Source organism: Flavobacterium sp. RHBU_24 (assembly GCF_046613695.1).
In the GTDB taxonomy this organism is placed as follows: domain Bacteria; phylum Bacteroidota; class Bacteroidia; order Flavobacteriales; family Flavobacteriaceae; genus Flavobacterium.
This window is the reverse complement of sequence record NZ_JBKJHD010000012.1, coordinates 1-57,671: the sequence shown is the minus strand read 5'-3', so window position 1 is coordinate 57,671 and position 57,671 is coordinate 1. Positions and strand designations below refer to the sequence as shown.

The following is a 57,671-nucleotide window of genomic DNA, read 5'->3' as shown; positions in this document are numbered from 1 at the left end:
AAGGAGCGCAAAATTACCGATGAGGCCGATGTGCTTAACCGCATTTGGGCATTAGGAGGTGTCACCGGTTGGTATTACGGAGATATTTTATGGAAGGCACGCGGTTTTCTTGACCGGATTTTCGGTGGTACAGGTTTAAGGCGCGGGCGTACCAGCCAAGCCGATTTACAGGCGGGCGATGCGCTCGATTTCTGGAGGGTGCTGGAAGCCGACAAAGAGAAAAAACGGCTGCTGCTCTACGCCGAAATGAAACTTCCGGGGGAGGCATGGCTGGAGTTTAAAATTAAAAAAGACGTTTTATACCAGAGCGCCGTATTCCGTCCTAAGGGGTTGTGGGGCCGTATGTACTGGTATTCGGTACTGCCGTTTCATTACTTTATATTTAACGGGCTTATAAATAACCTGGTTAAGGGTAAGGAAAAGTAAGTTGAATATCGAAAAGGCGTAACTTCTGTTTAGTAACGTATAAACTTCGTAACTTTGTGGTCCGGCTACGTTACCACTTTATAAACTTTACGGCTTCAACCCAAAAAATTGATTTCAAAGAATACCATAGACACCGTTTTTGAAACCGCCCGCGTAGAGGAGGTAATAGGCGATTTTATAACTTTAAAACGCTCGGGGACGAATATGAAAGGCCTTAGCCCGTTCAGTAACGAGAAGTCGCCTTCGTTTATGGTATCGCCCGTAAAGCAGATATGGAAGGATTTTAGTTCCGGAAAAGGGGGGAATGCAGTTGCTTTTGTAATGGAGCATGAGAAAATGAGCTACCCGGAGGCCATTCGTTACCTTGCACGCAAGTATAACATTGAGATAGAAGAAACCGAGCAAAGCGACGAACAAAAAGAGCAGGCCAATGAAAAAGAAAGCATGTACCTGGTGGCGGAATATGCCCAAAAATACTTCCAGAATACATTGCTTAACACAGATGAAGGGCAGTCAGTAGGGTACAGCTACTTTAAAGAGCGCGGCTTTACGGGCGATACCATAAAAAAATGGGGCCTTGGCTACTCTCCGGAAAAATGGGATGCCTTTAGCGAAGATGCCCTGGGCAAAGCCTATAAGCTGGAATACCTTGAAAAGGTAGGCTTTACGATAGTGCGTGAAGACGGAAGGCTCGCCGACAGGTTTCGCGGGCGGGTTATGTTCCCCATACACAGTATGAGCGGCAGGGTGCTTGGGTTTGGCGGCCGCATACTGGGCAACGATAAAAAAGTAGCCAAGTACCTCAATTCACCCGAAAGCGATATTTACCATAAGAGCAAGGTACTTTATGGTATCTTCCATGCCAAGCAGTCGATAGCCAAATTAGATAACTGTTACCTTGTAGAAGGCTATACCGACGTGATACAATTGCACCAGGCCGGGATAGAGAACGTTGTGGCATCAAGCGGGACGGCACTCACGCCCGACCAGATTCGCCTTATTAGCCGGCTTACCAGGAACATTACTGTACTTTTTGATGGCGATGCGGCGGGATTACGTGCTTCGGTGCGGGGTATCGACCTGATACTGGAGGAAGGCATGAACGTAAAGGTATGTACCTTTCCTGATGGCGATGACCCGGACAGCTTTGCCAAACGCACGCCCCATGACGAACTCAAAAACTACCTTGAAAATAATGCGAAAGACTTTATACAGTTTAAGGCATCGCTGTTGATGGATGAGGCCAAGGCCGACCCCGTTAAAAAAGCCGGGCTGATACGCGATATGGTAGGCAGTATTGCCAAGATACCCGACCGTATACAGCGTGAAGTGTATGTGCAGGAGGTGTCACGCATTATGGACATTAGCGAGCAGGTGCTGGTGAGTACGCTTGCCCAACTGGTAACCAAAGACATTGCCGAAGCCAATAAAAAAAATAGGGAAGAACGACAGGCAGAGACCATGAAGCCTGTAACTGACGAGGGTACGGCGATGCCGGACCGGGTAAACATACTCGACAGGCTGGAGCGTAAGATTATAGAAATACTGCTGCTTTATGGCGGTACCGAGCAGGATTTTGAAGATGTGTACATAAAGTATGATGAGTTTGGAAAGGAATATGAATATACAGAAAAAAAGACGTACAAGGTATACGAACGCATTTACCTGAACCTCCAGGAAGATGAAATACGGTTTACTAATCCGTTGTTTCGCGACCTTTATAAGTCGATTATCGATTATTATGTAGCACACCCTATAATGGTGGTAGATGAGTTTTTAAACACCCTGGCGCCCGAACTACAGCCCGAAGCCGCCGATATTTTTATGCAGGACGAGCGCTACCACTTGCACGAGTGGGAAGAGAAAAAGCAGATTCCCGTTAAAAATAAAGACCAGAGCGTTAGTGCCTACGCTACTGAGCATATAATCGACCTGCGGTGGCTACTGCTGGGCCGCCTTATACAGGACCTTAAAATGCAGGTAAGCCCCGAGGCCGATAATATGGATATACTGATAAACGTAAACGACTACAATACATTGGTTAATTACCTTTCCCGTAAAATAAGCAGGCTGCGCAGTACATTTTATTAGTGAAATTTCAGGTTTTAATTCCGCTGGGGTAGGGGAATACTACCTTAACAAGGATGTTATTGTAAAATTGGCGTAAAGAGAGGCTAGTTTAAAATGCTTACCTTTGCGGCTTAATACTGCTGAGCCATGAAAATAAATACTGCCGAGTTTGTTGTTAGCAATTCTGAAGTAGCCAAGTGCCCTAACGAACCGTTGCCGGAATATGCCTTTATAGGCCGTAGTAATGTGGGCAAGTCTTCGCTTATAAACATGCTTACTAACCGCAACAGCCTGGCTAAAACATCGGGACGTCCGGGTAAAACACAGCTTATAAACCATTTTAAGATAAATGAAAACTGGTACCTTGTAGATTTACCGGGATATGGCTACGCACGCGTATCTAAATCAACCAAAGAGGTTTTCCAGAAATTTATAACCGACTATTTTGAACGCCGCGAGCAGTTGGTGTGTGCCTTTGTACTGGTAGACATCCGCCATGAGGCACAAAAGATAGACCTTGAGTTCATTAACTACCTGGGCGAGGCGGAAGTGCCGTTTTGTATCATATTTACCAAAGCCGATAAAATTAGCAAAGGCAAGGCACAGCAGCACATAGCCGCCTACCAGAAAAAGGTAATAGAAAACGGCTGGGAAGAAATGCCCCAGCATTTTGTAACCTCATCTACCGAGGCTACAGGTCGTGACGAGGTACTTGCCTTTATAGAAGAGGTAAACGACGGTATTTTTAAGAACCAGGGTTTCATTTAATAAAACCTCACATATAACATATAAAAAATGCTCAACTTAAAACTGAGCTTTTTAGGCTATAAACTTTTCCTCATAACATAGTTGGTAAATTCCTGCCCGTTGTAGGTTACCTTTTGCGGAGCCACTACCAGATATCCTTTACTTATAAAAAATGAATACGCCGTTATGGAAACGTGTACTTCAATAGATTTTATATCTTTTTGGACAGCATGCTCTTCAATTGCAGCAACAATTTTTGAAGCCACACCCTGGCCCTGAAAATCCTTATGCACAAACAGGTGGTCAAAATACCCGTTTTCATGAATATCGCCAAAGCCGCACAATACCCCATCCTTTTCGGTAACGACCGTAAAATGATTTAGCAAGTTTTGGCACCAGCGGGCATTGTCTATTGTTCCGGGGGCCCAGGCATCTAATTGCGCTTTAGTGTAATCTTTTGCATTTACCGTATGTATGGTATCCCTGAAAAGGCGTACTACCGCATCAATATCTTCGGCCCTGAAATTCCGGATTGTAAAATCATCAGTCACAAAAATTTACTTCTTTATCTCCAGCTTTTCTGCAAAGTAATCGCAGAAATCCTTCATGGTATCGGTCATTTTTTCATCGCCGGTGGCGCGGTTAAAGGTGTCTGCCATGCTTACCAGCGTCTGGTGAAAAAACACCTTCATTTCGTCTACGGGCATATCTTTTGTCCACAGGTCTATACGCATGCTTTCCTGTTTCGCGCTGTCCCACACGCTAAGCATAAGCGCTTTGCTGGGTTCGTTTACCACACCACCGTCGCGGGCGGTCCAGCTAAGGGTTTCGGGTACGCGGTTAGCATCAAGCTCAACCAGTATGTTTATTTCAGACTTTATTGTATCGTTAGCCATTACTTTGCGGGTTTGTATTTAGAATTATCAAAAATAACCTTGGCATCGGTAGCCAGCAGTTGCTGCAAAGTTACATCTTTATTGTTTTCCATATAGGCCCTTACTATTTGCCAGCCCAGCCACTGGCCCAGCCTGCCAGGGCTCTCATTGTCAAAACCTAAGTAAAATTTACTAAACGGCGCGGGGTTTATAAAGCGGTTGGGCAGTTTAGGGTCGCTGTCAAAAAACAGCTTATCCTCAACAAAAAAGCGCCACATTTCGGCCTCATTTTTTTTAGCCCATTGCAGCTGTTCTGCAGTATAGCCTATCTTATCGTTATCGGGCGTGTCCGGCAGGAACATATCCTTCATATAAAGTTCCTTGCCGTAAATTATCATAAACGAAAGCAGTGTATTGTCTTTCCTGGGTGGTATGGCCTGCTGCGCAAACGCCGAAACAATATCAGGCATGAGTAGCTGCGGCTCAAATTCGGCCCTTAAGTATACCGGAAAATCTACATAATAGCGGTGTTCTTTGCCCAGATACAGGTCCAGCGAAAGCAACAGCAGCGAATCGGTATAAATAACCCGGTTCTGGTAGTCCATCTCGCTTATAAGTGTTACCACCTTAGGCTGTGGTGCCTGTGGGTAAAAATATTTTATATGCCGGTACAGTGCTGCAATATCATCCTTAAGCTTATCACTGCCCGGCGGAAACTGTTTATTTACCTCGCCGTGCAGTTCCTGTAATAGTGGGTTTTTAATCTTATTTTCATAAATGCTGTCCTCGGCACGCGGGTCAAACATATAGGGGTACTCTGCTTTAAGCGCGGGTATGTCTGTAGGCTTTGCGTCATAAAACACGTCGTCAAAGCGGGTTACCTCAACCTTGTCCACTTTTACTTCAGCCACTTTATCTTCCACTTCGGCGTTTTTACCTTCTTCCTTACATGAAAAGAATAAGGGGGCAGCCAGCAGTAGCAGTATATATTTTCTCATTTTAGTTTTTTATTGCAATGATGTTTAAACAGTATTCTTTAATTTTATGGCAAATATAGCACAACCATTAATTTATTTTGACATGGATATACATTCCAAATTTCAGGCACAGGCCATAAACGACTATATTGTGGGCTGGCTGCGCGATTATGCAGGTAACGCAAAAGCAAAAGGATTTGTTGTAGGCATATCAGGCGGTATAGACTCTGCCCTTACCTCAACCCTTTGCGCGCAAACGGGCCTGCCGGTGCTTTGCCTTGAAATGCCCATACACCAGCACGAGAGCCACGTGAGCCGTGCCAAAGAGCATATTAACTGGCTCAAGGCACAATACAGCAATGCAGCATCGGCTGAGGTAGACCTTACCAGCACGTTTGTACATTTTACCGGGCAGGTGCCGCAGGCGGCCACGCAGGCACTTACTGACCATACCCTGGCCAATACCCGCTCACGCCTGCGTATGATAGCCTTATACTATTATGGCGGTATTAACGGCTATCTTGTAGCAGGTACCGGAAATAAGGTGGAGGATTTTGGTGTAGGTTTTTATACCAAATATGGCGACGGTGGGGTAGATATAAGCCCGATAGCCGATCTTACAAAAACAGAAGTGCGCATACTGGCCCGGCACCTGGGCATAACCAATTCTATATTGGTGGCCAAGCCTTCCGATGGGCTTTTTGGCGATGACCGAAGCGATGAAGACCAGATAGGCGCAAGTTATGAAGAACTTGAATGGGCTATGCAGCAGGCAGAATTTGGTAAAACGACCAATGATTTTGAGGGACGTGAAAAAGAGGTGTTTGATATCTACAAAAGGTTTAATACAAATAACCAGCATAAAATGCAACCCATACCCATTTGTACAATTCCCTTAAATTTGACATAAAATTCTTTCATTCACAATACTTTAAGAAACTAATGGTTAACTTTACTACTATATAAACCACAAAAATATAGTGTTATGATCAAATTATGCCTGGCGGATAACCATCCTGTGGTGCATTATGGGATGAAGTCGTTTTTTGGCGACAATCCACAGATAAGTTTTGTGGGTGTGGTAAACAATTTAGAGAGCCTCCTTGATGTATTGAGTAAAAAAGCCGCTGATGTGGCTGTAGTAGACCTTGAGTTGGAGGGACTTACCAGTATAAGCAGTGTAAAAAGCCTGATTAAGGATTTTCCTGAAACCAAAGTTGTTATTTTTACCAACCTGGCAGAGCAAATTTATGCACCTAACGCGCTTAAAGCGGGAGTATCGGCCTATGTGCACAAAAGCGCCAAAATGGAAGAACTGGAAAGTGCAATTAAAAAAGTGAACGATGGCGAAATTGTATTTAGCGATGCCGTTAAAAAGAACCTTGCCCTACTAAACAAAGGTAAAAAGAGCGAACGCCTGTACCGCAAGCTTTCATCACGCGAAATTGAGGTACTGCGCTACCTGAGCGAGGGCAAAAAAAACAAAGAAATCGCCCTGCTGCTCGACCTTAACGAAAAAACCATTAGTACCTACAAGCTGCGCCTGCTTACAAAGCTGCACGTAACTAATCTGGTAGACCTCGTAAATAAGGCAAAGACCCTCGATATTGTTTAAGTTAAAAACCACAAAGCTAAGGAAACAACAAAATTACGCAATTAAGCCGAATTTTTAAGACTGGACAAAAACGCACAAGACACAGAACGCCCTTTAGGGGCGTTTTTGTTTTGCCAGTAAGTACTCATATAAGCGTGATTGGTTATATATATTGGCTCGTCAGAATTATTTCCTCCACTTTTTACCACGTGAAGCTAAATCTAAATCAAAGGCTGAAATTACTGCTTCGCCAGTCCCGTCTTTAAAAGCCACTCGTGCATCAGTCGGTTAAACTCATCCGGGTGTTCCATCATTGCGGCATGCCCACACTTGTCTATCCAGTACAATGTGCTGTTTGGTAATAGCTTGTGGAACTCTTCCGCCACATGCGGCGGTGTTACACCATCCTGTTTGCCCCATATAATCCCGGTGGGTACGTGCATTTTAGGCAGGTCCTTTGCCATATTATGCCTTATGGCACTCTTCGCTATGGTAAGTGTTTTTATCAGTTTTATGCGGTCGTTTGCCATGGCATACACATCATCAACTATTTCCTCTGTAGCTATGGCTGGGTCGTAAAACACATCGCCGGCTTTCTTTCTTATATACTCGCGATCGCCTCGGCGCGGGTAACTATCGCCCATGGCGCTTTCATAAAGGCCGCTACTACCTGTTATTATAAGCCCTAGCATTTTTTCGGGGTACATTTTGGTGTGGTAAAGGGCTATGTGCCCGCCCAGTGAGTTGCCCAGTAGTATTACACGGTCAAAGCCTTTATAGGTAATAAAGTCCTTAACCCAGCGGGCAAAGGCTTTTACATTGGTTTTAAGCAGGCTTTGCGTATATATGGGCAGGTGCGGAATTACCACCTTAAAACCATGCTTAGGGAAGTATTCGGCTACGCCGTCAAAGTTACTCAGGCCTCCCATAAGCCCATGCAGTATAATTATCGGGGTACCCTCACCGGCTTCATAATAGTGGTATTTGCCCTCGTCGTGATTGTTTTCCATATCAGGATGTAAATCGGTTTAAAACGGTACAAATATAGGGGTATTATCATTTACAACAGTTTTTGCTGTGTATTATTTGGCTTAAAATTGAGGTTTCAGTCCTTGCTAATTTTAGCGCCCTGCTGTAGTCTGAATGTTAAATTACCTATAAAATTGTACAGTGGTTGTTACTACTTCGCTGCTGTCTAATTTGCAAAGCGTCTTAAAAATTATTACAGAATTTATCATTAAATCGCCAGTTCATCGGCTATAGCTGCATTTTGTCTAAACCTATAACAAATATTTAAGAATACTTAAAAACTTCCCGGTGGTAACACTGTGGTAAAACTTATTAACAATGTGGTAGTAAGTGGGAAATTATGGTAAAATTATTTTATATTTGCTTTTAAATGAACTCAATCCTAACTGCTTGAATACCATTATAGGAACATATGAATGTAAGGCTGATAACAAAGGAAGGCTAATGCTGCCTGCTCCTTTGAAGAAGCAATTGCATGAAGGTTTGGGTGAAGGTTTTGTATTGAAACGCTCGGTTTTTCAGCAATGTTTAGAGTTGTACCCGATGGCGGAATGGAATAAGGTAATGCAGAAAATGAACAAGCTTAACCGCTTTGTTAAAAAAAATAATGACTTTATCAGGGCATTTACCGCAGGAGTCAGGGTGCTGGAAATGGACGCTGCCGGAAGGCTGCTGATACCGAAAGACCTTACCGTGTTTGCGGGTATTACAAGCGAAGTGGTATTGTCATCTGCAATTAATATTGTTGAGATTTGGGACAAAGACCGCTACGAGGCTTCGATAAGTGTTTCGGATGAAGATTTTGCGAACCTGGCGGAAGATGTAATGGGTAATATAACCGATGACGAAGATGGAATATCATAACCCCGTGTTGCTTAAGGAGACGGTAGACGGACTTAATATAAAGCCTGATGGGGTTTATGTGGATGTAACTTTTGGCGGAGGCGGCCATTCCCGCGAAATCATGAAACGGCTGGGGCCTGATGGCAGGCTATTCGGTTTTGACCAGGATGAGGATGCCCAGGCAAATGTAATAGACGACGCGCGTTTTGTGCTGATACCTGAAAATTTCAGGTTTATAAAAAGGTACCTCAGGTTCTATAATGTAAAAGAAGTGGATGGAATACTGGCTGACCTGGGGGTGTCGTCGCACCAGTTTGATGTGGCAGAGCGCGGGTTCAGTACACGATTTGATTCCGGGCTAGACATGAGGATGAGTAAAAAAAATGAGCTTGACGCTTTTAAGGTAGTAAACGAATATGAGGAGGCGGCCTTAAAAAAAATGTTCTTTGAATACGGCGATTTGCGCAATGCGGCAGCGCTGGCTTCCGCAATTGTAACGGCAAGGGCTACTGCGCCGATTAACAACACGGGTGACCTTAAAAACATGCTTTCACGGTTTTTGCCGGCACACAGGAGTAATAAGATACTGGCCCAGATTTACCAGGCCATACGCATAGAGGTTAACAGGGAGATGGATGTGCTGCGCGATTTTTTAGAGCAGTCGCTGGAGATACTAAGGCCCGGCGGCAGGCTTAGCGTAATAAGCTACCATTCGCTGGAAGACAGGCTGGTAAAGCGCTACATGCGCAACGGCATGTTTGAAGGTGAGCCGGAGCGCGATTTCTTCGGGAATTTTGAAGTGCCTTTTAAAAGTATTGAAAAGCTGATTATCCCTTCGGATGAGGAGATTAAGATAAACAACAGGGCCCGCAGCGCAAAGCTGAGGGTGGCAGAAAAGAAATAAGTAATGAAAGGCGGAGTATACAGTTTACTAAAAGCAAAATACCTGGTAGACCATGGGTCTGTCAGGAACTGGCGCTTTATAGTATTCCTGATACTTATGGCAATGCTGATGATAGCCAACTCGCACAACTATGAGCAAAAGCTCTACCGCATGAGCGCGCTGGAAACCGAAATTAAAGAGCTGCGCGCCGAGTTTGTAGACAAGCGCAGTGAGCTGATGAAGTTAAAAATGGAGAGTACAGTGGCGGCAAAAATGGAGAGCCGGGGCATATACCCCTCGCCTGTACCGCCAAAAAAAATAGTAGTACAGGAGCCTAAGGATAAAAATTTTTGGGAAAAGCTATGGGACTAGAAGACAAAAACATCTCGTTCAGGATTTACATAGTAGCCTTCACAATTTTTGTGATGGCTGTCCTTATATCTGTTAAGCTTGCTAATATACAGTGGGTAGACGGCGACTATTACCGAAAGCTGGCGCTGGAGCGCACGGTTAAAAATTTTACCATACCGGCAAACCGGGGCAATGTGTATAGTGCGGACGGCAGCCTGCTGGCTACGTCTATACCGCACTACACCATCCGTTTTGACGCGCTGGCGCCTAAAAAAGAAGATTTTAATAAAAACCTTGAAGGCTTGTGTGATTCGCTTTCAGTAATGTTTGGTAAGCCGAAAGAAGATTATTACAAAATGTTCCGCCGCGCGGTTACTAATAAAAACAGGTATATGCAGGTGGCTAAAGGGCTTAGCTACAGCGAAATGATGCGTATTAAAACCTTCCCGTTATTTAAGATGGGTGCCTACAAAGGTGGCATCATTACGGAGCAAAAGATAGTGCGGCAGCACCCCATAGGCAAGATAGCCGAGCGTACTGTAGGCTATGAGCGTGTAGATTTTGACGGGCAGATGCTGTATGTGGGTATTGAGGGCGCCTATGCCGATTACCTTAAAGGTAAGGATGGCCGCCACATGATGCAAAAAATAGCAAAAGGCCAATGGAGGCCCATAAGCGATATTAACGAAGTAGAACCGGTAGACGGGCTTGATGTGGTAAGCAGCATAGATGTGTATATACAGGATATTGCACACCACGCCCTGCTGAAGCAGCTGGAATATTATGAGGCAGACCACGGCTGCGTGGTGGTGATGGAAACCAAGACCGGCTATGTAAAGGCCATAAGCAACCTGGGCCGAGCGGCAGACAGCACCTATTATGAAACCATAAACTATGCTGTTGGCGAAAGCCAGGAGCCGGGTTCAACCTTTAAACTTGCCGGGCTTGTGGCGTTGCTGGAAGACGGCCGGGTAGATACAAGCAATGTATATGACAGCCATGGTGGCGACATTACCATTCACGGTCGCCACGTGCGCGACTCGCATAAGGGCGGATATGGCAAGGTGTCGCTGGCAAGGGGCTTTGAGCTTTCCAGCAATACGGTCCTGGTGCAGGCGGTATATGAAACGTTTAAGGATGATCCTAAGCAATTCGTAAAGCGCCTTAACGGCTTTGGGCTTAACAAAAGGTTGGGTGTTAGCCTAAAGGGTGAGGGTAAGCCATGGATTCCGCAACCGGAAGATAAATCGTGGTCGCGTGTGTCGCTGCCCTGGATGGGTTTTGGCTACGGCCTTAAACTTACGCCACTGCAAACGCTGGCATTTTATAACGGTATTGCCAATAATGGCGAAATGGTACGCCCGCTGTTTGTACAGGAAATCAAAGCCTGGGACAAGAGCGTTAAGAAATTTGATAAAGAAGTTATAAATCCTAAGCTGTGCAGCCAGGAAACGATAGACAAGGTTAAGGCTGTTATGGAAAATGTGGTAAAGCGCGGTACAGGCTCTAAGCTGTATTCGCCCAACTTTAGCATGGCTGGCAAAACCGGTACGGCACAGGTTAACTACGGTAAAGGCGGCAAGACTAACGGCAGTATGTACTACTCGTCATCATTCGTGGGCTATTTTCCCGCCGATGAGCCGCAGTACAGCTGCATTGTAGTAATACACAAACCCCATGTTGCTAAAGGGTACTTTGGTGCTGACGTATCCGGGCCGGTATTCCGCAGGATAGCGCAGAAAATATTTACCGACGTGCCTTCTACCAATAAGGTAAAGCAGCTTGATAAGGATATTAAAAAACAGGAGCAATTGTACGCTTCGTACTATGATAAGCAAAATAAAGCCAAAAAAGGGGTTCCCAATACGGTAGGCATGCCGGGCATGGATGCTGTAGCGCTACTGGGCAATATGGGCTTCAAAGTAGAAGTGATAGGCGTTGGGAAAGTAAAAAAACAGTCGCTTACACCGGGTGGTGCATTTAGTAAGAACCAGAAAATAATACTCAAATTATCGTGATGCTGTTACGCGACATATTATATAAGGTAGCCATTGAGCAGGTAAAAGGCCCAACGGATATCCCTGTGGCAAAGGTGGAGTTCGATTCGCGTAAGATAGGGGCTGGCGATGCTTTTGTTGCTATAAAAGGCACGCTGAGCGACGGGCACGAATATATACAAAAGGCAATAAGCCTGGGCGCTACCACCATAGTGTGCGAAGCATTACAGGACAACGAGGCAGATGGCGTAACCTATGTAGTAGTAAAAAGCGCCCATGCCGCGCTGGCTTTTATGGCAGCTAATTATTATGGTAACCCTTCGCAAAACCTTAAGCTGGTAGGTGTAACCGGTACTAACGGCAAAACAACTATTGCAACCTTATTGTACCAGTTGTTTAAAAATGCAGGCTTTAAGACCGGCTTATTGAGTACAGTAAAGGTAATGGTTGACGAAAAAGAATATCCGGCAACACATACCACGCCCGACTCGCTGAGCATTAACCGCTATTTGCAGGAAATGACAGAAGTAGGCTGCGAGTATTGCTTTATGGAGGTAAGTTCGCACGGCATACACCAGCACCGTACAGACGGTTTGCTGTTTGCCGGGGGCATATTTACAAACCTGAGCCACGACCACCTGGATTACCACAACAGCTTTGCGGAATACCGTGATGTAAAAAAGAAGTTCTTTGATAATCTGCCTAAAGCGTCTTTTGCCTTAGTGAATGTTGACGACAAGAATGGCATTATAATGCTGCAGAATACCGCAGCGAAAAAGCTTACCTATGCGCTAAAAACGTATGCTGACTATAAAGCCCAGATTCTGGAAAACCAACTTAGTGGCTTGCTGCTTAAGATAAACGGCGAAGAGGTTTGGGTAAAACTGATAGGTACGTTTAATGCCTATAACCTGCTTGCTATTTATGCCACGGCGGTTAACCTTGGCCTTGAGGAGCGTGAGGTACTACGCCTTATGAGCCAGCTGGAAAGTGTAAGCGGCAGGTTCCAGTTCATTGTGTCGCCTAATAATATTACGGCCATTGTAGACTATGCCCATACGCCAGACGCGCTTGAGAATGTAATTAGCACAATAGAGAATATACGCACACGCAACGAGCAGCTTATAACGGTTGTAGGCTGCGGCGGCGACAGGGACAGGACCAAGCGCCCCGTTATGGCACACATAGCCAGCAACATGAGCGACCGGGCCATATTTACCAGCGATAACCCGCGCAGCGAGGTACCCGAAGAGATTATTGAAGATATGGAAAAGGGCGTAGAACCCCAGAATTATAAAAAAACGGTTGCGGTTATAGACCGTAGGCAGGCCATAAAGATAGCCTGCCAGCTGGCCCGGCCCAACGATATTATACTCATAGCCGGCAAAGGCCATGAAACTTACCAGGAGATAAAAGGAGTGAAGTATGATTTTGATGATATGGAAGTGGTAAAGGAAATGTTAACCCAACTAAACAAATAGCGGAAAATATGCTGTATTACTTATTTCAGTATTTAGACAGGCATTGGGACCTGCCCGGTGCGGGGGCATTCCAGTATATTACGTTCCGCTCCGGGTTAGCGGTAATACTCTCGCTGCTGCTATCTACCATTTTTGGTAAACGCATCATCAACTTCCTGCGCCGGCAGCAAATAGGCGAAACCGTGCGCGACCTGGGCCTTGAAGGCCAAACGCAAAAAGCAGGTACGCCCACAATGGGGGGGCTTATCATTATTTTCTCTACACTGGTTCCGGTGCTGCTATTGGCCCGATTGGACAATGTGTATGTAATGCTGCTTGTGGTAACTACCCTTTGGATGGGTACTATAGGTTTTATAGACGATTATTTAAAGATTAATAAAAAAGATAAAGAAGGCCTTAAAGGCAAGTTTAAGGTAGTAGGCCAGGTAGGGCTGGGGCTTATAGTAGGATATGTGTTGTATTTTCACCCGGCAGTAACCATACGTACCGATACCTCAAGGGTAGATATTTTCCAGGAAGGGCGTACTGTGGTTTCGCAGGCACCCAAAGAAGAGAAATCTACAGCTACCACCATTCCGTTCTTTAAAAATAATGAATTAGACTATGCAGAAGTGCTGGCCTTTATGGGTGGCGATTATACTAAGTGGGCCTGGATCATTTTTATACCGGTAGTGATTTTTATTATCACGGCAGTATCGAACGGTGCCAACCTTACCGATGGTATAGACGGGCTTGCGGCAGGCACCAGCGCCATAGCGGTGCTCGCGCTGGGTATATTTGCTTTTGTGTCGGGTAATATCATTTTCAGTAATTACCTGAACATAATGTACATCCCTAACTCCGGCGAAATGACGGTGTATATTGCGGCATTTGTGGGGGCGCTCATTGGTTTCCTTTGGTACAATACCTACCCGGCATCGGTATTTATGGGTGATACGGGCAGCCTTACCATAGGCGGTATCATTGCCGTACTGGCCCTGGCGGTACGAAAGGAGTTATTGATACCCGTGCTGTGCGGTATCTTCCTTGCAGAAAACCTTTCCGTGGTATTGCAGGTAAGCTACTTTAAGTACACTAAGAAGAAGTTTGGCGAAGGCCGAAGGATATTCCTGATGTCGCCGCTGCACCACCACTACCAGAAAAAAGGCTACCACGAGAGTAAAATCGTAGCGCGCTTCTGGATTGTAGGCATACTACTGGCCATATTCTCATTAGTATCACTAAAACTACGATAGTTATGAGGCTTGTGGTATTAGGAGGCGGAGAAAGCGGTGTGGGTACTGCCATATTGGGGAAAAAGAAAGGGTACGAGGTATTTGTTTCTGATTTCGGGAAGATAAAAAGTAATTATAAAGAAGTTCTTGCACTTAATAAGCTCGAATGGGAAGAGGAGCAGCATACAGAGGCGCTGATACTAAATGCTGATGTAGTGATGAAAAGCCCCGGTATACCGGATAAGGCGCCGATAGTAAAAAAGCTGAAGGCAGCAGGCATCCAGGTGATATCTGAAATAGAGTTTGCCAACCCGTTTAACGAAGTGGAGACGATAGGCATAACGGGTAGCAACGGTAAAACCACAACCACCATGCTTATCCACCACCTGTTGAAACAAGGTGGGTTGAATGTAGGGCTGGCGGGCAATATAGGAAAAAGCTTTGCCTGGCAGGTTGCCGAGAATAAGCGCGAAGGCTATGTACTTGAGCTTAGCAGTTTCCAGCTTGACGGGATAAGGGAGTACCGCCCGCACATAGCGGTAATAACCAATATAACCCCTGACCACCTGGACAGGTATGATTATAAGTATGAATTGTATATCGAAGCCAAGTTCAGGATAACAATGAACCAGACCAAACACGATTACCTAGTGTATGACGCAGATGATGAAACCATAAATGAGTGGCTTGGTAAAAATAAAGTGAAAGCGCAGTTAATTCCCTTCTCGCTTTCAGGGAAAAATAAAAAAGGGGTATATGTACAAAACAATAACATTGTAAGCAAATTAAAGAAACACGAATTTATCATGCCAATAAACGAACTATCGCTGGAAGGAAAGCACAATGTTAAGAATGCGATGGCGGCCATAAGCGTTGCACAGCTTAAAAACATACGTAAGAAGACGATAATGGAGAGCCTTTCTAATTTTCAGGGTGTAGAGCACAGGCTTGAGAAGGTATTAAAAATACAGGGCGTAGAATATATAAACGACAGTAAAGCCACTAACATAAACTCGGTCCATTATGCATTAGATACCATGAGCGCCCCTACCATATTAATATTGGGTGGTGTAGATAAAGGCAATGACTATAACGAAATTATGGGCCTTGTAAACGAAAAGGTAAAGGCTATTGTATGCCTGGGTTTAGACAACCGGAAAATAATAAACGCGTTTAGCAATGTGGTAGATGTAATTGCAGAAACCACAAGTATGGCCGAAGCGGTAAAAATGGCACAAAGGATGGCCGAAAAGGGCGATGTTGTACTCCTTTCTCCGGCGTGTGCAAGCTTTGATTTGTTTGAGAGCTATGAAGACCGTGGCAGGCAGTTTAAACAGGCCGTGCAAAATTTGTAACACTGTAGAGACACATTGCATCTCTACAGCATGAAAAATAGATAGAAAATGAAAGAATTAATCACTAACCTTAAAGGGGATAAAGGCATTTGGGCATTTGTAATGCTGCTGGCCCTTATATCGTTCATGCCGGTTTTCAGCGCGAGCTCGCAGCTTGTGTATGTAATCGGCAAGGGCTCTACCATTGGCTACCTGGTTAAGCACCTCGTTCATATTTTTATCGGCTTTGGCCTAATTTATATGGTACATCGAGTGCCTTACCACTATTACAGGGCGCTTTCGCAGGTGCTGTTGCCCGTAGTGGGTTTGCTGCTGGTGTACACGTTTTTCCAGGGTACGGTAATAGACGGCGCTAATGCCAGCCGCTGGATAAAAGTGCCTTTTATAGGCGTTACGTTCCAGACCTCGGCGCTGGCCATGATCGTGCTTATGGTATATGTGGCGCGTTACCTGGCAAAGGTAGAGGGTAAAGAAGTTACGTTTAAATCGTCGTTCATTGAATTGTGGATACCTGTGTTTATTATACTGGCGCTTATACTACCGGCCAACTTTAGTACCGCAGCGCTTATCTTTAGTATGGTGGCGATGCTGGTGTTTGTAGGAGGTTATCCTATGAAGTATCTCCTAATGATAATGGGTATGGGTATTACTATGCTGCTGCTGTTTGTAATGTTTGCCAAGGCGTTTCCCGATGCGATGCCAAACCGGGTTGACACCTGGATGAGCCGCCTTGACAGCTTTTTTGACGACACGCCAAACGAAGACGATTACCAGATAGAAAAAGCCAAGATAGCCATTGCAACCGGCCAGATATACGGTTTAGGCCCCGGCAAGAGCGTACAGAAGAACTTCCTGCCGCAATCGTCGTCAGATTTTATCTTTGCTATCATAGTAGAAGAATATGGCCTGATAGGCGGGCTTGTGGTGCTGTTCCTTTACCTGATGCTGTTTTTCAGGTTCCTGGTATCAGCGCATAAGGCGAAGTCAATTTTTGGTAAGCTGCTTATTGTAGGGCTCGGTTTCCCCATCATATTCCAGGCGCTCATTAATATGGGTGTGGCTACAGAACTGCTTCCGGTAACGGGGCAAACGCTGCCGCTTATCAGTAGCGGGGGAAGTAGTATCTGGATGACGTGTATTGCCATAGGAATCATTATAAGCGTGACCAAAAAAGAAGAAGAGATAGCGCAGGAGCTAAAGGAAAAAGAAGACCGCGAAGCTGCCCTGCAACAAATTATAGACGAGCATATTTTGCGTGAAAAACAACGTGAAGAAGCCGAAGCGCTGGGGCTGGAACAACCGGCAGCCTTTTCTATAGAAGAAGCTGTAAACCCTATGCGGGCGGTGATGGGGAAATAGCGGCTTAGCCGCTTAGCTGCTAAGCTTCTTAGCAAAACAGATTATAAATAAAAAAAAGGAATGTTCTGAGAGCTAAGGTGCTCAGTAGATTTATAAAAAATGGGAAAACATAAATTCATATTAAGCGGCGGCGGCACTGGCGGGCACATTTACCCGGCTGTGGCTATTGCCAATGCATTGAAAGAGCGTTTTCCTGATTGTGAGATACTGTTTGTAGGCGCGCAGGACAAAATGGAGATGCAGAAGGTGCCGCAGGCGGGCTACGAAATAAAAGGGCTGTGGATAGCGGGCCTGCAGCGCAGGTTTACGTTTGATAACGCGCTGTTCCCGCTAAAGCTGATGAGCAGCCTTATAAAATCGAGAAAGATTGTTAAAGAGTTTAAGCCCGATGTAGTTATAGGCACCGGAGGCTTTGCCAGCGGGCCGTTGCTAAGGGCAGCAGCAGGAATGGCCGTGCCCACGGTGTTACAGGAGCAAAACTCTTACCCGGGCATAACCAACAAGTGGCTGAGTGGCCTTGCCAAAAAAATATGCGTGGCGTATGACGGGCTGGAGCGGTTTTTCCCTGCGGGGAAGATTGTTTTTACCGGAAACCCCGTAAGGCAGGACCTGATGGACACCGAGACCAAGAGGGCAGAAGGCATACAGCGCTTTGGGCTTACCCCTGATAAAAAGACCCTGCTTGTGCTGGGCGGAAGCCTGGGTTCGCGCCGTATAAACCAGCTTATCGCAAAAGAGCTTACCTGGCTTCAGGCGCAGGATGTGCAGATAATATGGCAGTCTGGTAAATTTTATTTTGAAGAGTACCGCCACCATGGCGATAAAGAAGGCATCCAGGTGTTGTCGTTCATAGACAGGATGGATTTGGTGTATGCCGCGGCCGATGTGGTAATATCACGCGCGGGGGCATCATCTGTATCAGAACTTTGCCTGGTGGGCAAGCCGGTAATTTTTATACCGTCGCCTAATGTGGCTGAAGACCACCAGACCAAAAACGCCCAGGCCATTGTAAACAAATACGGCGCGCTGCTGCTCAATGAAGCCCAGCTGGATACGCAATTTCAGCCTGTGTTTGCCGATTTGATAAGCAACGCAGAGAAGCAGCAAAAACTGGGAGAGAATATAAAGAAGATGGCAAAGCCAAATGCCACAAAGGATATAGTTGAGGAGATAGTCAAGTTGCTAAAATAAGCTGCTTAGCTTCTAAGCCTCTTAGCTCCTACGCTAAGAAGCTCAGTGGCTCAGTAGCTAAGAAGCTCAAGAAAATGGAACTGGAAAAAATACATAACGTCTATTTTATTGGTATTGGTGGCATAGGCATGAGTGCCCTGGCGCGCTACTTTACCTTTATAGGCAAAAATGTAGCAGGGTATGATAAAACGCCTACCCATCTTACGGATGAACTAAAGGCAGAAGGCATCAGTATCCATTTTGACGATAAGGTTGAGCTTGTAGGCTTACCGTTCCTTGACAAAGAAAATACGCTGGTGGTAGTAACCCCGGCGGTACCTAAGGACCACCTGCAATGGAATTATTTTTTGCAGAATGGCTTTGAAGTGAAAAAGCGTGCCGAAGTGTTGGGCATTATTACCAAAGGCACATTTTGCTTTGCGGTAGCCGGCACACACGGCAAGACCACAACCAGCAGCATACTGGGGCATATACTGTACCAGAGCGGGGTAGACGTTACCGCCTTTATAGGCGGCGTGGTTGAAAATTATAACAGCAACCTTATAGGCAGCGGCAAAACCGTAACGGTAGCCGAGGCAGACGAGTTTGACCGCTCGTTCCTGCACCTGCACCCGGATATTGCCTGTGTAACCAGCATGGATGCCGACCACCTTGACATCTACGGTGATACGGCTTCAATAGAAGCATCGTTCAGGGAATTTGCAGATAAGGTTGAAGATAAGAATAAGCTGTTTATAACTAACGGGCTTCCGCTGGAAGGTGTAACGGTTGGGGTAGGCAAAGGGCAGTTTTCTGCACAAAATATAAGGATAGATAATGGGTGGTATGTGTTTGATGTAGCCACTCCACAGGGTACGTTAACGGATATCCGTTTCGGGCTCCCGGGTCACCACAACCTTACTAACGCTACATTGGCATTGGCCATGGCAAAAACCTACGGAGTGTCGGATGAAAATATTAAGTCGGCGCTGGCAAGCTTCCAGGGCGTAAGGCGCAGGTTTAGCTACCAGATAAAGAAAAAGGGGCTGGTGTATATAGACGATTATGCGCACCACCCTACAGAGATTGACGCGGTATACCAGGCGGTAAGCGAACTGTACCCCAGCGAAAAGGTATTGGCGGTGTTCCAGCCGCATTTGTTCAGCCGTACACGCGATTTTGCCGAGGGCTTTGCAAAGAGCCTGGGCAAGTTTGAAAATATAGTATTGTTAGACATTTACCCGGCCAGGGAGCTGCCCATAGAAGGGATAACAAGCAAATGGCTGCTGGATAAGATAGAGAACCCCAATAAGAGGCTGGTAAGCAAGGACAACCTGCTGCCGCTGCTTAAGCTGAGCGATGCCACGGTGTTTATAACCATAGGGGCGGGCGATATAGGAGAGATGGTGCCAGATATTAAAGCTGTTTTAGATGAAAAAAATTAACTGGGCAAACATAAGGCTTATCCTCATTATGGGGGTAGTGGTGTTTTTGTACTCTTTTTCGGCAAAACGGAATGAGGGCAGGCTGCTGAAAGAGCCCGAGGTATTGTTTGCGGATAGCGAGAATTATATTACTAAAGATAACGTTAATAAGTTGTTGATACAAAATTACGGCAGTATTACGGGCATAGCAAAAGTTCAGTTAGATTTGAATAAGGTGGAAAAAAGTATCGACAAAAATCCTATGGTCGACAGGGCAGAGGTTTACGCTACGGTTGATGGAAAACTTAAGGCAATCGTAACCCAAAAAAAGCCCGTCGCCAGAATTTTTTCCGGGGCGAAATCGTTTTATCTGGACTATAACGGCCAAGAAATGCCGCTCAGCGACAGCGAAACCGCACGTGTTTTGCTGGTGTCGGGCAGCATTGAAAGGGTAGATGGTGTTAAGCTAAAAGAGTTACTTGATTATATTTATGACGACGGCTTTTTAAAGAAGAACATCACGGGGATGGCCGTAACCCCGGCAGGCACAGTAACAATGCGCAGCAGGAATTATGATTATGAAATTGTTTTTGGGCAGCCCATAAACATTGACCGGAAATTTAAAAATTATAAAGCGTTCTTACAGGACGCTGTTAAGGATACGTTGATAGAAAATTACAAAACAATTAACCTGAAGTTTACGCAGCAGGTGGTGTGCACCAAAAAATAGAGGATATGGAAAGAGAGAGCATTGCAGTAGGTTTAGACATCGGTACAACAAAGATTGTTGTAATGATTGGCAAAAAGAACGAGTATGGCAAGCTGGAGATACTGGGTATTGGCAAGTCCAAGAGCCTGGGTGTGGCCAGGGGTGTGGTTAATAACATTACCCAGACCATACAGTCTATACAACAGGCCATACAGGAGGCCGAGGCTAACAGCGGCTACCGCATTAACGATGTGGTAGTGGGTATAGCTGGCCAGCACATACGCAGTATACAGCACAGCGATTACATCAGCAGGAGCAATTCTGATGAAGTAATAGGCGATGCCGATATCGATATGCTTATTAACCAGGTGCACAAGCTGGCCATGTTGCCGGGCGAGGAAATCATCCACGTGCTTCCGCAGGAATTTAAGATAGACGGACAAAGCGAAATAAAAGAACCTATAGGTATGTACGGTGGCAGGCTTGAGAGCAGTTTCCACGTGGTAGTGGGGCAGGCATCATCCATCCGTAACGTAGGCCGTTGCATTAAGAGTTCGGGGCTGGACCTTTCGGGCCTAACACTTGAGCCACTTGCTTCGGCAGATGCCGTGCTGAGCCAGGAAGAAAAAGAGGCCGGTGTGGCGCTTATCGATATAGGTGGCGGTACTACAGACCTTGCCATTTTTAAAGACGGCATCATCCGCCATACGGCAGTAATACCTTTTGGTGGTAACGTTATCACCGAGGATATTAAAGAGGGCTGCTCTATCATAGAGAAACAGGCCGAACTATTAAAAGTAAAATTCGGTTCGGCATGGCCGGGCGAAAACAAGGATAACGAAATTGTATCGATACCGGGCTTAAGGGGCCGTGAGCCGAAAGAGATTTCGCTTAAAAATCTTTCTAAAATCATCCACGCCCGCGTGGTTGAAATTATAGAGCAGGTGTTTGCCGAGATTAAAGCTTACGGGCACGAAGACCCACGCAAAAAACTGATAGCAGGCATAGTGCTTACAGGGGGTGGCGCAGAGCTTAAGCACATTAAGCAGCTGGTAGAATACATTACCGGTATGGATACCCGCATAGGTTATCCTAATGAGCACCTTGCAGGTAAATCGGGCGAAGAAATTTCGAGTCCGTTATATGCCACAGCAGTAGGATTGGTTATGAACAGCCTTCGTAACAATACCATGAGCGCAACGCCACTGGTAGAGTTGCAAAAACCGGTATACCAGGCACCGGTAAGGGTACAGCCTGTAAAAACAGCCCCTGTAGTGCAAGAGGTGGAAGAAGACCTGGAAACCGTAGCAGTAGAAAGAGAGCCGGTAAATGTACCTGAAAGCACTGAGAAAAAAGTGAAAAGGTCGTTTTTTGACAAGTATATAGACAAGATTAAAGATTTTTTAGATAACGCAGAATAAAAACCCGAGATTATGATGAATACAGATTTTGGAAGCATTTCGTTTGACCTGCCTAAAAACCAGTCGAACGTAATCAAGGTTATAGGAGTAGGCGGAGGCGGCAGTAACGCCATCAACCACATGTTTAAGCAGGGCATCAAAGGCGTAGATTTTGTTATTTGCAACACAGACAGCCAGGCGCTTGCAAACAGCCCTGTGCCTACAAAAATACAGCTTGGTGTAAACCTTACCGAAGGCCTTGGCGCTGGCGCTAACCCCGAAGTGGGGCAGCAATCGGCACTGGAAAGTATTGAAGACATTGAAAAAATGCTCGATACCAATACCAAAATGCTCTTTATAACCGCGGGTATGGGCGGTGGTACCGGTACCGGTGCTGCTCCCGTAATTGCACAGCTTGCCAAGGAGCGCGACATACTTACCGTGGGCATTGTTACCATACCATTTCAGTTTGAAGGAAAGGTGCGTGGCGACCAGGCCATGCTGGGTGTAGAGCGCCTGCGCAAACAGGTAGACTCGCTTATTGTAATCAATAATAATAAGCTAAGGGAAGTATACGGTAACCTGGGCTTTAAGGCAGGTTTTAGTAAAGCCGACGAAGTATTGGCAACAGCCTCGCGTGGCATCGCTGAAGTTATTACGCACCACTACACGCAAAATATCGACCTTAAGGATGCCAAAACCGTGCTTAGCAACAGTGGTACGGCCATAATGGGTAGCGCAACCGCGACAGGAGAAAACCGTGCTAAAGACGCTATTATATCGGCACTGGACAGCCCGTTGCTTAACGATAACAAAATTTCAGGCGCTAAAAACGTACTGTTGCTTATTGTAAGTGGCACTACCGAGATTACTATTGATGAGATAGGTGAAATTAACGACCATATACAGGCGGAAGCCGGGCACAATGCTAACATCATTATGGGTGTGGGTGAGGACGAGAGCCTGGGTGAAGCCGTTGCCGTTACCATTATTGCCACCGGCTTTAATGTAGAACAGCAAAATGAAATTGTAAATACAGAGCCTAAAAAAATAGTGCACGCACTGGAAGAAGACCAGAAAATGGTGCACAACCTTACACAGAGGCCAATAGTGCCATCGTTTGACTTTTCAGCCCCGGCTGAGCCAAAAGCGGTAGTAAGGGCTGAAGAGCCTGTAGCGGAAGAGAAAATAATTTTTTCGCTTGAGGAGGAAGTTGTCGTTGAAAAAAAGCCCATAGCTGAAGTTGTTGAAGTGGCTGAAATTGCTTCAGCCTACATAAACAGCCTTGACGTATTTTTTGAAATCGTAGCGCCGGAACCGGTAAAGCAGGCACCACCAGTATTTGAGGTACAGCCTGTTGCCACGGCACATCCTGTAGCTGCTCCTGTTTCCGCTCCGCCCATGGCAAAAAGTATTTGGGATATAGAGGTTATAGACCCTGAGTTTGTAATCGTTGAGAAAAAAGAAGAGCAGTTTACGTTCTCATTTGACCTTTCGGTAGACAATGCCAAAAGCGAGGAGAAACTGCTGTTTAGCCTTAACGACGAGGTGCGCGATATAAAAGTTACAGCGCCGGTACACGTGGTTCCGGTAACTGAGCTTAACGAAACAGGTGTAGTGCGTTATTCTCTTGAAGATTATCTCGAGAAAGAAAATGAACTGCTAAATTCTAAACCTGCCGCTAAAGCGGAAGAGCCAATATCTGAGGAGCTTAACTTTACACTAAGGAATACTTTTGAAAAAATAGCCCCTAAAACTGAAGAGCCAGTGGCACAGCAGCCCCGTGCGGCAGAACCTGTAGCACCGCGCTACACGCCTGTACAGGAAGACCCATCTCCGGTGGAAATGACCATTGAGGAAACGTTGCGTATGAGGGCCGAGGAGCGCAGGAGGAAAATGAAGGAGTTTAATTATAAATTCCACAACAATGCCGCAAGGGTAGATGAATATGAAAAAGAACCCGCTTATAAAAGGATGGGTATAGACCTGCACGACTCACGGGTAGATAACAGCAAGTCGCGCCTGTCGCTGGGTACAGACAGTAATAACGACCTGCAATTGAGGTCAAACAATTCATTCCTTCATGATAACGTGGATTAACTAACCCAAATGTGAATGATTGTGAAGGATGGCCCGAAAATATGATTATATTTTCGGGTTATTTTTTTATCTTCGCACCACATTTAAATTATTGCTTATGAGTTTGCAGTCACAAATCATGGATGCTATGAAAACGGCCATGAAAGAAAAAGATACCGTAGCGCTGGAGTCGCTAAGGGCTATAAAATCGGGCATATTACTTGCGCAGACCGAAAGCGGCGCTAAGGAAGAAATAAGCGAAGAAGAAGAAATAAAGCTACTGCAAAAGCTGGTAAAACAGCGTAAAGACAGCGCCGCTATATACATACAGCAAAACAGGCAGGACCTTGCCGACCCGGAGCTGGCACAGGCCGCAGTTATTGAAAAGTTCCTTCCGGCGCAGCTTACCGAGGAGGAAGTTGAAGCCGTGGTGCGCAGGATTATAGCCGAAAATAACTTTAGCGGCATGGCCGATATGGGTAAGGTTATGGGCATAGCAAGCAAAGAGCTTGCCGGTACCGCCGATGGCAAAATGATATCAAGCGTAGTGAAGAAAACGCTTGTTTAATTTAGTTCAAAGTTTCAGGTTTCACGCTTTTTGACCGTTCAGTACGGCAACTTTAAACCTGAAACTTTAAACTAAAACCTGGCTTCATAGTTCAATGGATAGAATTTCAGATTCCGGTTCTGAAGATTTGGGTTCGAATCCCGATGAGGTCACGATATAAAACCATAAAATACTAATTATGAGTATTTTATGGTTTTTTTTGTTGTCTGTACGATTCTTGTGTTTTAGTTTAACCATACCGAAAAAAGACTGCTTTTGGTAGAATATACTATTACCTTTTTTTAATTTGCATTACTGTAAATAAATCTTTTTTTCGACCTCATTTATCACTGTTTAACATGTCTATAAATGTCTTGCAATGTTTTGGAAAAACCATAAAGTGCTGATATATTGAAAATCTTCCAAAAAATACACCCTTGGGAATCCCCGAAAGAGTCTTCATAATAGCCTAACGGCTTCAGGTCTTATTGTGTGGGTGTTACTAAATAGTTCTTTACACTACAATAATTTATGGATATAAATATTTTATGATAATGAATTAAATATCAGTTTTTTAATGAAAATCATGTTGTTGTTTTTCGGGATGCAAAACAGCTAATTCGTGCTTGTTAGTGGACTATCCCTTTCATAGCAATGTACAAAATGTTTAGAGTATTATAGTAAACATTCTATCCCTAAGCTACCTCTTTAAGAGTATCACTATTCATCAAAAGGATAAATTTAGATTTCATCTTTTGTAATAATTCATTCTTAGTTTTATCTAAGCCATACTTTTAAATCAAAAGATTGCTTAATTTACTGAAACGGTATTTTATCTACTTGTTAAAATAACCTTAAAGTTAAAAATTTGTTTTTTAACTTTTTTAAAACTTTATTTGCCTATCTAATTTCAAAACCAACCGATTATGCATATCCCACACCTGCGCACTACCTGTGCGTTGCTGCTATTTTATGGCATTACCCAAGCCCAGGATATCCTTTGGGAACGCTCCTACGGCGGCAAGCAAGCAGAATATTTATTAGATGCACAATCCACGGCTGACTATGGCTTTATCCTTGCCGGGGCATCGCTGTCGGTAAAAGGCGGCAACAAGGAAGAAGGCAACGTAGGCGACCTTGATTACTGGGTATGGAAAATGAATGAGGACGGCGAGGCCGAATGGCAAAAGAACCTTGGCGGCTCAGGGCCTGACTTCCTGTACAGCATCCGCAATACCAATGATGGCGGCTTTATCCTCGCCGGGACATCGGAATCAACTAAAGGTTTTAATAAGATTGATTCCGCCTTAGGCAAAGAAGACATCTGGATTGTAAAACTCAACGCCAAAGGCGGCGAAGAATGGCAAAAAACCATAGGCGGCCCCGGCCAGGATTTGGTCAAGTCCATTTCACAGACTACCGATGGCGGATATATCATAGGCGGCTCCTCGGCATCTCCCCAAAGCCTTAAGGTAATGAAAGGCCAGGACGACCCCTACGGAAAGTCAGAAGCCTGCCGTGGCGGCCTGGACTACTGGGTGATAAAGCTGGATAACAAAGGCAAGGTAGCCTGGCAGCGTACCATAGGCGGCCAGTATAATGACGTGCTGGAAAGCATCGTACAAACCCAGGACGGTGGGTACATTATGGGTGGGTACTCTAATTCGCCAGCCTCGATTGATAAATCATTGGATAACTACGGTGCAGGTGATTACTGGGTGGTAAAGGTAGATAAAGACGGCGCTACCGAATGGGAAAAGATGTACGGCGGCGAAGAAGACGACCATTTGTACTGCATTGCCCAGTCAAAAGATGGTAACTACCTACTTGGGGGCAGCTCTGTCTCAGCAACCACGGGCAACAAATCAAAAACCAATAAAAAAGGCGCTGACTTCTGGGTACTTAAACTGGATAAAAAAGGCAGCATCCTTTGGCAGGAAACCTACAACACAGGTAATGTAGATGTGCTTACCTCATTGGTCGAGAACAATGACGGTACAATACTGATTGGCGGTTATGCCCAAAGCGAGGTAATAGGCCAGGGTAACAAAAAAGACAAGAAAGACATCAACGACTATATCGCTATAAAACTATCTGCCGAGGGCGAGGAACTGTGGAAACAAACCATAGGCAGCAATGGTGAAGACCTGCTTAAAAAACTGGTGGAAACCCGCGATGGCGGTTACATCCTGGCAGGCACCAGCAAAGGCGCTATATCACGCGATAAGAACAGCGGCAAAGGCAGCAACGACTTTTGGGTCGTGAAGCTGAAAGACGAGGACAAAAAGAAAAAAGAAGACAAGCGCACCTTGCTTGAAGCCATACCTAACCCAGCCGGTGAGTTTACCAACATTATTGTAGGCTTTGACTTCAACAGCGGCACCGCCACCCTTTTTGATCTCTCAGGCAGGATGCTGCAAAGCTTTGAGGTAAACAGCCGTACCATTCCGCTTGATGTGAGTGCGTACCCTGAAGGCATCTACATCGTGGAGGTGAAAACCGACAAGGGCACGGACTCGGTGAAAGTAATGAGAAATAGGAATTAAAATACCAACCAACAGATGAATACAATAAAATATCTCCTGATATTATTTTTCGGGACAGTAATAAGTTACGGGCAGCAAATGCCTAATATTATGCCTCCATCACCGGAAGCATCAGCAGTCTTTAAATTTGCAGAAATTCCCGTATCATTATATACAGGTTTACCTAATATAAATATCCCTTTATTTGAAATAGAATCGGGAGGCGTAAACGTTCCTATTAGCATCAGTTATCACGCCAGAGGCATACAGGTAGCGGAGGTTGGATCAAGGGTAGGAATAGGCTGGGCATTGAACTGTGGCGGCATGATTACAAAACAGGTAAGGGATAAAGACGATGCGTTGCAGTTTCAATGCGTCGACTATTCAAAGGTTTTTAGCGACCTAAATGAACGAAACTCAGTCTCGGCAAGTACTAATCTGGGTGTAGCGGAGACCTGTGATATGTTGCCTGACCAGTACAGTTTTTCTGTAAATGGCGTGAGCGGTAAGCTTATACCCGATTTAATTGGAGGGGGCTCCGTGACACAACAATACACAGACTTTTCGGTATCAGAGGGCGCAATAACAGACGGTAAGGGGAATAAATATATCTTTGGAGAGAATAATGCGACGGACAATGATATGATTTTCCTTAATCGTGTAATACACAATACTGATTTAACCCAAACACCTCCACAAGGGGCAGCCAGCTTCTCTAACTATCCTAATACATGGCATCTTACTACAATAAAAACAGCACAAAATACCGAAATAAAGTACTATTATACTAAAGAAACAACCTATCATACCAGAAGGTCTTATGACAAAGTTATTGGCCCGCACGCTGATAGTTATACATCCGATATAAGAAATGAGCAACAGCGTCTTGACAGTATTTCTTTTGATAAGGGTAAGTTGAAGTTTGAATATACCGAAGCTTTCCCTGAAGAGATGCCAGGTAACTATAGCCTTCATAAAATCATATTATATAATAAAGAAGGCCAGGCAATAAAGCAGGCTATTTTTGATTACGAGTATACAACGAGTGAAATAGATTACGTCAATATTAATTGGTATTTAGCGGAAGATAGTTCGGCATATAAACGGCTTTTCCTGAAAACAGTCCAATTTGCAGACAAAGACGGCAACACGCTCCCTCCATACAGTTTTGATTACAATCCTATTGTCTTGCCCAGCCGCCATTCTAATTCGGTAGATGTCTGGGGGTATTACAACGGCAAAAACAACGGTACCTTTTTAGAAACATATTATGATGATTTGAGTGTGGATGTCGAAAAGGTACAGGCTGGTTTATTGCAAACTATGACAAAGCCTGAAGGCGGGCAGGTTAAATTTTACTATGAACCCAATATTGCTGTAAATGTGTTCCCTAACAGTATTGCTTTTGCCAACCCTAACCCTTCTTATCACAGGGTTGTTACTTTATCACCACTCGACGCGAATCCACAAAGCGTAGATGAAGACAATGTAGATGAAAATAATAACCCTGTACCGAAATATAATGGAAATGGTGATTACTCTGATATCTTTGAAGTTTCTGAATATCGGACAAGTTTAATCACAAGTACGGCACATGGCTATGGGATTGCCGCCTGTCAGTGTAACAGCCCTGTAGGTTGCCCAGTAAATCCTGTACCCAATCCTGATTGCCCTTCAATATGCCAATTCACAATTTCGATACTGAAGTTTAACCCTGTAACTAATACATTTGGCAATTCATTCCTGATATATCCGGGGACAAGAACAATATCGCTTGATCCGGGAAAGTATAAGTTAAAAGTAGATTATACAGGCTCAACGCCCTATAGCGTGAATAACCAGTGTCAATCCTTCTTTGTATCTATCAATTGGCACGAAGAAATTACTTCACAATTCATAGAGCCCGCAGAATTAACATGTGTGAGTGAAAATTACAGTGGTACCAAAGTTATACATGGCGCTGGAAACAGGATTCGCAAAATAGAATACATAGAATCACCTGATTCTGATGTAGTACTAACAAAAACCTATAGCTATACAAATCCTCAAACTGGCCAGGCAAGCGGGCGTATTTTGGGCCTCACAAGTTTTGTGAGCCTTACCGAGGACACACTCAATGGACAACCTGCCAACGCTGAAAGCGATCCCTGGGGTTCGGGGGGAGGAAGTATATTCAGCACCTACCAAGGTAACAATGTAGGGTATAAATTTGTAACGGAATATTATGGCGATGGTGATAACACTATCGGCAAAACCGAATACGAATATTCTATGATATATGATACAGGGAGGTACTATGAGTTCCCTTACCACCCACCCACAGATAACGAATGGTTGCGTGGCAAAGAGCTAAATGTAAAGGTGTACAAGAAACAGGGAAATAGTTACCAGATGGTAAAAAAAACACAAAATACATATCTCCTTGGAGATTCACTGGAATTAGCAAGCCCCTTGACCAACCCCCTATGTAATCATCCATTTTTTAAACCGTCACTCAGGATACCAATGGTAGAGGACTTTGAGCCAAATGGAGGATATGTTAAAAATAATAGGTATTATAATATACCCGCGACCCAAATACCTGTTAAGCTTCCTAGTGATACATTATCTGAGGGTCAAGCAACGGGGTATAAAATCTACTACATGACTGGCGGCACATTAGATTTAAAGAAAAGCCTAACAACTGAATACCTGGATAATGGTACCCAAATGCTTAACACCACTGACTATAGCTACCGCTACGATTACCATTATAATGTAGCGCAGGTAAGCCAGGCAACGAGTGATGCAGCACCTTTACTTACCAAATATTTATATGCTAATGACCCTGAAGTAAGCGACAGGCTCGCCGTGCCTGACCTTCTTGCTAATAACATGAAGCAGGTACCTCTGGTAACACAAACCTTTAAGGGCACTGCAAAACTATCTGAAACAGAAACCGTATTTAAGGATTGGAATCCAAATGATACAATACGGTTAATGCAACCCCAATATGTTAAAATGGCAAAAGGAAATAATGGCACTGAAGCAAGGCTCGAGTACAAGAAGATAGATAGCGCTAACGGCAATATATTGGAAGTAAAACAAACAAATGGAATATCTATAGCGTACATATGGGGCTATAAAGGAACCTATCCGCTTGCAAAAATTGAAAATGCAACTTTCGCACAGGTAGCAACTGCACTTGGAACCACAGAAGCCGCGCTTAAGGCCTTAACCGTAGTACCGGCAAACATCAGGACACTGTTGCCCAATGCCATGATAACTACGTTTACTTATAAGCCACTTGTGGGGGTTACGAGCATAACCGACCCTAAAGGCGATGTGCTTAATTACGAATATGATGTTTTTGGCAGGCTTAAGTTTGTGAGGGACAAATGGGGCAATGCTTTATCTGAGAATCAATACATCTATGGGCAATAACCACCAACCATATCACTAATGAAAAAAATACTATATTTCATGCTGTTGCTGCCCCTTGCATCAATGGCACAGATTCAAAATTATATTAAGACCATAACCCAGCGCGACTCGGCCAATACAGCCACCCAGCAAGTAAACGTTACTTACTTTGACGGGCTGGGCAGGCCGACGCAGAAAATACAGGGCAAGATGGGCGGTGACGGTAAAGACATCATTACTCACATTGAATATGACGGCTTTGGCCGTCAGGTACGGGAATACCTGCCGTATGTAAGCACAAATGGAACAGCACAGGCATTTGAAGCCAACGCTAAAGCTGCAACACTTGCCTACTACGGTGATAATCTCAAAGTAGATGAAACTACTTTAAATCCATGGTCTGAGAAGTTTTTGGAAGCTTCTCCGCTTGGCAGGGTTTTAAAACAGGCCGCTCCCGGAAACGCATGGGTAGCTGATCTTGACCCTTACAGTACCAATGATAAAACGGTTAAATTCGCTCAAATGTCGAATAGCAGCACAGACGCCGTTAAAAGGTATAGTGCCAGCACAAATTCAAGTTATGTACCCACTTTTACAAATCCGGGAAGTAACTATGCAGCCGGAGAATTGTATAAAACCATAATAAAGGATGAAAACTGGAAAAGCACCGATAATAATAACAATACGGTACAGGAATTTAAAAACAGGGAAGGACAACTGATTTTAAAAAGGACTTTTAATAGTAATGTTGCCCACGATACCTACTACGTATACGACCAGTTTGGGAATTTAACCTATGTGCTGCCTCCATTAGTTAGTGGTACCATTACAACCACAACACTTAATAACCTTTGCTACCAGTATAAATATGACGGCCGCAACCGCCTTATAGAAAAAAAAATACCCGGTAAGCAGTGGGAGTTTATTGTATATGACCAGTTGGACAGGCCAATACTAACCGGCCCGGCATTGTCGCCCTGGGGCGGTACAACACAGGGCTGGCTCAGGACCATATACGATGACTATGGCCGCATAGCCATGACGGGGTGGTACACAGCTACGGTTAATTCAACAACAAGGGCAAGCGCTGCTACAACTGTTGTAAACGCGGTGCGCGGCAGTGGTACCAATGGCGGTATCAGTACCGGTTATAACCCGATACCCAGTCAGCCCTCGGGTTTTGCGTTGCTCACTATTAATTACTATGATGACTATACCTGGCCAGGTGCACCCACCTTCCCGGTGCCGGTTAACGGTAAAAATGCCCGCAGTAAAGTAAAAGGGCTGCCTGCAGGCTCATGGGTAAGGGTACTGGATGCCCAGGCAAATACAACAGGGGAAATAAGCTATACGCTTTATGATTATAAAAGCCGGCCGGTACGTAGCCGCACAGCAAATTACCTGGGCGGCTTTACGCAGGTAGATACTGCGCTCGATTTTGACGGCTCGCCTACAAAAACAGTTACTACACATAAGCGGTTGACAGGAAGTACCCCGGATATTACCTTAGAGGAAAACTTTACCTATACTGCCCAGGACAGATTATCGGGCCATACCCATAAGATTGACGCGCTTGCAGCGCAGCCACTGGTAGGGTACGCGTATAATAAGCTTGGGCAGCTTAAAAATAAATATAATGGATCTGTATCGCCATTTGGGCTAGGGTCATTGCAAAACATAGGTTATACTTATAATGCCCGCGGCTGGTTAACAGACATTAATGATGTAGATAATCTAGGTACTGACTTGTTCGCGTTTAAAATAGCCTATAATACTATTTCAGGACCTACTTTTGATGGTGTTACAGGTTTGTATAATGGCAATATTTCTGAAACGTACTGGAAGACGGCTACAGATGGCCAGAAACGGAAATACAGCTATAAGTATGATAACCTTAACCGGCTTAAACATGCCTATTACCAGAAGCCAACGATACCTTCTGTAGGCAGTTATGATGAAGATATAAGTTATGACAAGAATGGCAATATAACGGCGCTTATGAGGAATGGCGCGGTTGATGACTTGTACGCAGATGTAGAGATAGATAACCTTACCTATACGTATGCTCCGGGTACTAACAGGCTAATGAAAGTACAAGAGATTGGCGACGCGAGCCCACAGGGATTTAAAGACAGCCCTGACAACCTGGTAGACGACTACATTTATGACAACAATGCTGTAAACGGCAATGGCAACGTAACATCAGACAGGAACAAAGGGATTACCAATATTAAGTATAACCACCTTAACCTGCCGGTAGAGATAAATTTTGGCAGCACAAACAAAATTATCTATCTTTATGATGCCGCAGGCAGGAAGCTGAAGAAAACGGTAACAGAAGTGGTATCGGGTAATTTAACTACGGTATATGTTGATTACCTAAGCGGCTTCCAGTACAAAGGAGGGGTGTTGCAGTTTTTTCCAACGGCTGAGGGGTATGTAGACAATACGGTTGTAAGTGGTGTTAATAATTACAATTATGTGTACCAGTACAAAGACCATTTGGGCAACGTAAGGCTAAGTTACACTAAAGACAAGAAGACCGGCAACAAGGTAATTATGGAAGAAAACCATTATTACCCTTTTGGGTTGAAGCACCTTAACTATAATACGACCCATGCGATGTACCTTGCGATGAACGGTGAAGTAATCCTGTACCCGCCCCTAAACGCTACCGATAAGCTGGTAAACAACTATAAGTACAACGGTAAAGAGCTGCAGGATGAACTGGGGCTTAACATGTACGACTACGGCGCACGGAATTATGACCCTGCACTGGGCAGGTGGATGAATATTGACCCGCTTGCATCAAAATACCTGTCGACAAGTCCTTACGCATATGCATTAGACAACCCTATTTATTTTATAGATATTGACGGGATGCAAACTGAAGGGGAAAGCGCAAAATATGCTACAACTGCAGAGGTACTTGATGAAACAACTTACGATTATGGCGAACTTGGAGGCGTGACCATTAATGCCAGACGGGAAACAGGTATTTCATGGTTGCCACATTTAGGAATGAATATAGACCTTACCTCGGCAGTATTTGGGGAAGGCTATATGAAGAAATATGAAGTACTTGCCTCTACCCAAGCTGGTAGGGATTTTTATAAGAACCTGCATAAATATGATGAGACAGAGAGGAAGATATATGTAGGAGCATTAGGAATTGTAGCACCAAACCTTATTCTTCCAGCATTAGCGGAATTCGGTACTATGGTCTTGGCGGGCGAGACATTAACTGTAGCTGTTGAAGGGGCTGAGGCTCTTAATGTGGTTGTTGACACAGAAGAGGCGGTTGTTGCTCTTGAGGAAGGGACAGCACTTGCTAAAACATTAGGTGTTGCTGGTGAAGAAGCTGTGGGAATTACAGGTCCAAAAGTTGGTATACAAATTGCAGGAAAAATACGATTTCCTGATAAATTAAATCAATTTGGAAAAGTATTAGAAGAAGTTAAAAATGTGAAATATCAAAGTTTTACCCGTCAGTTACGGGATTACTCTCAATATGCTCAACAAAATGGATTCGATATGATTCTACATACGCGTTCTTCTACAATTATATCCGCACCTTTACAGCAAGCCATAGATGCAGGCTTAATAATACATAGATATATCCCAGGACTTTAAAAATATTTTATGACAGAACTTGAAAAACTTGAGAATCGTTGGAATGAATTAGTTGGAAAACCGAGAACTAAAGAGGAAATAGAAGAAAGTTTACTCCTATCTAAAAAACTAGAAATTGAGCGAGCTAAAGAGCATCAGACTCTTACTTATGAACTTTCAAATATCGGAATAAAAATTACTTCCATTTGGGATTTAGTAAATACCAAAGTTAAATATCCTACGGCTATTCCAATTTTATTGAAACACTTGAGGTTAAATTATTCTGATCAAGTTAAAGAAGGAATAGTAAGAGCCTTAATAGTAAAGGAAGCAAAAGGTATAGCAACTTCAGCACTGATAGCTGAATATGAAAAAACGCCCAAAGAGAAAGATAATTTACGATGGGTTATAGGTTATGCTATAGCCAATACAATGACATCACAGGATGTTAATTGGATACTTAATACAGTAGCCGATAAAAGTAATATGTGGAGCCGCAGCCAATTAGTTGTTGCATTAGGCACAGTAAAAACACAGCAAAGTGAAGAAATGCTAATTAGCTTATTAGCTGATGAACAAGTCTTGCCACAAGCAATATGCGCCTTGGGAATGCTAAGATCACAAAAAGCTAAAGAAAAAATCATAGAATTAAATAAAAGTATGAATTCATTAGTCAGGTTGGAAGCAAGCAAAGCTTTGAAAAAAATTGGATAAGAAGTTTTTTAATATGTGTTGATGGAAGACGGCACCATAGCTACTATTAAGCTATGAATGTGGTAACTGAATTTGAAAAGACAACTGTAGCACTTGTAGAAGGCTCCGAAGTTGCCAATGCAGGAATGACTGAATTGAAACTTTTAACGAAAGTCGCGCAAAAGGCCGAAGCTGCAATCGGAGAAACTGGAAATGTTGCGGGAACATTAAAACATACCTATGCTAAAAACCTTTTGATACGTTATCAAAGTAGGTTTGGAGGAAATCTAAGTTTGGGGAGCAACTATTTTAACGGTCCAACAGGGAAAGGATTTTTAGATGTAGTCAATCATAGTACTAAGACAATATATGATTTTAAGTTTGGTAACGCGGTAATGAGTAATAGTCAAGCTTTCCAGGGTATACGATACAATTAATCAGACCTTAATTTAAAATGGCAATAGATAAAACAATTAAAAAGAAAGTGATTGAGGATTGGCAAAATGCCTTTCCTCAACTGTCTTTTTATACTCAGAATAAACTATATAATTCAAGTTGCTAGTTAATAGCTTTAGTTAACTGTAATCCAAACACAAACAAAGTCAGCTTTATTAAGAAGCCATTCAGAGTTACTGCATGTATCGTTCTGGGGAAAAGCTTTTTAATATCGCTGATTGTTTTGAAGGGGATATTTCTTTTAAAAAATTAACAGCAGTATTTGATGAATATTCCAAAACTCCACCGCTAAGTGCAGCCCCTAACTCTTACTTACAGGCAGTACTTCAAGAGGCAAAACTCAAAATCGCTTTATCATTAACTGTTGAAGAAGCTCAAAGTATATTGGAACAAATTAATAAAAGAAGTTGGGACGTAGACCATTTTAAAGCTTGTGGAGTAAATGTAAGTGAATGGCTGCAAAGCTTGAAGATAGCGATAGTTAAAAAGGATATCTTTTTGAAGCAAATAGAGGTAAACAAACAAGACAAGAAGATTGCAAAGTTAAAAAGTTCGGAACTCACATTATAATATTGAGTAATGTATATATATAAACATCTCTTTGCTTTATGTTTCAACCCATAATTAACAGCCGTGAAAGTGGGCTTAACTGGGCTTTAATTTAATATAAAAATATGACAAAAAGAGTTATAACAAAAGTTGGAGATATCTTTTCCGTAGAATTAATTAATGGAAATAAAAAATACTTTCAATATATAGCTAATGATTTGACACAACTAAACAGTGATGTGATTAGGGTTTTTAAAAAAGAGTATTCCTTAAATGAAAACATAAATTATCCTGAACTTCTTTCAAGCGAAATAGATTTTCACGCACATACAATGATAAATATTGGGGTTAAGCGTAATTTTTTCCATAAAGATGGCAAACATGATATTTTCCCCGATATAAATAATATTATTTTTAGAGATACAAATGATTCAGGAAGCAAAGTTGGAGAGGAACCGATTAAAATATCATATAATTTGGTATGTATGGAAGATTAACGAGAAATTTGTTGATATAGGAAAATTGGAAGGTGAAAATAGGCAAGCCGAAATAGGGGTTGTTATTCCACCCTATGCTATTGTAGAAAGAATAAACACGGGTAAGTTTAATTTTGTTTATCCTGATTTTAAGTAAATTATTATGAAAACTTAATAATAGTTCCCTCTCTATGTTATTATATGCTTAAAAAGAAATAGGATGCAAAAGTGACCTAAGCCTGCTTTAGATTTTGAAACTACCCAAAATGCGATGAGCTTAACCAAAAACACGCTAGAGTTTGGGAACAAAATTTAGTTAACCAACATGGTTTGCCTAATCTTTTAAATAAAATTAATTCGATACCGCCTTCAAAATGGGCACAATATGGGGTAAGGCCATAATATAAATATATATATAATAAACCCGTTGTGCATATTGATTTAGGGAAGTAAAAGTTGTGCAAACTGCTAAAAAGCAGTAAATTGAAGTTCCTACACAACAATTCAGATGCACAACTTTACAGCAAATTACGAGAAAATTTTAGAAGTTTTATATCGGTTCGCTTCAGAAAATGTCTTGCCATATCAAAGGCGAACTCCCAAATTGAAGGACATTGAAGTTGTTAGCCTTTGTCTGACAGCAGAATACATGATTATTGATAGTGAGAACCATTTATTTAGATTATTGCCTGATTTTCTGAAACTAAAAATAGAACGTAGTGTTTATAACAGACGCAAGCGCAAGCTTTTTCCGTATTTGGAACATTTAAGACAACGCCTGTCGGATTGCTTTAATGAGTTTGAAGATTGCTTTATTGTGGATAGCATGCCTCTAGAAATATGTAAGTTATCACGTTCATCAAGAAGTAGAATTTGTAAAGAATCATCTTTGAGTTATCCAAATAAAGGCTACTGCGCTGCACAATCAAAACATTATTATGGCTATAAGCTGCACGCGGTATGTTCTTTTAATGGGGTGGTTAAAAGTCTTGAAATTACAGCAGATTCTGTGCATGATATACAGTATCTAAAGGATATTCAGCATCAGATTAAAAACTGTACATTACTGGGCGACAGAGGGTATTTATCCTCGGGACAACAACTTAATCTTTTTGAGAGCTGTCAAATAAGGTTAGAGGTTCCAATGCGTAAGAATCAACATAACTATATACCGCAGCCCTATGTATTTAGAAAATCCAGAAAAAGGATAGAAACATTTTTCTCGCAATTATGTGACCAATTTATGATAAAAAGAAATTATGCAAAATCCTTCGAAGGTTATAAAACAAGAATCCTGTCAAAGATAACTGCTGTAACTGTAGTGCAGTACATCAACAAATTTATCTTTAACAAGAATATCAATAATATTAAATCAGCATTATTTAAAATGCACAACGGGTTATATTAATAAAATTTGATTCTACCAGTCAAAATAAGATTCTACTTCTTTCTGTAAAATCATATAACGAAAACATAAGTTTTCAAAACTATGTGTCAGACTTAGCAAAAAGATGGACATTGACCAAAACAATAATGGTAAAACAATCCTAATTGTGTTTAGCAAAGAGAAAAGAAAAATTGCCTTTACGCTAGGTAAGGGGATGAAAAATTTCTTTGAGATTCAGGCGAACGAAATAATTTCAGATACAGTAATTCCTAAATTTAAAGAGGATGAATACTATTTAATTCAAGTTGCTAGTTTAGTGCTTTGCTTAATTGCAATCCAAAAACAAATAGTGTTAGCTTTATTAGGAATCCCTCCAATGTTACGGCATGTATTGTTCTTGGAAATAGTTTCTTAATATCGCTGATAGTTGTTTCTACTCTTTTTCTCATTTTTAATTTTTCAAGTTTTTGTTCCAGTGTATCTATTCTTTTAGAGTTTGACTTCCTTTGGATTTTCAACAAAATTGCTTTTCTTTCCAAAGCACTATCTTCCAGTCCATAATCCAAATAAGCGCTATCTCCATATATTGAAGATTCTGCGGGTAATTTATCTATCATCTTGCCTAATGCTTTTGCATCTGCTGTCTTGCCAGGTGTAAAGTGAAAAGCTATTGGTATACCGTCTTTTGTCGTAAGCAATTGCACCTTTACACCATAAAAATAACTCCTCATACTGGCTGTGTACCCTCTCCATTTATTATCCTTAAGTATTTTACAATTTGCAATCCTCATATTATTACACACTGCCACTGGGAAAGAATCAATAATGTAATGAAGCTCACAACAGATATCTTTAAAATAGGCACTAACACTTTCAAATAAATCATAAAGCAATCTGCCAACTTTATGGAGCCTCCGGTTGAACCTGCTTTTGTCAAGCATGTTGGGTATAGAATCATATTGCTTCATAAACTCAATAGCAGAGGAATGGTTTCCATAAAAACTCGTGGAGGAAACAATAGCGGTTAGTATAATTTCGCTGTCACTTACTTGCCGCCTTATATCTTCTTGGTGTCCAATTCCTTTCAAAATATCATCAATTAAACAAAAAATAGAAATAATTTTGTCTCTTGTAAGCATCATACCGGTGAGTGTTTTAGTTGTGGTAAACCAAATTTCTCACTTTTGGTGCTTACTTTTTTGTTTTCTAATTAGCAACTTGAATTATTTAGGTATAAAAAAATGTATTATTGAAATCATTAAACAATGAGAATGATCCTTAAAGTATTGCAATTGAGTCAAATATTGTAACAATGATATAAGGACAATCTATTGATTGTGTTATAGTTTTTTTAAAGCCCACCATATACCTTCTATTAGCATTACAACCAAAGCCACCACGCCCTGCAAAACCGCACCCACTAACCCCAAAGCACCAAAGCCAACAGGTACGTTGCACTTATGGTTGTTGTGTATGCCTGTCATAAACTTGCTGTCCACTATATCGTATTTGAGATGGGTACTGGGTGCGTTGTCGGTAGGGAAACCGTTAGCTTGTAAATAAGAAAACGGCTTCTCCCCCTTAGCCCCGATAGCAGCGGCACCCCCGCTTTTTCTGCGGGGTAAAGCGGATAGCGGGACGAAGTTGGCAAAAAATGCGCTTAGTGTGCTGCTGCAAATAATATTATTATCTACAACCACCTGAACCTGCCTGTTAAGGGCAATATTGTATTATAGTGTTCCCGATGATGGTCACTAGGGCTTATTTAAACGTGTAAAAATCGTTTAAATAAGCCTTTTACATTTAAAGCGCTTTCATGGCCCGTTTGAAATTGACATGTTGAGAAAGCCAGGAAGTTCGAGTCTCTACGTATATTACTAAAATCCGCTTCAAATAATTTTATTTGTCTCCAAAAAGTTAAAGCTATCTGCTTTGTTGCATTTTGGTTTCAGATGCAAGTCGTTGTAATATAATAAGATAAATCATTATATTTGTTATAACCAAAAAACAAATAAATATATGTTAGTAAATCCCTGGGCCTTTTTAGTGGCCACCCTGGTAGTACTGCCGGTAGGCTTTATATGGTACAATCCTAAAGTTTTTGGCACCATTTGGATGCGTGAGGCAGGCGTAAGCCCCGACGCCCCTAAAACGGCAAACATGTTTAAAATATTTGGCCTTACCCTGCTGTTTGCCCTTATGGCAAACATGGTGCTGCAAACCATAGTAATACACCAAATGGGTGCATTTAGCATGGTAGGCGGAGGTATGCTTGTAGATAGCGCTAAACCCAGCTATGCGGCTTTTATGGCTGATTATGGCCACGCTTACCGTACCTTTAAGCATGGTATGCTACACGGCTTTATGGCCGGGCTGTTTCTGGCTTTGCCTATAATAGGGACCAACTCGCTGTTCGAAATGAAGAGCGCAAAATACATCTGGATAAATGCGGGCTACTGGATCGTATGCTTTACCTTAATGGGGGGCATACTTTGCGCGTGGGAATAAAAGTGTACTTTTGCATGGTGAAGCTGTTTTTGTTCCATTTCGACGAAAGGACAAATGGAACAAGGATTCACCTTATTTAAATCCGTGGCAAAACCAGCGCACTATATTATATATGATACTACAGCACAACTTCCTGATACCTGGGACGTGCTGGCACAACGCAATATTTTTTTATCCTCGGCTTACTTAAGTGTTTTAGAACAGTCGGCCCCGCAAAACCTTAATGCCCATTTTATAGGCCTGTACCAGAATAACGCACTGGCGGGTATTGCCGTGGCACAGTACATTAACCTTGATAAGGTAAATACATTTGCACCCGGCGAACGCGGCTTTTGCTTTAAGGAATACCTCTTTAAAAAGTTTGCCTCCCAGGTGCTGGTTATAGGTAATAACATGCTTACTGGGCAAAACGCGTATGTGCTTAATGGTACCATAGACGAAGTTACAGCACTTAAGCTGCTGGAAGGGTCAATAAAGCAATTAAAAGGGCACTACCGCAAAAACCATGTGCGCATTAACATTCTCGCCATAAAAGATTTCAGCAATAGCGAGTGGCCTGCTTTTGATGCCGCCGGATTTAAAGGCTATTACCGCTTTTGTACGCAGCCAAATATGGTGTTTGACATTCGCGCTAACTGGCAAAGTATAGATGATTACCTGTTAGACCTGAGTACCAAATACCGCACCCAGTACAACCGCGCACGTAAAAAAGCTGCCGGTATTGAAAAGCGAAAACTAAGTGCCGAAGATATACAGGAACACAATGAGTGCATACAGCGGCTCTACATTACCGTTGCAGGCAATGCATCCTTTAATACTTTTCATCTGCCTGAAAATCATTTCTATACATTTAAAAAGGCATTGGGCGAAAATTTTTTATTCTATGGGTATTTTCTCGATGGGAAACTTATCGGGTTTAATACACTGATAAAAAACGGCGCCGATATGGATACCTATTTCCTGGGTTATGATGCCGCACTACAGAAAGAAAAAATGCTGTACCTTAATATGCTGTATGATATGGCAGGATATGCCATGAAAAAACAATTCAGCCATATTATTTACGGGCGCAGCGCCATGGAGATAAAAAGCTCGGTAGGGGCGCGGGCAGAAAATGTATACGGGCTTATAAAACATACCAACCCGCTGATTAATTTTTTCCGTAAACGTATATTTACTTATTTCGATCCCGTGGTCACCTGGCATCAGCGTAACCCGTTTAAAAATTAGCAGGCATTAAAAATGTACCGGATTAATCGGGTACCGCTACCCGCATCTGCTGCTTGAGTATTTTTATATCCAGCCGTTGCTCCATGCCACAATATTCGCCGTCTATCTGGAAGCTTACCGGGATGTTTGTAGTTATCACAGCTTCTTCGGTAGAAATAATCTTCACGTTCTCATCATTCTCTACCGGGATATTACCCATTATTATTTTGCCTATCAGCAGCAGGTCGAGGGTTTTTAATATCACAATTTCAAACTTGCCATCGTCCATGCGGCCTATTGGGTTTATGGTTACCCCTGTGCCATAGCGCTGCGAGTTGGCTATAACAATCATGCGCGCCTGCGTTTCTATAATCTGCCTGTTTACTTCAATCTTCGCCTGAAACGGGTCCGCCAGTTCCTTAATAGTTGTAAAGGCCTTTAGCGCGTAGCCCAGTTTGCCCCGCACATTGCCCTCTTCGTAGTTTTTTATCAGTTCGGCATTAGCGCCCAGGTCGCTCAGGTGCAGGCTCTTTTTGTCGTTAATGCTTACCATATCCATTGCTATATAACGACCATTAAAAGCCACTTCAAGGTTTTGCAGCACATCGGCAGGCAAGCCCAGGTCTACCGAAAGCCCGTTAGCGCTGCCGGCGGGCAGCACACCCAGTATTACATTTTTATTCGCCAGGGTTTCGCCTACCATTTTTACAGTACCGTCGCCCCCGGCTATCAGTATACGCTGGGGCTTATGCTCGTTATACAAACCGGTTATTGATGCCTCATCGCCTTTGCCTGTTGTTTCATACTCAATAAGTGCAACGCCCTGCTCTTCTGCAAACTCACGCACACTGTTTGTAAGCGCTGTTTTATCGTTATCTCCCGCAATAGGGTTAATTATAAGTAAAAATTTCTTTGGGCTGCCCATTTGTCCTTTTTTTTGAATAAATTTAGGTAAAATCAACCGTAACAATACTTATTAAATATTAAAGTTTAATGAAGCCAATTTTAAAACTGTATCGCGGTTATGCCAACGACCAGGAATTTATAGTCTTTGGGCATGTATTTAAGCCAAACACGGCAAACAGCTACGAGTTTGAAAAAAAGCGCTTTAAAAATGCCCAATCTATACTAAACATGTACCGGGTAAAAACCATCGGGAATACCGAAGTGTACCTGGAGCACAACGGTAAAAAGATAATGACCAAAACACTGGATGACGGCTATTTTAAATTCTGCATACCGCTGGAGGAGGAGCTGGAACACGGTTGGGGAGATTATTATGTGAGCATATACTATAAAGGCGGGGAAATTCGTGAGAAGGGCAGCTACATACGGCCGTATGACGGTAACCTCGGGTTTATATCGGATATTGACGATACATTTTTGGTTTCGCATACTCGGAATTTTTTCAAGAAAATTTACATATTGCTTTTTAAGAACATCAACAAGCGCAAGATATTTGAAGGCGTGGTGCCGCATTATCAGGCGCTCAGCACGGCGGGGAGGAATAAGAAAGACGAGATGAATGCTTTTTTTTATGTATCGAGCAGCGAGTGGAACCTATATAATTTTATCGTCAAGTTTACCCAGAAGCACGAGTTGCCCCGCGCGGTATTATTGCTTAAAGACATAAAAACCAGCCTGACGGATTTCTTAGTTACAGGCCGCGGCAACCACAACCACAAGTTTGACAAAATAAAGCACATACTGGAGTTTTATCCGCACCTTAAGTATACCCTGCTGGGCGACGACAGCCAGCACGACCCTTTTTTATACGAAGACATCTGCAAGATATTTCCCATCACTGTAAAGGCAGTTTATATCCGCCAGACGGGCAGCCAGAAAAAAGCTAAAGCCCTTGCGGCCCTTAAAAATATAGAATCGATAGGCGTGTCCATCTGCTATTTTAAAGACAGCGAAGAGGCTATTGCGCATTCAAAACGCATAGGGCTGATACAGTAAACTTTATGTTTACTTTAAGGAAAACCTGTTTTATAATACATTACCTTTATTGTAAGAAATAACCATACAAAATAGTAACTATTATGAAAAAAGCAATGATACTATCGGGACTTGCCCTTATGCTTATGGCATCCTGCAAAGACAAAGAAACAACACCCCCACCGCCACCGCCGCCGCCGGTAGAGAACCCGGCACCCGCCCCGGCTCCTGAGCCACAAGTGCAATCAAGCTCTACCACTACAACCACTACCACCACCGCAGTTCCTGAAGATCCGGATGGTACATCAGTAAGTATTGGCAAAGATGGCGTAAGTATAAAAAGCAAAGATGGCGACAGTAAAAACGATGTGATTGTAACCAAAAAAGAGGTTACCATAGAAAGAAAGGAATAAGCAGCATTCCAGTATAATTTAGGCATTGACATGTAAATACACTAATAAGCCGTGGCAACCTGCCGCGGTTTATTGTTTTAACGCTATTGAGTCCGATTTTACCTTATACATTTACAAAAAGTTATACTCACATTAGAACAAAGTGGTATGCGGCAGGTTGTTGCCGTGTTTTATCTTTGTACCGCCTGTCATTCAAAATCGCTAAAATAATTTTATGTATTTTTGGGATGCCATATAAGCGCTTATAATTTTGATGAAAATAATATTTTTCCTGCCGCTATTGTTTTTGCTTGGGTCCTGCCGTTTTTTTGAGAAACAGGTGCCCGATGAAGACGCTTTGCTGCAACAGCGCCTTACAGAGCTTGATACCACTAAGGTGAGCATGTACCCCTCTGTAGCGGAATGCGAGGTAATAACCGACAAGAGCCTTCGCAAAGATTGCTTTTTTACGACCATGAGCCAACTGATACAGCAGAAGCTCAGCGCCGATACCATAGCGCTGATGTACCCCGGGGTAGATACCATAAAGGTAAAGGTTACCGTATTTGCCGATTCGCGACTGCTGTTTGAACCGCAGTTCACCTCAGATAGCCTGGGGTATGACCATAATAAAATAGACAGCATCATAAAGGCGCGCCTGGTAGACTTTCCTAAAGTGGAGCCCGCGCAAAAAGAAGGGGTGCCCGTTACCAGCCAGTTTATACTGCCGGTTGTTTTAGATGTGGAGCAGTAGGTTTTAATTTTATTTCACTGGATAAATAGAGAGCCACAGAGTTCACTCTAAGAACCTCTGTGAAATAGCTGCGCTATACTTTTCTTTTAAAAGTAAGCACAAAATAGCTTCCCGCCACTACCGGTAGCACTATATTAAGCAGCCATTGCAAAGTAGCCGCCAGCACTACTATCCATTCGTTTACCCCCAGTATCCCGAAAAAATATACCGCCACACTGCCGCGCACGGCAAAGTCGATAAACGTAAAGTTAGGCAGCGCTGACCCTAAAAAGTAAATGCCTGATATGGCCGCTACCATTATCGGGTAGGGGATGGTTACCCCAAAAAGCACAAACAATAAATAATGCTGGTGGATAATGCAGCCATAGCGCAACAGGGCTAACAGCATGTTGCCGCGGTGTACATTTTTAGGCAGTTCGTTTATTTTTTCGCCAAGTTTTTTAAGTGAAAAGCCTTTTATAGTAATGTTTCGTGAAGCGAAAATTAGCGCTGTTACAGCGAATATCCCAGCCAGGATAAGCACAAGCAATTTTGTAGGGATAACATCATACAACGCGTTAAAAGCAATAAGCCCCGCCAGCCCGGCCACTGCGGCTATAATCATTTGTACGCCATTGCATATCAGGTTAAGGAAGATAACCTGTTTTGCGTCCTCTTTTTTATAATAAAAGGCTTTAGCGGCATATTCGCCCAGGCCGTTTGGGGTAAAAATGGCAGCCGTAACCGCTGCCAGAACCTGTGCCGCGCTTTGGCCCAAAGATATGGGCTGTAGCGTAGTGGCCAGTGCCTTCCATTTCAGTATCTCTAAAAAGCGGTTCAGTATAGTAAGCAGTAATATCAGCGAAATGTATAACGCGGCATTCGCAGAGTTAAGGCCTTCGTTAAGGTGGGTAAGGTCAAACTGGCCACTGTTAGCAAGACGGATGTAGATAAAATAAAATGCGCTGCCCACTATTAAAAGTTTGGCTATAAAAACAAACAATTGCTTAGTTTTGTGGGGCAGGGCTTTCATCCGGCAAAAGTAATTAAAATACATTGGCAAACGAGCGTATTATATTGGGCATCGACCCCGGCACCACAATTATGGGCTTTGGGCTCATAAAAGTGGTTAACAAAACCATGCAGTTCTTACAATTAAATGAGTTACAACTCAGCAAGTACGACGACCATTACCTGAAGCTCAAACTTATTTTTGAGCGCACCATAGAACTCATCGACACCCACCATCCGGATGAGATAGCTATTGAGGCACCTTTTTTTGGTAAAAACGTACAGAGCATGCTCAAGCTGGGCCGGGCGCAGGGGGTGGCCATGGCGGCGGGGCTGTCGCGGCAGATACCCATAACCGAATACGAACCCAAGAAAATAAAAATGGCCATAACCGGCAACGGTAATGCCAGCAAGGAGCAGGTCGCCAAGATGCTGCAACAGTTGCTGGGCTTAAAAGAACTCCCCAAGAACCTGGACAGTACCGATGGACTCGCAGCAGCGGTATGCCACTTTTTTAACAGTGGTAAAGTAGTGGGCAGTAAAAGCTATAGCGGCTGGGATGCTTTTGTAAAACAAAACCAGGACAAGTTAAAATGATAGTATGGCAGTATTTTTTATAGAAGCCAATAATACTTGGCAACAAGTAGGCGAAGGAATTACCCGCCAGGTAACCGGTTACAACAACGACCTTATGATGGTAAAGGTAGCTTTTGAAAAAGGTGCCGTAGGCACGCTGCACCACCATGTGCATACCCAGGCAAGCTATGTGGCTTCGGGGGTATTTGAAGTTGAGGTTGATGGTGTAAAGCAAGTATTAAGAGCCGGCGACACGTTTTTTGTAGCCCCCAATTTTGTACATGGCGTGGTGTGCCTGGAGGCAGGCCTACTGGTAGACGTATTTAACCCGCACCGTGAAGATTTTTTATAATGTAGGAGGATAAGTAAGTATGTTTTTTAGATATTTAATAATACGGTATATAAATTGTCAAATTAGCAAAAAGCCAGTATTGGTATAGTTTAATTAAAAAATCGCGGGGATGTGTTAATAAATAATTATACTTTTGCCGCACTAACGTATACCAATATTAATATGAAAAAACTTAATGTATTAAGGGCAGCCGCGCTTGTGCTGTTCGTATCTCTTTTTGCGTCGTGTTCAGATAACGATAATTCATCTACAGATGAAAATAACAACCTGGTTGAAGAACATTTTGATTATACTTACGATGGCCAGGACGTACCTGTTACTATTTTACAGGCCGTTCGTTCTGAAGACCGTTTTGCGGTAAATGCCACCACTGCCAATGGGCAGCAGAGCATTGAAATAGAGTTTAATAAGTATGGCGATTTAGGCGAAGTAATCGCTATTACCAGCTCTAACTGGCAGGCAGGGTTTTACTACAACAAATCTGAATTTTTTACTTTTACCCTTATTGAAATAGACGAAGAAAACAAAACCATTGAAGGCACGTTTTCAGGAAAAGTATATGATGAGGAATATGATGTAACATCTGATTTTAATACCGTTTCAGGAAACTTTAAAGTGGTGTATACTGATCAGGAACCGCAGGTTGCCGGGCTTCATTTTGATGCTAAAATAAACGGACAAGACTGGTATTCTACTCAAAATATCCAAACGGGTGGTTTTTTTAGCGGATCTGACCTTGAATTGTTATTTGTAAGCGATGATAAATATGAGCTGTCCCTAATTACTAACCACGACCTTACGGCTGAAGGTACATATTCTTTTGGAAATACAGGAGCCATGAACAGCCTGAAATTTTATGTATACGATCCGGAGCTGGGCTATCCTACAGAAGGTGTGGTGTCTAATGGCGCACTTACCATAAGCGATAAAACAGTAGGCCCTCAATATACGTTTCTTTCGGGTACGTTTAGTTTTACGGCTACTAATCCGCTCACAGGAGCCACTGTTACGGTAACTAACGGTACATTTAAATCCGCATACGAAAATTACTAAAATACACAATACTATTTAGAGCCGGGATTTTCCCCGGCTTTTTTATTGGTTGTAATACCGTTACATTTGTACCGAATTAAATAACATGGCGGGCATTTACATCCATATACCGTTTTGCAGGCAGGCATGCCATTACTGCGACTTCCATTTTTCTACCTCCATGAAAAACCGGGACGAAATGGTGTTAGCTTTAGCCAAAGAAATAGTGCTACGCAGGGAAGAACTTGGTGGCGAAGTTATCGAAACCATTTACTTTGGCGGCGGCACTCCCTCGGTATTAACTAACGAACAGCTGCAATTTTTGCTGGATTCCGTGTATGCGAACCATACGGTTATATCCAATCCCGAAATTACCCTTGAAGCCAACCCCGACGACCTCTCGGACAATCGAATAATCGAACTATCAAATAGTCTGGTTAACCGGTTGAGCATTGGTGTGCAGTCATTTTTTGAGGAAGACCTCAATATGATGAACCGCGCCCACAACGCCACCCAGGCGGCAGCATGCCTTACCGAAGCCGTGAAGAATTTTGATAATATTACGCTCGACCTTATTTACGGCATCCCTGGTATGAGCAACGAGCGCTGGATGCAGAATGTTGAACAGGCACTGGCATTCGGCGTGCCGCACATATCCAGCTATGCCCTTACGGTAGAGCCTAAAACAGCATTGCATACATTGGTAAAAAAAGGCATTATTGCCGCTCCAAGCGATGCCGTTGCACACGAACAGTTTTTGCTATTGGCAGACAGGCTAATGCAGGAGGGTTTTGTGCATTATGAATTATCAAATTTTGGCAAGCCCGGCTATTTTTCTAGAAACAATACTGCCTACTGGCTGGGTAAAAAATACCTGGGTATAGGCCCGTCGGCACACAGTTACAACGGCACCCACCGCAGCTGGAACGTGGCCAATAACAGCCTTTATTTAAAATCACTTCAGGAAAACAAGCTCCCGCTGGAAACGGAAGAACTCACGGTAACCGACCGCTATAACGAGTATGTAATGACCGGCCTGCGCACCATTTGGGGCGTGGATGCAAAGCGGGTTCAGGCAGAATTTGGCTATAAGTTTTCAGATTATTTGCTGAAAGAGGCTACGCCTTTTGTACAGCAGGGGCTGCTTTCGTTTGAAAATAATATCCTTACAACCACCCGCGCCGGAAAGTTCCTGGCCGATGGGCTGGCAAGCGATTTGTTTTTTGTAAATTTGAAATAGTTATTGCACAGAGGTACACGGAGGTTTCACATAGATACACGGAGAATTTTTCTCTGTGAAACTCTGTGACTTCTCTGAGCTACTCTGTGAAATAGCTTCCTATACTAAAACAGATATGCAGATAACTATAGAACATAAAGACAATACCTACAAAGCCGACCTTTCCAATCCTATAGATATTTCACTGCCCATTACCGCCGATGGCAAAAACCCCATAGCCTGGTACCTGGAACAGCCTATTATCCGCCCCGTGGCGATGGACAACTGGGTGGGCAGCGTGGCCGAAGGTTCGTCTACTAACTTTAACAACATCGCCTTTAACCCCCACGCGCACGGCACCCATACTGAATGTTTTGGGCACATAACCCGCGATTTTTACAGCGTGAACAAAGCGCTTACAACCTTCTTTTTTATTGCGGAAGTTATTTCAGTAACGCCGGAAGCGCAGGAGGGCGATTTGGTAATTACCAAAGCGCAGATCGAGCAGGCGTTGAATGGCGGGTTACCTGAGGCGCTTGTCATCAGGACATTGCCAAATACTGAAGATAAAAAACACAGGAATTACAGCCACAGCAATCCGCCCTACCTTGAGGAAGCCGCGGCGGCCTACATCTGCGAATGCGGTATAGAACATTTGCTCATCGACCTGCCCAGCGTAGACCGTGAGGAAGATGAAGGCAGGCTTTTGGCCCACAAAGCGTTCTGGAACGTTACCGATATAAACAACCTGAACGCCGATGCCCGCCATAAGGCTACCATAACCGAAATGATATTGGTGCCTGATGATGTAAGCGATGGCGCTTATTTGCTGAATTTACAGATTGCCAGTTTTGAAAATGATGCCAGCCCCAGTAAGCCCATACTTTATAATTTATTTTAAATTTTAACTGCTAAATTTTGAGTGGAATGAAACAACTTATCCAACTTGAGGAAGCTGCCCTGTTTGCAGTGGGTATTTACGGGTTTAGCCTGTTGCCTTTTGCGTGGTGGTGGTTTTTAGTACTAATACTCGTACCCGATTTATCTATGCTGGGTTACCTTGCCGGAAACCGTGTGGGTGCCTGGGTATATAATTTTTTTCATCATAGGGCGGTTGCTATTGTAGTTTTGCTTGCGGGCTTATATTCCGGAAATGTAATTTTGCAGTTGGCCGGAGTAATGCTCTTTGCCCACAGCAGTATGGACAGGATGTTTGGGTACGGCCTGAAATATGAAAAAGGATTTAAATTTACGCACTTGGGGGAAGTGGGGAAACAATGAAGATGGTTAGATGAGAGACTAAACTTGCAACTAGACTTTAAAAATTTATGACTTTTGACCTTATGACAATAACCGACTTCTACGACTTCTGTCTATCAAAAAAAGGCGTTACCGAGCATTTTCCGTTTGATGAAGATACCCTGGTTTTTAAGGTGGGCGGAAAGATGTTTGCGCTCTCGTCATTAAACGGGTGGGAAAGGGGCAATGCGTCCATGAACCTTAAGTGTGAGCCTGAACGCGCGCTGGAACTGCGCACAGAGTATGACGGCATCAACCCCGGCTATCACATGAGCAAGGTACACTGGAATACCGTAACCGTAAAAAGCGATGTGCCTGCAAAGCTACTGCGGGAACTGATAAGCCATTCGTATGAAATGGTTTTTAGCAGCCTCACTAAAAAGTTGCAAGCTGAAATTTTGGATAAAAATTAAGGGTTTAATTCAATGGTGTTTGGTAACTTTGGTAAAACCACTGAAACGTAAAATGTTATGAAAGAAGAAGAGAAAAAGTTGCCCGGGGAATTTGTGGAAGATGCAAAACATGATGCAGAGCCGCCTGCGGTACCTAAACCCGTAGACATTAATAATGAAGATAAAGCTGCGGCTGTAGTAAAAGATAAGAAGGTGAGCGAGATAATAAGTGGTGGATTTGATGCGGATGAAGAGGAATATATAGAAGCAAAGGCTACGGTATCACAACAACCGGAATCTAAAAAATTATCGCCCGGCACCCTCGATGCCCTTAACAATGAACAGCTTGCGGTGCTACTGCAAAACTACCAGGCCCTGCTTGAGAAGGGCGAAATAAGCCAGGCCGACTTCGACCAGCTACGCAATGATGTGGCAAGCCGTATATAATATACACTATGGAACCATTTGTAAAAACGCAAATTGATAACGGTATAGCCACAATTGCATTTTTTCACCCGCAGGGCAATGCTATGCCCGGTATACAGCTGGCACGCCTTGCGGCCGATATTACCTCCGCAGGCGCTGATGCCGATGTAAAAGTGATAATCCTTAAAAGCGGGGGCGACAGGGCATTTTGTGCCGGCGCATCATTTGACGAATTACTATCTATAGCCAACGAAGAGGACGGGAAGGCGTTCTTTTTGGGCTTTGCGAATGTTATTAACGCAATGCGCAAAGTGCCAAAACTCATTATGGCCCGCATACAGGGCAAGGCTGTGGGCGGTGGTGTAGGACTGGCCTGCGCGGCCGATTATACATTGGCTACAACAGCCGCTGCCATAAAACTGAGCGAACTAACCATAGGCATAGGCCCGTTTGTAATAAGTCCCGCCGTAGAGCGAAAGATAGGAACGTCGGCATTTATGCACTTGACAATGAACGCCACCGAATTTTATGATGCCCAGTGGGCTAAGGATAAAAACCTGTATGCCGATACTTTTGAAACAGTAGAAGCGCTTGATGATGCTGTAGCAACCCTGGCACAAAAACTCGCTACCTATAATCCCGAAGCCATGAAGCTCCTGAAACAGGCCGCCTGGGCAGGTACTGAGCACTGGGACACCCTGCTTACCGAACGTGCTCAAATGAGTGGTTCTCTGGTGCTGAGCGATTTTACGAAAAATGCCCTGCATAATTTTAACCCAAAATAAGCAATCATAACCAAACATGAGCTACACCACATCAACCATTGTAATTAAAACCGATAGTGAAACTGAGCAACTTGCTTTAGAGCTTGAAGAGCTTTTTAAATATTACAAAGTACGCCCGGTTTTCTCGCCCTTTAAAGGGGTAGTTTGCCAGCTGAATGAGGCTTATAAGCAATACCCTTATGAGAACTTTAAGGAAGATTTTTTTAAATCGCAGGAACATGCTACAGAATATTTTTCGCAAACAGATGGGGTTTAATATTTTAATCCGTTTCAATATTCTTGGCCCTAGAATACTGAAACGGATTAAATAAAAAATCTGGGTCTGCTACATTACGCTTTTCTGCTTTTCGCTAAAGCGGTCGGCCTGCAGTTCCAGCATTTCTATGGCTTTCTTTTTCTTATAGTTGTATAGTTCGCGGTCGCTGCGAATCTCGGCATACACATCGTCATAAATACCGGCATCGGTAGTGCGCAGCAGTTCGCGCTGGTGGGTATTTTGCGCAAGGTTGGTACGAATGGCTGCTTCGGCATCTTCCAGCTTAAAGTCGTATTCCCCTTTCGGCGAAAGCAGCTTAGCAATAATAGGCGATGTTTCTATGGCTAAAAACAGCAGCATAATAAATAACGATGGTAAAAACGGCAGTTTGTTCAGCGCATTTATACGGGCCATAAGCCCGTCAAAACCGTCGATAACCGGCTGGGTGTCCGCTACTTTTTTATCAAGGTCAGTTTGCAGGGTTTTGGCCAGCTTGTCGTTTTCGGTAATTTTTTGCTGGTTGCGCTTGCGTAGTGTGTCCAGCTGTGTAACGGCGATATCATACTGGGCGCGCTTTTCTTTGTAGATGGGGCCTTTACCCATTTTTTTGGTTCCGGCAGTACCCTCAGCCTCGGTAATAAAAGAATCGTAAAGCGATTTTACTTCCTTTTCTTTTTTGTTTATCTCGCTTTGCAGGCTGTCGGTCTTCGCCTTGTTTTTATCAAGGTCTGTTTTAAAGAAATCCGAAACTTGTTTTTTATTAGCAATGGCCATTTGGTTTTTTTGCTTCAGTATTTCAGCATTGATTTCTTTCTCGAAAATTTTTATTTCCAAAGGTTTCGAAATTACAATGGCAATAATCACGGCAAGCACAATACGCGGTGTGGCCTGCAAAAGTTCCTGCCCAAACTTATCGCGCTTGCGTATGGTAGACACGATAAAACGGTCAAGGTTAAAGATAAGCAGCCCCCAGATAAAGCCAAAAAATGTAGCGAGGTATACGTTGTCAAATACCGTGTAAAGTGCATAGGCAGCGGCAATCCAGGCCAGCAGGGCGGTAAAAAACACGGTGGCGCCTATACCGGCATACTTGTTCTGTTCCCCATTAGCACAGGAGGTGATGATTTGTTTATCGGCGCCGGAGCAGGTGATAAAAAATTGTTTCAGCATAATAACTTCGTTTTTGATGATTGTAATAAATGCCTGATGAGGGCACGATTGATTACTGCAAAGATAACGTGTTTTTTGCTGCGAATGTTGTAAGCGGCTGATATGTTTTGGTTTGAAATAAAAATCCGCTTGCCTTACAGCAAGCGGATTTAGTTATCTAACTAATAACTCAAACTATTTGTGAACATTTACGGTTATTGGCAGGGCATATGAGGTGCGTACCGCTTTGCCGTCTTTTTTGCAGGGTGTCCATTTTTTTGTCATCGTTTTAAGCGTACGCTCGGCCTCGGATCTGGCAATATGACGACAACATTCTTTTGGAAAATTTAACAATTTTAGTACTGAAGGTTGTTTAGGTTAAGTTATTAAAGTTTAATATAAACTGTTAGGGGGATAAAATAAGCGGTACGCACTACCTGCCCTTTTACCTCTCCGGGTTTCCATTTAGTGGTAAGTAGTTTAAGTACGCGTATTGCCTCGCCACCCAGGCCATTGCCGGGATCTTTAAGTACCTTAATGTTTGAAATGTTGCCGTCAGTTTCTATAATAAACGAAACATAAATTTTGGCGGGTGATTGATTGGCGGACTCCGGGTATTCAAAATTGTTGTCTACAAAGCGAAAAAATTCAGATATACCCCCGGGAAACTCCGGCTGCACAGTAAGTTGGGCGGTATAAACAGGCTCATTTATCGCCCTGTCCCTGTTTTCGTATTGCACATAATAAGTATCAGTAACCGAATCATACCTTGGCACAAATTCTGCGCTTTCATTCCTTATACTGTCTTTTGTGGTTATCATTTTGGCAGTTACGGCACGTTTACTTTTGGGCTGTGTTGTAATGCTGTCGCGGGTCGATTCTACCTCGCCGCCCGTTTGGGTTATGGTGCTGCGGTGTATCATCCCGTTAAACCCTTTTACTATAAGCTGCATGCCGGACTTATCTTTATACTGGTTTTGGCTTGCAGCAACTATACTATCAAATTTTTGCTGAGATACTTTTTCGCGTAATATAATCACGGTACGTTTCTCGCTCTCCTGCACGCTGATTTTTATTTTGCGGTGTTCAGGTGTAGGTTTGGGTGCGGCGACATTTACATCTCTCATTAATCCGTTTGGGAGGGTATCTTCAGTAGGGTTCGGGGCTATTTTGCGGCTGGCTACACCATTGTTTGTTTCCTTAGCAGCTATTGCCGGTTTTTTTGCCAATATCTTTGGTTTTACGGTATCGACAGGCTGTTCCCAAATGCCTTCAGTCGCTGTACTCACTTTGTCTCCTTCATGTAGTATTTCAGGTTTTGGAGTATTTAACCAACTGTCGCTTTCCGAACCGAAATAATTTATGAAAATGAACGCCGTAGCAACCACAGTTACTACAAGTCCGCTTAAAATCCATACCCACTTGTTTAAAGCGTAACCGCTCTCCCCACCTTGCTTTGGTACAGGGGTATCTAACCCACTTTCAATTTTTGCCCACAGCGCGTCGCCCGGCTGCTCGTCAAATTGAGGAGCGCGTTCTTTAAAATACTTATCTATGTCATTATGTTCCATCACCGGAGGTTTTGCTGGGTTGTGTTGAAAAATGTCTTCTTAAGCTTTTCGCGGGCATAGTTCAGCTGGCTTTTGCTCGTGCCTTCGCTAATGCCCAGCTGCTCTGCTATTTCGGTGTGCTTGTAACCTTCTATGGCATACAGGTTAAATATTACACGGGCACCATCGGGCAAAATTTTAAGCATCTGCTCTATGTCGCCTTCCAGCAACAGGATTTCTGCAGAGGCATCATCCTGTATTGTAACGCTTTCGGCAGGTACCTCATTGGTAAAATTGGTCTTTTTACGCAGTTCCATCAGGCAGCAGTTAACTGCTATGCGCAGTATCCAGCCTTCAAAACTACCCTCGTTTTTGTATTGCCCTATTTTTTGGAACACCGCCAGAAACGCGTTCATGGCCATTTCCTCGGCCCGCTCGTGGTCTTTCATGTACCGCTTGCATACACCCAATACCTTGCCGCCAAATGTGGTATACACCTGGTGCTGAGTTTTTCGGTCGTGCTGCAGGCAGCCGGAAACAAGCTGGGCTTCGGTCATTTAATTATTTAATTCACTACAATGATACGATTCTGTGTCCTCGTTTTTAATAAAGATGCGGGCTTTTTAATTAGGGTTGGAATAGGGTAAAAAAATCTGCCTTGCGGGCAGATTTTTTTTAGTTGTCGGTTGTTAGGAATTTCACTCGTCGTTATCCTCTCCCCAACTCTCTCCGAAGGAGAGGGAGCAGCTTCATCGGAAATGCTTACCCATAACATACTGTACCCGTTCTCGGCTCCTCCCTTTAGAAGAGGGTTTAGGGACTTTGCGTGAGAGTGAGCAGCAAGAGTGAAGCTACTGCCTACTGCCACTGAACACTGCCTACTATTTAGAAAGTTCCACAAAATGTTTGTAGAACAACGGTATCGTTTCAATGCCTTTAAGGTAATTAAAGATGCCAAAGTGCTCGTTTGGCGAATGTATTGCATCGCTGTCAAGGCCAAAGCCCATCATGATGGTTTTGCTCTTAAGCTCTTTTTCAAACAGCGCCACTATGGGGATGCTGCCACCGCTGCGCACGGGTATCGGCTTTATGCCAAAGCTTTCTTCATAGGCCTTAGCCGCCGCCTGGTAGCCTATGCTGTCTATAGGTGTTACGTAGGCCTGGCCGCCGTGGTGGGGAGCCACTTTTACGCGTACGCCCTTAGGGGCAATGGCAGTGAAGTGTTTGGTAAACAATTCGGTAATCTCGTTCCAGTCCTGGGCAGGAACAAGGCGCATCGAAATTTTGGCGAATGCCTTGCTGGCAATAACCGTTTTAGCACCTTCGCCGGTGTAGCCACCCCAAATGCCGTTTACATCAAGCGTTGGGCGAATGGAGTTGCGCTCGTTAGTGGTATAGCCCGCCTCGCCATATATATCTTCTATATCTAGCGCTTTTTTGTAAGCATCGGGGCTAAACGGCGCTTTAGCCATTTCATCGCGCTCTTCGCGGCTCAGCTCCTCAACCTTATCGTAAAAACCGGGAATGGTAATGTGGTTGTTCTCATCGTGCAACTGGGCAATCATCTTGGCCAGTATGTTTATAGGGTTAGCCACCGCGCCGCCATATAAACCGGAGTGCAGGTCGCGGTTAGGTCCTGTAACTTCAACTTCTACATAGCTAAGGCCGCGCAGGCCCGTAGTAATGCTGGGCTGGGTGTTGCTTATCATCCCGGTGTCTGATATTAAAATCACGTCGTTCTTAAGCTTCTGCTGGTTGCGCTCTACAAACCAGGCGAGGCTTGGTGAACCCACTTCCTCTTCGCCTTCTATCATAAACTTCACGTTGCACGGCAGGGTGTTGCTCTGCACCATATACTCCAGCGCTTTTACGTGCATGTACATCTGGCCTTTATCGTCGCACGCGCCACGGGCAAAAATGGCGCCATCCGGGTGCAGCCCGGTTTTCTTGATAACGGGCTCAAAGGGTGGAGAGGTCCACAGGTTTATTGGGTCTGCAGGCTGCACGTCATAGTGGCCATAAACCAGTACGGTAGGCAGGTTAGGGTCTATGTTTTTTTCGCCATACACAATAGGGTAGCCGGGAGTTTCGCAAAGCTCTACGTGGTCGCAGCCGGCGGCTTTAAGCGATGCAAGTACGGCGTCGGCAGTTTCTATTACGTCCTGTGAGTAGGCGCTGTCGGCACTTACCGAGGGCTTTTTAAGCAATTCTATAAGTTCATTTATAAACCGGTCTTTATTCTGGCCGATATAATTTTTAATGTTATCCATTTATTATGAGAGATATACGATTTTAAGTCAAATGTACAGAAAAAATAATAATAATTTTTTGCAGATTTTGCTTGCGAATGTCGAAAACTGCCGTATATTTGCACCCGTAATAATGAAACAAACACTGTCGGTTTTATTATCAGCCTGCGGGTGTGGTGAAATTGGTAGACACGCCAGACTTAGGATCTGGTGCCTCACGGTGTGAAGGTTCGAGTCCTTTCACCCGCACAAACAAAAGCCTCTGAGAAATCAGGGGCTTTTTTATTTTTGGTGTGATTTTGTTAAAATCAATATCTTGGAGGGTCAATACTAAAACCGGATCAATACTAATATGGCTAGAAGCAAAAAATCCCTCAACATAACTGCTAAGGGATTTTTACTTCTGAGCGAAAAACGGGATTCGAACCCGCGACCTCCACCTTGGCAAGGTGGCGCTCTACCAACTGAGCTATTTTCGCAGTAAAAAAGGCTAATGAAAGCCTTGATTTTGTACTCAAGGCGGGACTTGAACCCGCACGGGCATTACTGCCCACTGGATTTTAAGTCCAGCGTGTCTACCAATTCCACCACTCAAGCATAATAGGTAGTAATCTATTAGAGCGAAAAACGGGATTCGAACCCGCGACCTCCACCTTGGCAAGGTGGCGCTCTACCAACTGAGCTATTTTCGCGTTATTTCAAAAAGCCTAACCGGTTCCGGTTAATTCGGTTGCAAATATACATAGGTTTTTTATACCTGCAAGAGTTTTTAAACGAATTTTCGCCTTAAAGAAGTGCTGCTATGATAACCTATTGATAACGATTTGCTTAAAAGTGAAAGTTTGTAAAAGTGTCAAAAGATTTTTTCGCAAGGTGCCACAAAGTAGGTACGCTTTGTCATTCTGAACGGAGGCACAGAGTGAAGAATCTCAGGATAAACCTTATGAGATTGCCGCGCTTCG

Annotated in this window: 54 protein-coding genes, 5 tRNA genes and 1 pseudogene (1 of these 60 running past the window's edge); 45 read left to right on the top strand and 15 right to left on the bottom strand. The window is 43.5% G+C overall.

The window, feature by feature from the left end; genetic code table 11:
* The 3 genes from ACLI09_RS12615 to yihA all read left to right on the top strand — a co-directional run.
* Positions 1-426 carry the end of an SDR family oxidoreductase gene (locus tag ACLI09_RS12615; protein ID WP_411419982.1) on the top strand. It extends 1,002 nt beyond the left edge of the window, so only the last 426 of its 1,428 coding nucleotides appear in the window; its start codon lies off the left edge, out of view; its stop codon occupies positions 424-426.
* A 108-nt stretch (positions 427-534) separates the two neighbouring features.
* Positions 535-2,517 carry a DNA primase gene (gene dnaG, locus ACLI09_RS12610; protein WP_411419981.1) on the top strand — a complete coding sequence of 661 codons (1,983 nt, stop codon included), beginning with the start codon at positions 535-537 and terminating at the stop codon, positions 2,515-2,517.
* Between the two features lie 126 nt (positions 2,518-2,643).
* Positions 2,644-3,264: a ribosome biogenesis GTP-binding protein YihA/YsxC gene (yihA, locus tag ACLI09_RS12605; RefSeq protein ID WP_411419980.1), complete on the top strand. Its 621-nt coding sequence runs from the start codon at positions 2,644-2,646 to the stop codon at positions 3,262-3,264.
* A 56-nt stretch (positions 3,265-3,320) separates the two neighbouring features.
* On the opposite strand, the gene ACLI09_RS12600 is transcribed toward yihA, so the two are convergent.
* From ACLI09_RS12600 to gldB, 3 genes are read right to left on the bottom strand one after another with little or no spacing between them, the layout of a single operon-like run.
* A complete protein-coding gene (locus tag ACLI09_RS12600; RefSeq protein WP_411419979.1) occupies positions 3,321-3,794 on the bottom strand; it encodes a GNAT family N-acetyltransferase in 474 nt (157 codons plus the stop codon).
* 6 nt (positions 3,795-3,800) lie between these two features.
* Positions 3,801-4,139, bottom strand: coding sequence for a gliding motility protein GldC (gldC, locus tag ACLI09_RS12595; protein ID WP_411419978.1), 339 nt, complete (start codon positions 4,137-4,139; stop codon positions 3,801-3,803).
* A complete protein-coding gene (gene gldB, locus ACLI09_RS12590; RefSeq protein ID WP_411419977.1) occupies positions 4,139-5,116 on the bottom strand; it encodes a gliding motility lipoprotein GldB in 978 nt (325 codons plus the stop codon). Before gldB ends, gldC begins: the two co-directional genes overlap by 1 nt.
* An 82-nt stretch (positions 5,117-5,198) precedes the next feature.
* Here gldB and nadE point away from each other — a divergent pair, with 82 nt between their 5' ends.
* On the top strand, positions 5,199-6,005 hold the full coding sequence (gene nadE, locus ACLI09_RS12585) for an NAD(+) synthase (RefSeq protein ID WP_411419976.1): 807 nt from the start codon (positions 5,199-5,201) through the stop codon (positions 6,003-6,005).
* Between the two features lie 75 nt (positions 6,006-6,080).
* A complete protein-coding gene (locus ACLI09_RS12580; protein ID WP_411419975.1) occupies positions 6,081-6,710 on the top strand; it encodes a LuxR C-terminal-related transcriptional regulator in 630 nt (209 codons plus the stop codon).
* Between the two features lie 218 nt (positions 6,711-6,928).
* Here ACLI09_RS12580 and ACLI09_RS12575 read toward each other — a convergent pair whose 3' ends face one another.
* Positions 6,929-7,699: an alpha/beta fold hydrolase gene (locus ACLI09_RS12575; protein WP_411419974.1), complete on the bottom strand. Its 771-nt coding sequence runs from the start codon at positions 7,697-7,699 to the stop codon at positions 6,929-6,931.
* Between the two features lie 409 nt (positions 7,700-8,108).
* Between ACLI09_RS12575 and mraZ the strand changes: the two genes are divergently transcribed.
* The 24 genes and pseudogenes from mraZ to ACLI09_RS12455 all read left to right on the top strand — a co-directional run.
* The gene (mraZ, locus tag ACLI09_RS12570) at positions 8,109-8,582 is read left to right on the top strand and encodes a division/cell wall cluster transcriptional repressor MraZ (protein WP_411419973.1); all 474 of its coding nucleotides are present in this window, start codon (positions 8,109-8,111) and stop codon (positions 8,580-8,582) included.
* Positions 8,560-9,465, top strand: coding sequence for a 16S rRNA (cytosine(1402)-N(4))-methyltransferase RsmH (gene rsmH, locus ACLI09_RS12565; protein ID WP_411419972.1), 906 nt, complete (start codon positions 8,560-8,562; stop codon positions 9,463-9,465). The genes mraZ and rsmH overlap by 23 nt, the downstream gene beginning before the upstream one ends.
* Positions 9,466-9,468: 3 nt before the next feature.
* Complete coding sequence (locus ACLI09_RS12560; RefSeq protein ID WP_411419971.1) at positions 9,469-9,816, top strand: FtsL-like putative cell division protein; 348 nt, start codon at positions 9,469-9,471, stop codon at positions 9,814-9,816.
* Positions 9,807-11,813: a penicillin-binding protein gene (locus ACLI09_RS12555; protein WP_411419970.1), complete on the top strand. Its 2,007-nt coding sequence runs from the start codon at positions 9,807-9,809 to the stop codon at positions 11,811-11,813. Before ACLI09_RS12560 ends, ACLI09_RS12555 begins: the two co-directional genes overlap by 10 nt.
* Positions 11,813-13,273: a UDP-N-acetylmuramoyl-L-alanyl-D-glutamate--2,6-diaminopimelate ligase gene (locus ACLI09_RS12550; RefSeq protein ID WP_411419969.1), complete on the top strand. Its 1,461-nt coding sequence runs from the start codon at positions 11,813-11,815 to the stop codon at positions 13,271-13,273. Before ACLI09_RS12555 ends, ACLI09_RS12550 begins: the two co-directional genes overlap by 1 nt.
* 8 nt (positions 13,274-13,281) lie before the next feature.
* Entirely contained in the window at positions 13,282-14,508 is a 1,227-nt protein-coding gene (gene mraY, locus ACLI09_RS12545) for a phospho-N-acetylmuramoyl-pentapeptide-transferase (protein WP_411419968.1), read from the top strand.
* Between the two features lie 2 nt (positions 14,509-14,510).
* Positions 14,511-15,842, top strand: coding sequence for a UDP-N-acetylmuramoyl-L-alanine--D-glutamate ligase (murD, locus tag ACLI09_RS12540; RefSeq protein WP_411419967.1), 1,332 nt, complete (start codon positions 14,511-14,513; stop codon positions 15,840-15,842).
* A 48-nt stretch (positions 15,843-15,890) separates the two neighbouring features.
* Complete coding sequence (locus ACLI09_RS12535; RefSeq protein ID WP_411419966.1) at positions 15,891-17,201, top strand: FtsW/RodA/SpoVE family cell cycle protein; 1,311 nt, start codon at positions 15,891-15,893, stop codon at positions 17,199-17,201.
* Positions 17,202-17,300: 99 nt separating this feature from the next.
* Positions 17,301-18,392 carry an undecaprenyldiphospho-muramoylpentapeptide beta-N-acetylglucosaminyltransferase gene (gene murG, locus ACLI09_RS12530; RefSeq protein ID WP_411419965.1) on the top strand — a complete coding sequence of 364 codons (1,092 nt, stop codon included), beginning with the start codon at positions 17,301-17,303 and terminating at the stop codon, positions 18,390-18,392.
* Positions 18,393-18,466: 74 nt separating this feature from the next.
* Positions 18,467-19,816 carry a UDP-N-acetylmuramate--L-alanine ligase gene (gene murC / locus ACLI09_RS12525; protein WP_411419964.1) on the top strand — a complete coding sequence of 450 codons (1,350 nt, stop codon included), beginning with the start codon at positions 18,467-18,469 and terminating at the stop codon, positions 19,814-19,816.
* Positions 19,803-20,525, top strand: a complete 723-nt coding sequence (locus ACLI09_RS12520) for a cell division protein FtsQ/DivIB (protein ID WP_411419963.1) — start codon at positions 19,803-19,805, stop codon at positions 20,523-20,525. The genes murC and ACLI09_RS12520 overlap by 14 nt, the downstream gene beginning before the upstream one ends.
* A 5-nt stretch (positions 20,526-20,530) precedes the next feature.
* On the top strand, positions 20,531-21,925 hold the full coding sequence (ftsA, locus tag ACLI09_RS12515; RefSeq protein ID WP_411419962.1) for a cell division protein FtsA: 1,395 nt from the start codon (positions 20,531-20,533) through the stop codon (positions 21,923-21,925).
* Between the two features lie 12 nt (positions 21,926-21,937).
* Entirely contained in the window at positions 21,938-24,004 is a 2,067-nt protein-coding gene (ftsZ, locus tag ACLI09_RS12510; RefSeq protein ID WP_411419961.1) for a cell division protein FtsZ, read from the top strand.
* Between the two features lie 97 nt (positions 24,005-24,101).
* Complete coding sequence (locus tag ACLI09_RS12505) at positions 24,102-24,551, top strand: GatB/YqeY domain-containing protein (RefSeq protein ID WP_411419960.1); 450 nt, start codon at positions 24,102-24,104, stop codon at positions 24,549-24,551.
* 80 nt (positions 24,552-24,631) lie between these two features.
* Positions 24,632-24,703, top strand: a tRNA-Arg gene (locus tag ACLI09_RS12500).
* A 753-nt stretch (positions 24,704-25,456) separates the two neighbouring features.
* The gene (locus ACLI09_RS12495; protein ID WP_411419959.1) at positions 25,457-27,076 is read left to right on the top strand and encodes a T9SS type A sorting domain-containing protein; all 1,620 of its coding nucleotides are present in this window, start codon (positions 25,457-25,459) and stop codon (positions 27,074-27,076) included.
* Between the two features lie 15 nt (positions 27,077-27,091).
* The gene (locus ACLI09_RS12490; RefSeq protein WP_411419958.1) at positions 27,092-30,478 is read left to right on the top strand and encodes a hypothetical protein; all 3,387 of its coding nucleotides are present in this window, start codon (positions 27,092-27,094) and stop codon (positions 30,476-30,478) included.
* 18 nt (positions 30,479-30,496) lie between these two features.
* Positions 30,497-34,090 (top strand): DUF6443 domain-containing protein, encoded by a 3,594-nt coding sequence (locus ACLI09_RS12485; RefSeq protein ID WP_411419957.1) that lies wholly within the window; start codon positions 30,497-30,499, stop codon positions 34,088-34,090.
* A gap of 9 nt (positions 34,091-34,099) precedes the next feature.
* The gene (locus tag ACLI09_RS12480) at positions 34,100-34,783 is read left to right on the top strand and encodes a HEAT repeat domain-containing protein (protein ID WP_411419956.1); all 684 of its coding nucleotides are present in this window, start codon (positions 34,100-34,102) and stop codon (positions 34,781-34,783) included.
* Positions 34,784-34,836: 53 nt separating this feature from the next.
* The gene (locus tag ACLI09_RS12475) at positions 34,837-35,199 is read left to right on the top strand and encodes a hypothetical protein (protein ID WP_411419955.1); all 363 of its coding nucleotides are present in this window, start codon (positions 34,837-34,839) and stop codon (positions 35,197-35,199) included.
* A 199-nt stretch (positions 35,200-35,398) separates the two neighbouring features.
* Entirely contained in the window at positions 35,399-35,788 is a 390-nt protein-coding gene (locus tag ACLI09_RS12470) for a hypothetical protein (RefSeq protein ID WP_411419954.1), read from the top strand.
* 104 nt (positions 35,789-35,892) lie between these two features.
* Complete coding sequence (locus ACLI09_RS12465) at positions 35,893-36,264, top strand: hypothetical protein (protein ID WP_411419953.1); 372 nt, start codon at positions 35,893-35,895, stop codon at positions 36,262-36,264.
* 487 nt (positions 36,265-36,751) lie between these two features.
* Positions 36,752-37,651 (top strand): IS982 family transposase, encoded by a 900-nt coding sequence (locus ACLI09_RS12460; protein WP_411419952.1) that lies wholly within the window; start codon positions 36,752-36,754, stop codon positions 37,649-37,651.
* 100 nt (positions 37,652-37,751) lie between these two features.
* Positions 37,752-38,045: pseudogene (locus ACLI09_RS12455) on the top strand (TPM domain-containing protein); the annotation flags it as partial.
* On the opposite strand, the gene ACLI09_RS12450 reads toward ACLI09_RS12455, so the two are convergent.
* Complete coding sequence (locus ACLI09_RS12450; protein WP_411419951.1) at positions 37,939-38,772, bottom strand: IS982 family transposase; 834 nt, start codon at positions 38,770-38,772, stop codon at positions 37,939-37,941. The pseudogene ACLI09_RS12455 and the gene ACLI09_RS12450 sit on opposite strands and share 107 nt — an antisense overlap.
* Positions 38,773-38,970: 198 nt before the next feature.
* Positions 38,971-39,330: a hypothetical protein gene (locus ACLI09_RS12445; RefSeq protein WP_411419950.1), complete on the bottom strand. Its 360-nt coding sequence runs from the start codon at positions 39,328-39,330 to the stop codon at positions 38,971-38,973.
* A gap of 319 nt (positions 39,331-39,649) precedes the next feature.
* Here ACLI09_RS12445 and ACLI09_RS12440 point away from each other — a divergent pair, with 319 nt between their 5' ends.
* Positions 39,650-40,138, top strand: coding sequence for a DUF1761 domain-containing protein (locus ACLI09_RS12440; protein ID WP_411419949.1), 489 nt, complete (start codon positions 39,650-39,652; stop codon positions 40,136-40,138).
* An 84-nt stretch (positions 40,139-40,222) separates the two neighbouring features.
* Complete coding sequence (locus ACLI09_RS12435) at positions 40,223-41,368, top strand: 8-amino-7-oxononanoate synthase (protein WP_411419948.1); 1,146 nt, start codon at positions 40,223-40,225, stop codon at positions 41,366-41,368.
* 22 nt (positions 41,369-41,390) lie between these two features.
* On the opposite strand, the gene ACLI09_RS12430 is transcribed toward ACLI09_RS12435, so the two are convergent.
* A complete protein-coding gene (locus ACLI09_RS12430) occupies positions 41,391-42,272 on the bottom strand; it encodes a diacylglycerol/lipid kinase family protein (protein WP_411419947.1) in 882 nt (293 codons plus the stop codon).
* 68 nt (positions 42,273-42,340) lie between these two features.
* Between ACLI09_RS12430 and ACLI09_RS12425 the strand changes: the two genes are divergently transcribed.
* The 3 genes from ACLI09_RS12425 to ACLI09_RS12415 all read left to right on the top strand — a co-directional run bounded on the left by ACLI09_RS12425 (position 42,341) and on the right by ACLI09_RS12415 (position 44,434).
* A complete protein-coding gene (locus tag ACLI09_RS12425) occupies positions 42,341-43,309 on the top strand; it encodes an App1 family protein (RefSeq protein ID WP_411419946.1) in 969 nt (322 codons plus the stop codon).
* Positions 43,310-43,392: 83 nt separating this feature from the next.
* The gene (locus ACLI09_RS12420) at positions 43,393-43,701 is read left to right on the top strand and encodes a hypothetical protein (RefSeq protein WP_411419945.1); all 309 of its coding nucleotides are present in this window, start codon (positions 43,393-43,395) and stop codon (positions 43,699-43,701) included.
* A 253-nt stretch (positions 43,702-43,954) separates the two neighbouring features.
* A complete protein-coding gene (locus tag ACLI09_RS12415; RefSeq protein WP_411419944.1) occupies positions 43,955-44,434 on the top strand; it encodes a hypothetical protein in 480 nt (159 codons plus the stop codon).
* Positions 44,435-44,507: 73 nt separating this feature from the next.
* Here ACLI09_RS12415 and ACLI09_RS12410 read toward each other — a convergent pair whose 3' ends face one another.
* Complete coding sequence (locus ACLI09_RS12410) at positions 44,508-45,446, bottom strand: hypothetical protein (protein WP_411420040.1); 939 nt, start codon at positions 45,444-45,446, stop codon at positions 44,508-44,510.
* Positions 45,447-45,469: 23 nt separating this feature from the next.
* On the opposite strand from ACLI09_RS12410, the gene ruvC reads away from it, so the two are divergent.
* The 10 genes from ruvC (at position 45,470) to ACLI09_RS12360 (ending at position 51,761) form a co-directional block, all read left to right on the top strand.
* Entirely contained in the window at positions 45,470-46,021 is a 552-nt protein-coding gene (ruvC, locus tag ACLI09_RS12405) for a crossover junction endodeoxyribonuclease RuvC (RefSeq protein ID WP_411419943.1), read from the top strand.
* A 4-nt stretch (positions 46,022-46,025) separates the two neighbouring features.
* Positions 46,026-46,352, top strand: coding sequence for a cupin domain-containing protein (locus tag ACLI09_RS12400; RefSeq protein WP_411419942.1), 327 nt, complete (start codon positions 46,026-46,028; stop codon positions 46,350-46,352).
* A gap of 162 nt (positions 46,353-46,514) precedes the next feature.
* Positions 46,515-47,405 (top strand): DUF6252 family protein, encoded by an 891-nt coding sequence (locus tag ACLI09_RS12395; protein WP_411419941.1) that lies wholly within the window; start codon positions 46,515-46,517, stop codon positions 47,403-47,405.
* An 85-nt stretch (positions 47,406-47,490) separates the two neighbouring features.
* A complete protein-coding gene (gene hemW, locus ACLI09_RS12390) occupies positions 47,491-48,624 on the top strand; it encodes a radical SAM family heme chaperone HemW (protein ID WP_411419940.1) in 1,134 nt (377 codons plus the stop codon).
* Between the two features lie 115 nt (positions 48,625-48,739).
* Positions 48,740-49,504: a cyclase family protein gene (locus ACLI09_RS12385; protein WP_411419939.1), complete on the top strand. Its 765-nt coding sequence runs from the start codon at positions 48,740-48,742 to the stop codon at positions 49,502-49,504.
* Positions 49,505-49,530: 26 nt separating this feature from the next.
* On the top strand, positions 49,531-49,884 hold the full coding sequence (locus ACLI09_RS12380; RefSeq protein ID WP_411419938.1) for a DUF4260 domain-containing protein: 354 nt from the start codon (positions 49,531-49,533) through the stop codon (positions 49,882-49,884).
* 62 nt (positions 49,885-49,946) lie between these two features.
* Positions 49,947-50,315: an MmcQ/YjbR family DNA-binding protein gene (locus ACLI09_RS12375; protein ID WP_411420039.1), complete on the top strand. Its 369-nt coding sequence runs from the start codon at positions 49,947-49,949 to the stop codon at positions 50,313-50,315.
* 57 nt (positions 50,316-50,372) lie between these two features.
* Positions 50,373-50,741, top strand: a complete 369-nt coding sequence (locus ACLI09_RS12370) for a hypothetical protein (RefSeq protein WP_411419937.1) — start codon at positions 50,373-50,375, stop codon at positions 50,739-50,741.
* A gap of 8 nt (positions 50,742-50,749) precedes the next feature.
* Positions 50,750-51,505, top strand: coding sequence for an enoyl-CoA hydratase/isomerase family protein (locus ACLI09_RS12365; RefSeq protein WP_411419936.1), 756 nt, complete (start codon positions 50,750-50,752; stop codon positions 51,503-51,505).
* 16 nt (positions 51,506-51,521) lie between these two features.
* A complete protein-coding gene (locus ACLI09_RS12360; RefSeq protein WP_411419935.1) occupies positions 51,522-51,761 on the top strand; it encodes a hypothetical protein in 240 nt (79 codons plus the stop codon).
* Positions 51,762-51,830: 69 nt separating this feature from the next.
* Here the strand turns inward: ACLI09_RS12360 and ACLI09_RS12355 are convergent, their stop codons facing one another.
* The 4 genes from ACLI09_RS12355 to ACLI09_RS12340 form a co-directional block, all read right to left on the bottom strand.
* The gene (locus ACLI09_RS12355) at positions 51,831-52,931 is read right to left on the bottom strand and encodes a DUF4407 domain-containing protein (RefSeq protein WP_411419934.1); all 1,101 of its coding nucleotides are present in this window, start codon (positions 52,929-52,931) and stop codon (positions 51,831-51,833) included.
* Between the two features lie 365 nt (positions 52,932-53,296).
* Positions 53,297-54,481, bottom strand: a complete 1,185-nt coding sequence (locus ACLI09_RS12350) for an energy transducer TonB (RefSeq protein ID WP_411419933.1) — start codon at positions 54,479-54,481, stop codon at positions 53,297-53,299.
* Positions 54,481-55,017, bottom strand: coding sequence for an RNA polymerase sigma factor (locus ACLI09_RS12345; RefSeq protein WP_411419932.1), 537 nt, complete (start codon positions 55,015-55,017; stop codon positions 54,481-54,483). The genes ACLI09_RS12350 and ACLI09_RS12345 overlap by 1 nt, the downstream gene beginning before the upstream one ends.
* Positions 55,018-55,341: 324 nt before the next feature.
* The gene (locus tag ACLI09_RS12340; protein ID WP_411419931.1) at positions 55,342-56,730 is read right to left on the bottom strand and encodes a dipeptidase; all 1,389 of its coding nucleotides are present in this window, start codon (positions 56,728-56,730) and stop codon (positions 55,342-55,344) included.
* A 146-nt stretch (positions 56,731-56,876) separates the two neighbouring features.
* On the opposite strand from ACLI09_RS12340, the gene ACLI09_RS12335 reads away from it, so the two are divergent.
* Positions 56,877-56,958 (top strand) — tRNA-Leu (locus ACLI09_RS12335).
* A 157-nt stretch (positions 56,959-57,115) separates the two neighbouring features.
* Here ACLI09_RS12335 and ACLI09_RS12330 read toward each other — a convergent pair.
* From ACLI09_RS12330 to ACLI09_RS12320, 3 genes are all read right to left on the bottom strand, one after another.
* Positions 57,116-57,188, bottom strand: a tRNA-Gly gene (locus ACLI09_RS12330).
* A gap of 32 nt (positions 57,189-57,220) precedes the next feature.
* Positions 57,221-57,306, bottom strand: a tRNA-Leu gene (locus ACLI09_RS12325).
* Positions 57,307-57,328: 22 nt separating this feature from the next.
* Positions 57,329-57,401: transfer RNA gene (locus ACLI09_RS12320), tRNA-Gly, on the bottom strand.
* Positions 57,402-57,671 lie beyond the last annotated feature (270 nt).

Coding starts and splice junctions, on each gene's coding strand:
- ACLI09_RS12550 (WP_411419969.1), top strand. CDS start 11,813: ATGCTGTTACGCGACATATTATATAAGGTAGCCATTGAGCAGGTAAAA.
- mraY (WP_411419968.1), top strand. CDS start 13,282: ATGCTGTATTACTTATTTCAGTATTTAGACAGGCATTGGGACCTGCCC.
- ACLI09_RS12340 (WP_411419931.1), bottom strand. CDS start 56,730: ATGGATAACATTAAAAATTATATCGGCCAGAATAAAGACCGGTTTATA.
- ACLI09_RS12355 (WP_411419934.1), bottom strand. CDS start 52,931: ATGCTGAAACAATTTTTTATCACCTGCTCCGGCGCCGATAAACAAATC.
- ACLI09_RS12350 (WP_411419933.1), bottom strand. CDS start 54,481: ATGGAACATAATGACATAGATAAGTATTTTAAAGAACGCGCTCCTCAA.
- ACLI09_RS12345 (WP_411419932.1), bottom strand. CDS start 55,017: ATGACCGAAGCCCAGCTTGTTTCCGGCTGCCTGCAGCACGACCGAAAA.
- ACLI09_RS12490 (WP_411419958.1), top strand. CDS start 27,092: ATGAATACAATAAAATATCTCCTGATATTATTTTTCGGGACAGTAATA.
- ftsZ (WP_411419961.1), top strand. CDS start 21,938: ATGATGAATACAGATTTTGGAAGCATTTCGTTTGACCTGCCTAAAAAC.
- nadE (WP_411419976.1), top strand. CDS start 5,199: ATGGATATACATTCCAAATTTCAGGCACAGGCCATAAACGACTATATT.
- ACLI09_RS12485 (WP_411419957.1), top strand. CDS start 30,497: ATGAAAAAAATACTATATTTCATGCTGTTGCTGCCCCTTGCATCAATG.
- ACLI09_RS12450 (WP_411419951.1), bottom strand. CDS start 38,772: ATGATGCTTACAAGAGACAAAATTATTTCTATTTTTTGTTTAATTGAT.
- ACLI09_RS12410 (WP_411420040.1), bottom strand. CDS start 45,446: ATGAAAGCCCTGCCCCACAAAACTAAGCAATTGTTTGTTTTTATAGCC.
- ACLI09_RS12580 (WP_411419975.1), top strand. CDS start 6,081: ATGATCAAATTATGCCTGGCGGATAACCATCCTGTGGTGCATTATGGG.
- gldB (WP_411419977.1), bottom strand. CDS start 5,116: ATGAGAAAATATATACTGCTACTGCTGGCTGCCCCCTTATTCTTTTCA.
- ACLI09_RS12370 (WP_411419937.1), top strand. CDS start 50,373: ATGAAAGAAGAAGAGAAAAAGTTGCCCGGGGAATTTGTGGAAGATGCA.
- murD (WP_411419967.1), top strand. CDS start 14,511: ATGAGGCTTGTGGTATTAGGAGGCGGAGAAAGCGGTGTGGGTACTGCC.
- ACLI09_RS12380 (WP_411419938.1), top strand. CDS start 49,531: ATGAAACAACTTATCCAACTTGAGGAAGCTGCCCTGTTTGCAGTGGGT.
- ftsA (WP_411419962.1), top strand. CDS start 20,531: ATGGAAAGAGAGAGCATTGCAGTAGGTTTAGACATCGGTACAACAAAG.
- ACLI09_RS12425 (WP_411419946.1), top strand. CDS start 42,341: ATGAAGCCAATTTTAAAACTGTATCGCGGTTATGCCAACGACCAGGAA.
- hemW (WP_411419940.1), top strand. CDS start 47,491: ATGGCGGGCATTTACATCCATATACCGTTTTGCAGGCAGGCATGCCAT.
- gldC (WP_411419978.1), bottom strand. CDS start 4,139: ATGGCTAACGATACAATAAAGTCTGAAATAAACATACTGGTTGAGCTT.
- murG (WP_411419965.1), top strand. CDS start 17,301: ATGGGAAAACATAAATTCATATTAAGCGGCGGCGGCACTGGCGGGCAC.
- ACLI09_RS12395 (WP_411419941.1), top strand. CDS start 46,515: ATGAAAAAACTTAATGTATTAAGGGCAGCCGCGCTTGTGCTGTTCGTA.
- ACLI09_RS12505 (WP_411419960.1), top strand. CDS start 24,102: ATGAGTTTGCAGTCACAAATCATGGATGCTATGAAAACGGCCATGAAA.
- ACLI09_RS12555 (WP_411419970.1), top strand. CDS start 9,807: ATGGGACTAGAAGACAAAAACATCTCGTTCAGGATTTACATAGTAGCC.
- rsmH (WP_411419972.1), top strand. CDS start 8,560: ATGACGAAGATGGAATATCATAACCCCGTGTTGCTTAAGGAGACGGTA.
- ACLI09_RS12480 (WP_411419956.1), top strand. CDS start 34,100: ATGACAGAACTTGAAAAACTTGAGAATCGTTGGAATGAATTAGTTGGA.
- ACLI09_RS12465 (WP_411419953.1), top strand. CDS start 35,893: ATGACAAAAAGAGTTATAACAAAAGTTGGAGATATCTTTTCCGTAGAA.
- ACLI09_RS12420 (WP_411419945.1), top strand. CDS start 43,393: ATGAAAAAAGCAATGATACTATCGGGACTTGCCCTTATGCTTATGGCA.
- murC (WP_411419964.1), top strand. CDS start 18,467: ATGGAACTGGAAAAAATACATAACGTCTATTTTATTGGTATTGGTGGC.
- ACLI09_RS12460 (WP_411419952.1), top strand. CDS start 36,752: ATGCACAACTTTACAGCAAATTACGAGAAAATTTTAGAAGTTTTATAT.
- ACLI09_RS12560 (WP_411419971.1), top strand. CDS start 9,469: ATGAAAGGCGGAGTATACAGTTTACTAAAAGCAAAATACCTGGTAGAC.
- ACLI09_RS12375 (WP_411420039.1), top strand. CDS start 49,947: ATGACAATAACCGACTTCTACGACTTCTGTCTATCAAAAAAAGGCGTT.
- ACLI09_RS12430 (WP_411419947.1), bottom strand. CDS start 42,272: ATGGGCAGCCCAAAGAAATTTTTACTTATAATTAACCCTATTGCGGGA.
- ACLI09_RS12360 (WP_411419935.1), top strand. CDS start 51,522: ATGAGCTACACCACATCAACCATTGTAATTAAAACCGATAGTGAAACT.
- yihA (WP_411419980.1), top strand. CDS start 2,644: ATGAAAATAAATACTGCCGAGTTTGTTGTTAGCAATTCTGAAGTAGCC.
- ACLI09_RS12495 (WP_411419959.1), top strand. CDS start 25,457: ATGCATATCCCACACCTGCGCACTACCTGTGCGTTGCTGCTATTTTAT.
- ACLI09_RS12415 (WP_411419944.1), top strand. CDS start 43,955: ATGAAAATAATATTTTTCCTGCCGCTATTGTTTTTGCTTGGGTCCTGC.
- ACLI09_RS12475 (WP_411419955.1), top strand. CDS start 34,837: ATGAATGTGGTAACTGAATTTGAAAAGACAACTGTAGCACTTGTAGAA.
- ACLI09_RS12535 (WP_411419966.1), top strand. CDS start 15,891: ATGAAAGAATTAATCACTAACCTTAAAGGGGATAAAGGCATTTGGGCA.
- ACLI09_RS12575 (WP_411419974.1), bottom strand. CDS start 7,699: ATGGAAAACAATCACGACGAGGGCAAATACCACTATTATGAAGCCGGT.
- ACLI09_RS12520 (WP_411419963.1), top strand. CDS start 19,803: ATGAAAAAAATTAACTGGGCAAACATAAGGCTTATCCTCATTATGGGG.
- ACLI09_RS12365 (WP_411419936.1), top strand. CDS start 50,750: ATGGAACCATTTGTAAAAACGCAAATTGATAACGGTATAGCCACAATT.
- ACLI09_RS12440 (WP_411419949.1), top strand. CDS start 39,650: ATGTTAGTAAATCCCTGGGCCTTTTTAGTGGCCACCCTGGTAGTACTG.
- ACLI09_RS12470 (WP_411419954.1), top strand. CDS start 35,399: ATGTATCGTTCTGGGGAAAAGCTTTTTAATATCGCTGATTGTTTTGAA.
- ACLI09_RS12400 (WP_411419942.1), top strand. CDS start 46,026: ATGGCAGTATTTTTTATAGAAGCCAATAATACTTGGCAACAAGTAGGC.
- ACLI09_RS12385 (WP_411419939.1), top strand. CDS start 48,740: ATGCAGATAACTATAGAACATAAAGACAATACCTACAAAGCCGACCTT.